This window comes from Oerskovia douganii (genome assembly GCF_015142735.1).
In the GTDB taxonomy this organism is placed as follows: domain Bacteria; phylum Actinomycetota; class Actinomycetes; order Actinomycetales; family Cellulomonadaceae; genus Oerskovia; species Oerskovia douganii.
The window spans coordinates 266,806-324,476 of sequence record NZ_JACSPN010000001.1 but is presented as its reverse complement, the minus strand read 5'-3'; the positions used below and the strand labels follow the sequence as shown (position 1 = coordinate 324,476).

Sequence of the window (57,671 nt, the reverse complement as noted above, 5' to 3'; positions counted from 1 at the left end):
TCCTGTACGTCCAGGGCTACCGGGACATCGAGGTCGTGGGGCCCCTGTTCCTGCTCAACGCGGTCGCGGGCTTCGCGCTCGGGCTGCTCGTGCTGGTGTGGCGCCACTGGCTGCCGCTGCTGGGGGCGGTCGGGTTCTCCGTCGCGACGCTGGGGGCCTTCTACCTCTCGACCACGGTCGGCTTCTTCGCGGTCGAGGAGACGCTCGGCGGGGTCCAGCAGGTCACGGCTGCGGTGAGCGAGTGGGTCGCGCTCGTCGGGGCGCTGCTCGCGCTCGTGGTCGAGCGGCGCAGGTCGTCCGGGCGCTCGCGAAAGGGCGCCTGACCTGCACCCGGAACGCTTGTGATAGTTTTCACAAAGCCTTCTCCCTTTCCGCCCCGTCCCCACCGAGCCCTCCGACGCGGTCTCGGCTACGGTCGAAGAGCCGGACATCCTCGGACGCGCCGCGCGTCCCGTCGGCCCGTCGACCACGGGGCGACCCACCCCGGTGTCCGCTCCTGGAGGAGAGTCATGAGCACCATGAAGGCAGCCGTCGTCCACACGTTCGCCCAGCCGCTCACGATCGACGACGTCGAGGTCCCCACCCCCGGACCGCTCGAGGCGCTGGTCAAGGTCGACTACACGGGCGTGTGCCACACCGACCTGCACGCCGCCCACGGCGACTGGCCCGTCAAGCCCTCCCCGCCGTTCGTCCCGGGCCACGAGGGCGTCGGGACCGTCGTCGCCGTCGGCGACCAGGTCACGCGCGTCAAGGTCGGCGACAAGGTCGGCAACGCCTGGCTGTGGAGCGCGTGCGGCGAGTGCGAGTACTGCGAGACGGGCTGGGAGACCCTCTGCCCGCACCAGAAGAACGGCGGCTACTCGGTCGACGGCTCGTTCGGCCAGTACATGCTCGTCGACTCCCGCTACGCACCGATCATCCCGGACGGCGTCGAGGACTCGGCCGTCGGCCCCATCCTGTGCGCGGGCGTCACGGTCTACAAGGGCCTCAAGATGACCGACACCAAGCCCGGCGAGTGGGTCCTGATCTCCGGCATCGGCGGCCTGGGGCACATCGCCGTCCAGTACGCCGTCGCGATGGGCCGTCGCGTCGCGGCCGTGGACGTCGACGACGAGAAGCTCGCCCTGGCCCGCAAGCACGGTGCCGAGGTCACGGTCAACGCCGCCACCTCGGCCGACGCCGCGGCGGAGATCCAGGAGAAGACCGGGGGCGGCGTGCACGGCGCCCTCGTGACCGCGGTCAACGCCCACGCGTTCCCCCAGGCCGTCGGCGCGCTGCGCCGCGGCGGAACGGTCTCGCTCGTGGGCCTGCCCCCCGAGAAGTTCCCGCTCGACATCTTCACGACCGTCCTGTTCGGCCTCACGGTCCGCGGCTCGATCGTCGGGACCCGCAAGGACATGGCCGAGGCCCTGGACTTCTTCGCGCGCGGCAAGGTCACCCCGACCTACACCGTGCGGCCGCTGAGCGACATCAACGACATCTTCAGCGAGATGGAGCAGGGCAAGATCGACGGGCGCGTCGTCATGGACATGCACTCCTGACCAGCCCCCGAGCGGCCCGTGGCAGACCCCGAGGCCCGGTGCGAGCGACGGACTCCCGTCGGACGCACCGGGCCGGGCCTGTGCACGACCACGCGCTGTCCCACCCAGCGCCTACGATCGCTGGGTGACCTCGTTCCCTCGTGACCAGCGCGACCCGTACGCCGACCTCCCGCCCGACTTCGCGTCGGAGCCCCCCGCCGACCTGTACGACGAGCCCCCGGTCCCCGACGACGCGGGCCCCCGCACCCGGGCCGTGGCAGGGCGTGCACCGGCCCCCACCGCGCCGTCCCCGGCGGCGACGGGCACCGCTCCCCCGGTGGACGCCGCGCCAGACGCCGCCGCGGCCGCCGACGCCGCCCGCCTCGCCAAGGTCGCCATGCTGCGCGGTCTGCTCGAGGGCAAGGACCTGCGCGAGGAGGCCGAGACCGCGCTGCGCAGGCTCGTCGGACGCGAGGACGCCGCGCTGCGCGACGACCAGTGGCTCGCGATCGAGGCCCTGGTCGCGTTCCGGCGCAGGGCACTCGTGGTCCAGCGCACGGGGTGGGGCAAGTCGGCCGTGTACTTCGTCGCGACCTCGCTGCTCCGCTCGCGGGGCGCGGGCCCCACGGTCATCGTCTCGCCGCTCCTGGCCCTGATGCGCGACCAGATCTCCGCCGCCGCCCGCGCCGGGATCCGCGCCGTGACGATCAACTCCTCGAACATGACCGAGTGGGACGAGGTGCACGCAGCGATCGCCGCCGGCGAGGTCGACGTGCTGCTGTGCTCGCCCGAACGGCTCAACAACCCCGGTTTCCGCGACGAGGTCCTGCCCCGCCTCGCGGCCGACGCAGGCCTCGTCGTGATCGACGAGGCGCACTGCATCTCCGACTGGGGACACGACTTCCGGCCCGACTACCGCCGCATCCGCACCCTGCTCGCGGACCTGCCCCCGGGCATCCCCGTGCTCGCCACGACCGCGACCGCGAACGAGCGCGTGACCGCGGACGTCGCGGAGCAGCTCGGGGTCACGGGCGCGGCGGTCGCCGCCGCGGCAGGCGCCGCCGCGGCAGGCGGCGCGGCGGCCGCGGGGATCCCGGGCGGCCCGCGCGAGGACGTGCTGGTGCTGCGCGGCGGTCTCGACCGCGAGTCGCTCCACCTGGCCGTCCTGAACCTGCCGGACCAGCCGAGCCGCATCGCGTGGCTCGCCGAGACCCTCCAGGACGTCGACGGCTCGGGGATCGTCTACTGCCTCACGGTCTCGGCCGCCGAGCAGGTCGCGAGCCAGCTCCGCGCGACGGGCCTCGCGGTGGCCGCCTACACGGGCCAGACCGACACGACCGAGCGCGAGCAGCTCGAGGCGGACCTCAAGGAGAACCGCGTCAAGGCCCTCGTCGCGACCTCGGCGCTGGGCATGGGCTTCGACAAGCCGGACCTCGCGTTCGTCGTGCACCTGGGCGCGCCGTCCTCGCCCATCGCGTACTACCAGCAGGTCGGGCGTGCGGGTCGTGGCGTCGACAGCGCGGTCGTGGTCCTGCTGCCGGGCGAGGAGGACCGCCGCATCTGGGAGTACTTCGGTTCGCTCGCGTTCCCCGCCGAGCGCCAGGTCCGCGAGACGCTCGCGGCCCTCGAGGCCGGGGGCGGCACGCAGTCGGTCGCCGCCCTCGAGACGCAGGTCGACCTCAAGCGCTCGCGCCTGGAGACCATGCTCAAGGTCCTCGACGTCGACGGCGCGGTGCGCCGCGTCAAGGGAGGCTGGATCTCGACCGGCAAGCCCTGGGAGTACGACGCCGACCGCTACGCGCGCGTCGAGCAGACCCGGCTCGCCGAGCAGAAGGCCATGCTCGACTACGAAGCGACGACAGGCTGCCGCATGGCGTTCCTGCGTGCGACGCTCGACGACCCCGAGCTCGAGCCCGGCTGGAGGTGCGGGCGCTGCGACCGGTGCGGCGGCGTGGACCTGCCCGCGGCCCCGGACGCCGAGGCCGTGTCCGCAGCCCGCGCGGACATGGACCGCCCGGGCGTCGAGGTCGTCGCCCGGCGCCAGTGGCCCACGGGCCTCGACCGCATGGGCCTCGACCTCAAGGGGCGCCTGTCCCCCGAGGAGCTCGCGTCCCCGGGACGCGCCGTCGCCCGCCTCGACGGGCTCGGCTGGTCAGGTCCGCTCCGCGAGCTCTTCGCGCCCGGCGTGCCCGACGGCGAGACACCCGTCGCCCTGCGCCGCGCGGCCGCGCGCGTGCTCGACGAGTGGGACGCGCTGTACGCGACGGCTCCCGCCGACGGCGTGGCCGACGGGGCCGCCCCCGCGGTGGACGAGGGCACCGAGGCGGCACCCGAGCGACGGCTGCTGCTCGACGGCGTGGTGTCGGTCCGGTCCGCGACACGTCCCCACCTGGTCCAGCACCTGGCCGGTGGGCTCGCCCGCTACCTCGACCGCCCCTTCGTCGGGTCGGTCGGCCCCGTGCCCGGTCGGGAGCAGCCCGGCCGTCACGACGTGAACTCCGCCATGCGCCTGGCCGGGGTCGTCGAACGCCTGCAGCTCGAGCTGTCCGGCCCCGCCCAGGCAGGGCTCGCGGGACGACGGATCCTCCTGGTCGACGACTACACCGACTCAGGTTGGACCCTGACGGTCGCCGCACGACTGCTGCGCCAGGCAGGTGCGGCCGTGGTCCACCCGTTCGTGCTCGGGGTTCGCTGACCCCGGTCCACGACGCACGAGAGCGGGGCGGGACCGGGGACTGATCCCTGGTCCCGCCCCGCTCGTGCAGTCAGCGCCGCCAGCCTGCTACTGGAAGCGTGCCCTGATCGCCTCGCCGTGCGCGGGCAGGTCCTCGTCGTTGGCGACGGCCACGATCCGGTCCGCCAGCTCCTCGAGGGCGTCGGCCGTGTACTCGACGACCTGGACCGCCCGCAGGAAGCTGTGCACCCCCAGGCCGCTCGAGTAGTGGGCGCAGCCGCCGGTCGGCAGGACGTGGTTGGACCCTGCCATGTAGTCGCCCAGCGGGACGGGCGAGTACGGACCGACGAAGATCGCACCCGCGCTCTGGACCCGCTCGGCGAGCGCGGCGGCGTCGGCGGTCTGGATCTCGAGGTGCTCGGCGCCGTAGGCGTCCACGACGTCGAGCCCCTGCTCCAGGTCGTCGACCACGATGATCGCGGACTGCGGCCCGGACAGCGCCTGGGCCACGCGGGCCGCGTGCTTGGTCTCCGGCACCAGGTCGACCAGTCGGGCGTCGACCCTGGCCGCGAGCTCGACCGACGGCGTCACGAGGACCGCCGCGGCGTCCGGCGTGTGCTCGCCCTGGCTGATGAGGTCGAGCGCGACGTGCGTGGGGTCGGCGTCGCCGTCCGCGAGGATCGCGATCTCCGTGGGGCCGGCCTCGGAGTCGATCCCGACGACGCCCCGCACGAGCCGCTTGGCCGCGGCGACGTAGATGTTCCCCGGCCCCGTGATGACGTCCACGGGCTCGCACAGGTAGTCGCCGTCCTGCGGCTCGCTGCCCGCGGCCCCGTACGCGAACATGGCGATCGCCTGGGCGCCCCCGACCGCGTAGACCTCCTCGACGCCCAGCAGCGCGCACGCCGCGAGGATCGTGGGGTGCGGCAGGCCGTCGTTCTCGCGCTGCGGCGGCGAGGCCACCGCGAGCTCGCGCACCCCGGCCTCCTGCGCCGCGACGACGCTCATGATGACCGAGGACGGGTAGACCGCGATCCCGCCGGGCACGTACAGCCCCACGCGGCGGACCGGGATCCAGCGCTGTCGGACCTGTGCCCCGGGGCCCAGGTCGACCGCGAACGGCTGCGGGCGCTGGGCCGCGTGCACGGTCCGCACCCGGCGGATCGCCTCCTCGAGCCCCTCGCGCACGAGCGGGTCGAGCGACTCGAGCGCGGCGGTGAGGTGCTCGGCCGGGACCCGCAGGTGGACCGGACGGACGCCGTCGAACCGCTCGGAGAGGTCCCGCAGCGCCGAGGCGCCGTGCAGACGGACGTCGTGCAGGATCGGGGCGACCTTCTCCGCGGCGTCCTCGACGCCGATCTCCGGACGCGGCAGGATCTCCGTGAGCTCACGGGGAGACAGGGAACGACCACGCAGGTCGATGCGATTGATCACCGCCCCATCGTAGGCCGCACCCCGTGCAGGACTCCACGCGATTCAGCAGGTGGTCGGTTCTCCGGCACGTGCCGGACGCGAGAGAATGGCCTCATGACCACGACACCCACGGTGGAGATCACCGACGACGTCATCCGCCTCGGCCAGTTCCTCAAGCTCGCGAGCCTCGTCGAGTCCGGCGCGCACGCCCGCGACCTCATCTCCGAGGGAGAGGTCAAGGTCAACGGCGAGGTCGACACCCGTCGCGGCCGCCAGCTCCACAAGGGCGACGTCGTGACGGTCGACGTCCCGACCGGGCAGATCGGTGCGGTCGTCGGCTGAGGCCCCGTGCACGGGCGGGTCCGCGCACCCGCGCGACGCGCCCGTGCGACCGGCGCGTCAGAACGCCATGTAGCTCGAGCTCATGACCTTGTCGGCGACGATCCGCAGGACCACGCGGCGCGGGTTGACACGCGGCTCCTTGTAGCGCTTGGTGTAGCGGCGCACGGCCTCGGCGACCTCGTCGGGGTCGCGGGAGACCGAGACGGTGCCCTCGAGCGTGATCCACCGCCCGCCCTCGACCTGGCAGACCGCCGCGCGCGGGTGCTCACCGGCGGGCGTGAGGCGCCCGGCGTTGAGCGCCTTGACCGACGTGTCGTTCGTGGTGATGCGCACGACCCCGGCCTCGGGGTCCCACGTGAAGCCCACCGGGACGACGTGCGGGCTGCCGTCCTCGCGGAGGGTCGTCAGGGTCGCCAGGTGGCGCTCGGTCACGAACACGCGCTGCTCAGGGGTCAGGTGGATCACGTCGGCGAGTCTACGTCGGCCCCGTGCCGACGAGGCTCGGCCCAGGACGGACCGGCCCACGAGGACCGGGCCGTCCTGTGCCGGGCGTCCGGTCAGACCGTGAGGCAGGACGGACCGAGCAGCGCCTTGAGGTCCCCGTACAGCGCGGGGCTCTTCGTCACCCGCAACGTGTCCTCGAGCCGCATGACCTTGGTCCGGCCGGGGCTCGTGAGCTTGAGGTGGACCTCGGTCACGCCCGGGTGCGTCGAGAGGATCTCGCGCAGCTTCTCGACCACGGGCTGGGTGCAGCGCGACTCGGGCAGGCTCACGAGCACGGGTGTGTCGGCGACCGCCGAGATGTCGGGGAGCGAGACCTCCATGGCCTGGAGCTGCATGGTCTCGTCACGGCGCCGCACGCGCCCGCGGAGCACCACGACCTGGTCCTCGGCGAGGATCGTCGAGTACGCCAGGTAGGTCTCGCCGAAGAACATGACCTCGACACCACCCTCGAGGTCCTCGATCGTGACCGCCGCCCACGGGTTGCCGTTCTTGCTCATCTTGCGCTGGAGCGAGGTGATGAGCCCGGCGATCACGACGGTCGACCCGTCCGGGCGGGCCTCGTCGGCCATGAGCGCCGCGATCGAGGTGTCGGCCGCGCGCGTCAGGACGTGCTCGAGCCCCGACAGCGGGTGGTCGGACACGTACAGGCCCAGCATCTCGCGCTCGAACGCGAGGCGCTGCTTCTTGTCCCAGTCCGGGATGTCCGGCACGTCGACGCTGAAGGACATCGCGGGGTCCTCGCCCCCCAGGTCCGCGAAGAGGTCGAACTGGCCCTTGGCCTCCTCGCGCTTGACGCTGATGACCGAGTCGACGGCCTGCTCGTGGACCACGAGCAGCGCGCGTCGCGCGTGGTCGAGCGAGTCGAACGCCCCTGCCTTGATGAGCGACTCGATGGTGCGCTTGTTGCAGACCACCGCTGGCACCTTGTCGAGGAAGTCGGTGAAGGACGCGAACGTCCCCTTCTCCTCGCGCGTCGCGACGATCGCGTCCACGACGTTGGCGCCCACGTTGCGCACCGCGGTCAGGCCGAAGCGGATGTCCTTGCCGACGGCCGTGAAGTTCGCCGACGACGAGTTGACGTCCGGCGGGAGCACCGTGATGCCCATGCGACGGCACTCGTTGAGGTAGAGCGCCGACTTGTCCTTGTCGTCGCGCACGCTCGTGAGCAGCGCGGCCATGTACTCGGTCGGGTAGTTGGCCTTGAGGTACGCGGTCCAGTAGGAGACCACCCCGTACGCCGCGGAGTGCGCCTTGTTGAACGCGTAGTCGGAGAACGGCAGCAGGATGTCCCACAGCGTCTTGACCGCGGCCATGGAGAAGCCGCGCTCCTTCATGCCGTTCGAGAAGCCCTCGAACTGCTTGTCCAGCTCGGACTTCTTCTTCTTGCCCATCGCGCGGCGCAGGATGTCGGCCTGGCCGAGGGAGTACCCGGCGACCTTCTGCGCGATGGCCATGACCTGCTCCTGGTACACGATCAGGCCGTAGGTCGTGCCGAGGATCTCCGCGAGCGGCTCCTCGAGCTCGGGGTGGATGGGAGTGACCTCCTGCATCCCGTTCTTGCGCAGCGCGTAGTTGGTGTGCGAGTTGGCGCCCATGGGGCCGGGGCGGTACAGCGCGCCCACGGCCGAGATGTCCTCGAAGTTGTCGGGGCGCATGAGCTTGAGCAGGGTCCGCATGCCGCCGCCGTCGAGCTGGAACACGCCCAGGGTGTCGCCGCGGCCCAGGAGCTCGTACGTCTTGGGGTCGTCGAGCGTCAGCGTCTCGAGGACGACGGGGTCCTTGCCGTTCATCACGATGTTCTCGAGAGCGTCGTCGAGGATCGTGAGGTTGCGCAGGCCCAGGAAGTCCATCTTGATCAGGCCGAGGCCCTCGCAGGTGGGGTAGTCGAACTGCGTGATGACCGCGCCGTCCTGGAGGCGGCGCATGATCGGGATGATGTCGATGAGCGGCTCGCTCGACATGATGACGCCGGCCGCGTGCACGCCCCACTGGCGCTTCAGGCCCTCGATGCCCTTGGCGAGCTCGACGACGCGCTGCGCGTCGGGGTCCGCGGCGTGGATCTGCCGGAACTCGTCGGCCTCGTTGTACCGCTTGTCGTCGGGGTTGAAGATGCCCGTGAGGGAGATGTCCTTGCCCATGATCGCGGGCGGCATGGCCTTGGTGAGCTTCTCGCCCATCGCGAACGGGAAGCCCAGGAGACGCGAGGAGTCCTTGAGCGCCTGCTTGGCCTTGATGGTGCCGTACGTCACGATCTGGGCGACACGGTCCTCGCCGTACTTCTCGGTGACGTACCGGATGACCTCACCGCGACGACGCTCGTCGAAGTCGACGTCGAAGTCGGGCATGGACACGCGGTCCGGGTTGAGGAAGCGCTCGAAGATCAGGCCGTGCTGCAGCGGGTCGAGGTCCGTGATGCGCATGGCGTAGGCCGCCATGGAGCCCGCTCCGGAACCACGGCCCGGGCCCACGCGGATGCCGTTGTCCTTGGCCCAGTTGATGAAGTCGGCGACCACGAGGAAGTACCCCGGGAAGCCCATCTGGACGATGACCTGGGTCTCGTACTCGGCCTGCTTGCGCACGGCGTCCGTGATGCCGTCGGGGTAGCGGTAGTGCAGGCCCTTCTCGACCTCCTTGATGAACCAGGAGGTCTCGTCCTCGCCCGGGGGGCAGGGGTAGTTGGGCATGTAGTTGGCGGACGTGTCGAAGCTGACCTCGCACCGCTCGGCGATGAGCAGCGTGTTGTCGCAGGCCTCGGGCAGCTCTTTCCAGATGTGCCGCATCTCGGCGGCGGACTTCACGTAGTAGCCGTCGCCGTCGAACTTGAAGCGGTCGGGGTCCGCGAGCGTGGAGCCGGAGTTGATGCACAGCAGCGCCTCCTGGGAGTGGCTGTCCTCCTTCTTCACGTAGTGCAGGTCGTTGGTCGCGACCAGGGGGGCGCCGATCGTCTCCGAGAGCCGCAGCAGGTCCTTGATGACCCGGCGTTCGATGTCGAGACCGTGGTCCATGAGCTCGACGTAGAAGTTCTCCTTGCCGAACACGTCCTGGAGCTCGCCGGCGGCCTGCACGGCCGCGTCCCACTGGCCGAGCCGCAGCTTGGTCTGGATCTCGCCCGACGGGCAGCCCGAGGACGCGATCATGCCCTTGCCGTAGCGCTCGAGCAGGTCGCGGTCCATGCGCGGCCACTTGCCCATCTGACCGTCGAGCGACGCGAGCGAGCTGGCCCGGAAGAGGTTGTGCAGGCCCTCGTTGTTGCGGGCCCACATCGTCAGGTGCGTGTACGCACCGCGGGCCGAGACGTCGTCGGACTCCTGGCCCTTCTCGCCGAACCGCACGCGCGTCTGGTCGAACCGGCTGGTGCCGGGCGTGACGTACGCCTCGACGCCGATGATGGGCTTGATGCCGGCCTGGGTCGCCTTGGACCAGAAGTCGAAGGCCCCGAAGATGTAGCCGTGGTCCGTGGTCGCGATGGCCTTCTGCCCCAGGCGCGCGGTCTCCTCGAAGAGGTCTCCGAGCCGCGCGGCACCGTCCAGCATCGAGTACTCGGTGTGGACGTGCAGGTGGACGAAGTCGTCGGACTTCTGGGTGCTTCCGGGGGCGACGGCAGACGGCATGCGTCGAGTCTAGATCGAGCCACCGACCCTCCCGGCGTGTCGGCTCCCGGTACCGGCGTGGGACTCGTCTCACGCGGACCGACGGCGCCGCTCCCCCTCGACGCGGACCTCGCCCGCGCGTCACCAGGGGGTGGCTGCGCCCCGCTCAGTCGTCCGTGGTGAGCGTCCTGGCGGCGTCCCGGTGGTCGATGCCCGCGTCCGGGTACACGGGCCCGTACACCTCGTAGCCCAGGCGCTCGTAGAAGCCCGTGGCCTGGGTCTGCGCGCTGAGCTCGATCCGGACCGTGCCCGCCGCGGCGTGCTCGGCGACCGCGATCTCCTCGAGCGCACGCATCACGGCGGCTCCCGCGCCGCTCCCCCGCGCGTCGCGGGCCACCGCGACGCGTCCGACGTGCACCTCGCCCGGGTGGGCCGGGTCGGTCAGCAGCCGTCCCGTGCCCACGGCGCGTCCCGCGTCGTCCCGCACCAGGACGTGCGTGGTGCTGGGCGCGAAGTCGGCGTCGTCGATCTCCTCGGCGAGCGGCACCTGCTGCTCGTCCACGAAGACCTCGAGGCGCAGCGCGTGCGCCTCCGTGAGCTGCTCGGGCGTGGTGACCCGCTCGGTCGTCAGCACGTGCGTTCCTTCCGTCGGGCGGCACGGGCGGCGCGCCCGCCGCCGTCCCGCAGGTCCTCGACCGGCCGACCGGTCCTCAGGAGTACGCCCCGCGCACGACCTCGAGCGCGCGCGCCAGGTCCTCGGGGTACTCGCTCGTGACCTGCGTCCACTGCCCCGTCGCCGGGTGCTCGAACCCGAGCTGCACCGCGTGCAGCCACTGGCGAGTCAGCCCCACCTTCTTGGCCAGCACGGGATCCGCCCCGTACGTGAGGTCGCCCACGCACGGGTGGCGAAGTGCCGAGAAGTGCACCCGGATCTGGTGCGTGCGCCCGGTCTCGAGGTGGACCTCGACGAGCGAGGCCGCGGGGAGCATCTCGAGGACCTCGTAGTGGGTCACCGACGGCTTGCCCTCCGCCGTCACCGCGAACTTGTAGTCGGCCGAGGGGTGACGCCCGATGGGCGCGTCGATCGTGCCCGTCGTCGGCTCGGGGTGCCCCTGGACGAGCGCGTGGTAGACCTTCTCGACCGTGCGCTCCTTGAAGGCGCGCTTGAGCACCGAGTACGCGAGCTCGCTCTTGGCGACGACCATGAGTCCCGAGGTCCCGACGTCGAGCCTGTGCACGATGCCCTGGCGCTCGGCCGCCCCGGACGTGGAGATGCGGTACCCCGCCGCGATCAGGGCGCCGACGACCGTCGGTCCCGTCCAGCCCGGCGAGGGGTGCGCCGCGACTCCGACGGGCTTGTCGATCACCACGACGTCGTCGTCGTCGTACACGATCTTCATGCCCGGTACGGGCTCGGCGACGATCTGCGGGGTCGACGCCTCGGGCTCGTCGGGGATCTCGACCTCGAGCCACGCCCCGGCGACCAGCCGGTCGGACTTGCCGACCTCGCGCCCGTCGACGCGCACGCCACCGGCGGCCGCGACCTCCGCGGCCCGCGTGCGGGACAGGCCGAGCAGCCGCGCGAGCGCGGCGTCGACGCGCTCGCCCGCCAGGCCGTCGGGCACGGGCAGAGAACGGACCTGGCCCATCAGGACTCCGTCCCGGTGGGCGGTGCGGTCGGGCTGGTCGTGCCGGGACCCTTCGGGTCTGGGTCGCCCGGTGCGACGTCAGGCGTCGCGTCCGACGGCGCGGCCTCCACCACGTCCTTGTCCGTGTCCGCGTGCCGCTGACCGTCGATGCCGATCCCCAGGATCGACAGGATCGCGATCATGACGGCCGCCGCGACGATCGCGATGTCCGCGACGTTGCCCACGAAGAAGCCCGCGTAGTCGATGAAGTCGACCACGTGTCCCTGACCGAAGCTCGGCTCCTTGAAGAGCCGGTCGATGAGGTTGCCGATCGCGCCGCCCAGGAGCAGGCCGAGCGCGACGGCCCAGCCGCGCGAGCCGATCTTGCGCGTGATCCGCAGGATGACCACGACGACACCGACCACGATGATGGTCAGCAGCCACGTGAACCCGGACCCGATCGAGAGGGCGGCCCCGTCGTTGTACAGCAGGCGCAGCTGGAGCAGCGTGCCGAGCACGGGGACGGGCGCCTGGTCGGCGAGGGTGGCCTCGGCCCAGTACTTGGAGGCCTGGTCGACCAGGATCACGAGGAGCGTGAGCCCGGCGACCCACGCCAGGAGGTGGCGACGGGGCGCGCCGGCGGACGGCGCGGCCGAGGAGGCCGCGGATCCCGTGCCTGCCCCGTCCGAGCGGTCGGCGGGCACGGGTGGCTGTGGCGAAGGTGTAGTGGACATCGGCCGCAAGTCTGCCATGCCCGGTCGCGCGGGAACGATCTCGCTCGGTCCCGCCCGACGCGGACGGCCGCCGCCCCCGTGGGGACGGCGGCCGTCGTGTGCTGCCGGTACGCCAGGTCAGCGGCGCTCCTCGCGCTGCTTCGCCTCGACCGAGAGGTTCGCCCGCGGGTAGGCCTGCAGGCGCGCCTTGCCGATCGGGAGACCCGTGGCCTCGCACGTCGCGTAGGTGCCGGCGGCGATGCGGTCGAGCGCGTGCTTGGTCTGCTCGAGCAGGTCACGCATGTTGTTGACGAGCGTGAGCTCCTGCTCGCGCTCGAGCGCGCTGGAACCGGAGTCGGCCTGGTCGTCGCCCGCTCCGTCGCCCGAGTTGCGCAGCAGCTCGGAGAGCTCCTGGTCCGCCTCGGTGAGCTCGCGCTCGAGGCGCTCGCGCTCCTCCAGCAGGGTCGCTGCCTGCTCCTCCGCCTCCTTGAGCGTCCACGGCTCCTCGCCGTCACGCACGGGGAAGGACTTGACGTCGCGAGCTAGGTTCGGGAACTGCTGTCGTACGACCGCGCGCGTCGCGGTGCTGAGCTTGGTCATGTCGCCCCTCCGGTTCGAGTTGCGGTGAGAGTAGACGCCGCCCGCCGGTACGCACAACGCACCACGCCGGACGGGCCGGAGTGGTGCGTCGCGACGGACCGACGGACGGCGGACCCTGTGGCCCGCACGCCTGGTGGTCGTCTGCCAGGTGGCAGGTGGACTAGATACCCGTGCTCAGGTCGCTCGAGCGACCGGCGCCGGCGCTGCTGCGAGGGGGAAGCGCGCTCCCCCGGTTGTCGAGGTCCCCCATGAGGTTCTGCAGGTAGCTCTTGAGACGCGTGCGGTAGTCCCGCTCGAAGAGACGGAGCTCGTCGATCTTGCGCTCGAGGAGCGAACGCTCCTGCTCGAGCTGCGAGAGCGTGCGGTGCGAGGTCTCCTCGGCCTCCTGCACGATCCGGGTGCCCTCCTCCTTCGCTTCCGCGATGAGGCGGTCGCCCTCCTGCTGGCCCGAGCGCACGTAGTCGTCGTGCAGCTTCTGCGCGAGCTGGAGCATGCCCGTGGCGGACTCCGGCTCGGCGTTCAGCTTGCCGGTGACCGCGGCCGAGATCGGCGCGACGGGAGCGGGCTCCGGGGTGGCGGGCACGTCGACCACGGCAGGCTTGGACGGCGCCGAGGCGTCGGCCCGGCTGAGCTCGGCGACACGTCGCTCCGCTGCGGCCAGCTTGGTCTTGAGGTCGTCGTTCTCCTCCTGCACGGAGTTGAGCGTCCTCACCACCTCGTCCAGGAAGTCATCGACCTCTTCGACGTCGTATCCCTCGCGGAACTTCGTCGCGGAGAACTTCTTGTTCAGGATGTCCTCTGCTGTCAGCAGTGCCATCGTCTCACCTCAATGCGTTTGCGCCGTCAGACCGGGCGATCTCGAGATCGCCACGGTCCAAAGTAGCGGAGTTTGTCAGCGGAAGCGGACTCCGACCGGGGCCCCAGCGGGGAGCACCGGCGACGAGCACGCCGTGTTGTCGGGTTTCTACCTGTTTATCGAGCCGAAGATCTGTGCAGCGAACAAGACTGCGAGAAAGAGCACGATGAAGCCGAGGTCGATCCGCACCTGACCGAGGGTCAGAGGCGGGATCACCTTGCGCAGTGCGCGCAGCGGCGGGTCGGTCAGGGTGTAGATGGTCTCCGCGAGCACGAGCATCACGCCCCGCGGGCGCCAGTCGCGTGCGAAGACCTGCACCCAGTCGAAGACCACGCGGCCGATGAGCACGATCAGGTAGAGACCGAGGACGAATGCCAGCAGATCGAAGACGAAATTCACAGGGTCAACTGTGCCAGAGTCCGCGGTCAGCTCTGGTTGAAGAAGCCGGCCCGGTTCACAGGAGGCTCGGGTGCCTGCTCCTCACCGGTGATCTCGACGTGCTCGGGCGAGAGCAGGAAGACCTTGTTGGTCACCCGCTCGATGGCTCCGTGCAGGCCGAAGATGAGCCCGGCGGAGAAGTCGACCAGGCGCTTGGCGTCCGCGTCGTCCATGTCGGAGAGGTTCATGATGACCGGTGTGCCGCCGCGGAAGGCCTCCCCGATGACGCGCGCGTCGTTGTAGGAGCGCGGGTGCACGGTCGTGATCCGGCGGAGCTCGGCTGCTGACATGCTGGTCTGGGGTACCTCTCGTGGGGCGACCGTCCTGTGCAACGGGGTCACCTGAGCCTGGTAGTCGGTCGGCACGTCGGCCCCCAAGTCGTCGTACTCGTCGATGAACTCTTCCTGCTCGCCCTCGCCTCGATCATCAGCGAGGCCCAGGTAAAGCATGGTCTTGCGAAGTGCTCCGGCCATCGCCCTCTCTCCGTCCTCATGTCGACTGCTGGTTCCGTGCTTTGCACGCTAACCCAGCCCCGGACACGCGCGGGATGCGACACGCCCAGGAGGCGAGAACGAGCACCGGGGTGAGAAACGGCTCGCCGCGCCCCGTCCGCCCGTCACCCGAGTGCGACGACTCCCGCGAACCGGCCCGTGACCAGGCCCTGGGCGCTCGCTCGACGGTGCGAGCAGAAGCGCTCGTCCTCCAGGGTGCAGATCCCCGTGACGACGACCTGCTCCACCCCCCCGGCGCGCAGCTCTGCGACGACCCCCGCGGGCAGGTCGAGCGCGGGGGTGCCCCAGCTCGTGGTCGACGCCGTGCCGGGACGCGCCGCGTCGACCTCGTCGCGCATCCGGGCGGGCACCTCGTAGCAGCGGCCGCACGCGGACGGCCCGACGACGGCGCGCACCCGGTCGGCGCGCGCGCCACAGCCCAGGAGCGCCTCGAGCGCCGCACCGACGACCCCCTCGACCAGCCCCTGCCGACCGGCGTGCGCGACACCGACGACCCTCGCCTCGGGGTCCGCGAGCAGGACGGGCACGCAGTCCGCGACCAGGACGCCCAGCCCGAGGCCCGGCTCGGCCGTCACGAGCGCGTCGTACTCGCCGCACGTGTCGGCGCCCACCGCCCGCTCGCTCCGCGCCACCCGGTCCTCCCCGGACAGCACGCGCACCCCCGCACCGTGCACCTGCGTCGCGAAGACGAGCGGCGCGCCGAGCCACCTGCCGACGGACTCGCGGTGGGCGAGGACGCGCTCGGGTGCGTCGCCGACGCCCAGCCCGAGGTTGAGCCCCGACCAGGGGGCCGGGGACGAACCTCCGGCAGCGCCCGTGAACGCAGCACGCACCCCCGGACCGAGGTCGACCTCGAGAACCGGGGGTGCGGGCGGTGCAGGATCGAGCACGGGGCTACTTGAGGAAGTCGGGGACGTCGAGGTCCTCGATCTTGCGGCGGACGGGCTCCTCGTCGTAGAGACGCGGGACCTCGACCTGGGCCGACCGCTCCGCCGCGACCTGCTCGGCGTTGTGGTTCTCCTCGGTCGGGACGACGCTGAAGGTCGGGATGGGCGCGTAGCCCGCCGAGACCGTCGCGGCGCCGCCACCGAAGGTGACCGGCACGTCGTCGGGCTCCGAGGCGATCGGGACGAGCGGACGCGGGAGCGTGTGGCTGCCCGTCGTGGCCGGGACCGCAGCGGGCGGCGCGGGCGCGGCCGGGACCGCGGGAGCACCCGCGACCTGACCCAGCGCGCGGGCGTCCTTGCGGACCTGGGGCGTGCCGCCGTCGAACCCGGCCGCGATCACGGTCACGCGGACCTCGTCGCCGAGGGCGTCGTCGATCACGGCACCGAAGATGATGTTCGCCTCGGTGTGCGCGGCCTCGTGGACCAGCCGTGCCGCCTCGTTGATCTCGAAGAGCCCGAGGTCGGACCCACCCTGGATCGAGAGCAGCACACCGTGCGCACCGTCGATGCTGGCCTCGAGCAGCGGCGAGGAGATCGCGAGCTCGGCCGCCTGGACGGCCCGGTCCTCGCCCCGTGCGGAGCCGATGCCCATGAGCGCGCTGCCCGCGCCCTGCATGACGGACTTCACGTCGGCGAAGTCGAGGTTGATGAGACCCGGCGTCGTGATGAGGTCGGTGATGCCCTGGACACCCGAGAGCAGGACCTGGTCGGCCGAGTGGAACGCGTCGAGGGCCGACACGTTGCGGTCGGACATCGACAGGAGCCGGTCGTTCGGGATGACGATCAGGGTGTCGACCTCGTTGCGCAGGGCCTCGATCCCCTGGTCGGCCTGGACCGACCGACGGCGTCCCTCGAACGTGAAGGGGCGCGTGACGACACCGACGGTCAGCGCACCCAACGACCGGGCGATGCGTGCGACCACGGGCGCGCCACCGGTCCCGGTGCCACCGCCCTCGCCCGCCGTGACGAAGACCATGTCGGCGCCCCGCAGGACGTCCTCGATCTCCTCGGCGTGGTCCTCGGCGGCCTTCTTGCCGACCTCCGGGTCCGCGCCGGCACCGAGCCCGCGCGTGAGCTCGCGCCCGACGTCGAGCTTGACGTCGGCGTCGGACATCAGCAACGCCTGCGCGTCGGTGTTGATGGCGATGAACTCGACGCCCTTGAGACCGACCTCGATCATCCGGTTGACGGCGTTCACGCCACCACCGCCGATGCCGACCACCTTGATCACTGCTAGGTAGTTCTGCGGAGTTGCCACGTCAATGCCTCTCGATCCTGTAGCCCTCAACCTTCACCCTCAACTAGAGGGTTATAGTTATGTCAGGTTGTGCTGTGTCGACGGTAGGTGCCCGCCCCTGCCGTATCAACGACCCGCCCGCGCGTGTCGGCGAAAACCTGTGCCATGGCCCACGTCACACCCTGCCGGGCGCGACCTGGACGCCTCCGAAGACCCCGGACGCGCCCCGCGCGCACGCGCGCCTCACTGCGTGATCGGCATCGTGGGCGCCGACACGTCGAAGAGCCTCACGCCCTGGTTGTCGGGCAGCGCCCGCAGGGCCTGGAGCACCTTGACCTTGAGCGCCGCGTCCTCCTCGTTGCCCCACTCGACCACCGCGCCGTCACGCAACGTCATCTCGACCGCGTCCTGGGTCTGGGCCGTGACCTCCGCGACCTCGGCCCGCAGCTCGGGCGGCAGCACGTTGAGCACGATGCGGGCCGCCCGCAAGGACCGTGCCCCCTGCTCGTCGAGCGTCACGCCGATCTCCGGCAGCCCGTCCGGCACGGCATCGACCGTCGCCACCCGCACGCCGTCGCGGTCGAGCAGCGCGAAACGCCCCTCGTCCGGGACCGCGGCCACGGGCTCCCTCGACTCGAGGGTCACCGTCAGGCCGTCGGGCCAGGCCCGGAGGATCTGCACGTCACGCACACCGTTGAGCCCGAGGATCTCGTCGCGCAGGCCGATCGTGTCCACCCGGGGCAAGGGCACCCCCGCGGCCCCCGAGACGACCCCCTGGACCTGCGCGAGGTCGATCACCGTCCCCTCCCCCGTGATCGAGACCTTCGCCGGGTCCGTCCCGAGCACGGGAGAGAACATCACGACCCACACCCCCGCCACGACCACGGCCACGGCCGCGGACCAGGCCAGGATCCGGGTCCGGAGCCGGTGCCGACGCATCGCGGCCTTCTCCGCGAGCCGATCGGCCATCCCGGTCGAGACCACCCGGTCGACGGGTCGGGCCCCCCGACCCACGCCCTGCGGCCGGACGAGCGGCAGCGGCCCCGTCGACGACGGCTCGCGCGTCGCCCCCTGGGCCGGGCGGGCGTCGCCGGCCGGCACCAGCTCGCTCCCCCGGAGCACGAGCGGCTGCGTCACGGTCTCGTCGTCAGCGACCGGGACCGCGGCGCGACCGGCTCTCGGCACAGCCCCGCCGCCGTCCGTCGCTCCCGACCGCTCCCCAGGACGACCGGACGCCCCCGGCCCTGGCCCCGGCCCCGGCCCCGGCTGAGCGGGACCGGCAGGACGGGCGGACGGCCGGGGGGCCGCCGGTCGAGGGCGCGACGGTGGGCGCATCAGTCCTCGGCCTCCCCGGTGGGCCTCGGGACGTCGCGCGCGGCGAGCTCCTCGAGGACCACCGCGCCGAGCTCGGTCACGTCACCGGCCCCCACCGTCAGCAGCAGGTCACCGGGACGCGCCACGGCGGCCAGCTCGCGCGCGGCGACGACCCGGTCCTCGACGCCCCTGGCCGCGCCCTCCGGCATCAGGTCCACGATCGTCCACGACCCCGTGCTGGGGTCGAGGTCCTCGCGGGCCGCGTAGACGCCCGTGACGACCACCTCGTCCGCGAGTGCCAGCGCGTCGGCGAACTCCTGCGCGAACGATCGCGTCCGCGAGTACAGGTGCGGCTGGAACAGGACCAGCACGCGCCCCCCGGCGGCCACGGGGCGCGCCGCGGTCAGCAGCGCCGCGACCTCGGTCGGGTGGTGCGCGTAGTCGTCGACGACCCGCACGCCCCCCGCCTCGCCCCGGGCCTCGAACCGTCGGCCGGTCCCCAGGAACTCACCGACACCCGTCACCGCCTCCTCGACGCCCACACCCAGCAGGACCGCGGTCGCGACCGCTGCCGCCGCGTTGAGCGCGTTGTGCGCACCGGGGACCTGCAGGCGCAGGTCGAGCGTCCCGGCCCCGGGCAGGCCCTCCGGCGCACCGGTGGGCCCGTCCGGACCACCGGCCACGGTGAGGCGCGCGGCGACCCCCGCGACGCCGTCGGGCCGGACGTCCTGCAGGAGCACGTCGCTGCCCGGCGACGTGCCGTACGTGACGACCCTGCCGCCCGCCGCACGGTGCGCGTCCGCGAGGGCGCGCGCCCCCGGGTCGTCCTGGCACGCGACCAGCCAACCGTCCGGCGCGATGCGCCGCGCGAAGTCGACGAACGCCCGCTCGAACGCCTCGCGCGAACCGTAGTGGTCCAGGTGGTCGGGCTCGACGTTCAGCACGACCGCGATCGTCGGCGCGTAGTTGAGGAACGAACCGTCGGACTCGTCGGCCTCGGCGACCACGACGTCGCCGGAACCCAGGTGGCCCCCGGGGATCGCACCGTCGCTCGTGATGACCGAGCCGCCGATCGCGAACGACGGGTCCAGACCGGCCGCCCGCAGGGTCGTCGCGACCATGGCCGACGTCGTGGTCTTGCCGTGCGCGCCCGCGACCGCGACCGACCGCCCCAGCGCCATGAGCGCGGCGAGCGCCTCCGAGCGGTGCAGCACGCGCAGGCCCGCGGCCCGCGCCGCGACCAGCTCCGGGTTGTCGGGTCGCACCGCGCTCGAGAGCACGAGCGTGTCCGCGCCCTCGACGTTGCCGGCGTCATGCCCCACGTGGACCGCGACGCCGTCGGCGCGCAGCGCCTCGACCACCGCGCTGTCCCTGGCGTCCGACCCCTGCACGCGCACGCCGCGCGCGGCGAGCAACCGGGCCACCACCGACATGCCCGCACCGCCGATCCCCACGAGGTGGACCGTGCCGAGCTCCTCGAGCGTCGGCGGCGTCGCGAGACCGTCCTGCCCCGTCATCGGACGACCCCCGCGGCCTTCTCGACCAGGTCCGCGACCCGGGCCGCCGCGTCCGGGAGCCCGGCCCGCGACGCGAGCGCCGCCATGGTGCGCAGCCGGTCCGCGTCCGTCACGAGCGCCGGCACGTTCGCGGCCACCCACTGCGAGGTGAACGCCTCGTCGTCGACCAGGATCCCGCCCCCCGCCCGTACCAGCGGGGCCGCGTTCAGCCGCTGCTCACCGTTCCCGATGGGCAGGGGGACGTACACCGCGGGGATCCCCAGCGCGGCGAGCTCGCTGACCGTCCCCGCCCCCGATCGGCAGACCACCAGGTCAGCGACCGCGTAGGCGAGGTGCATCTCCGACAGGTACTCGCGCACGTCGTAGCCGGGGAGCCCCGCCACGGCCGCCCGCACCGCGTCCGCCTTGCCCTTGCCCGTCAGGTGCAGCACCTGCGCACCGGTCGCGAGGACCTCGCGCGCCGCGCCCGACATCGCCTCGTTGAGGCTCTGCGCACCGAGCGACCCGCCCGTGACGACCACGGTGGGCCGTGCGGGGTCCAGGCCCAGCGACGACGCCGCGTTGGCCCGGACCGTCGGGCCGTCGACCCCGCGGTCGCGGACCAGGTCGGCGATCTCCCACCGCAGCGGCAGGCCCGTGACGACCCCGCCCTTGAGCGGCGTCCCCTCGAACGTGAGCGCGACGTACCTCGCCCACCGGGCACCCGCCCGGTTGGCGAGACCGGGCCGGGCGTTCTGCTCGTGGATCACGATGGGCACGCCGCGGCGGTTCGCCGCGATGTACGCGGGCGTCGAGACGTACCCGCCGAACCCCACCACGACCTCCGCCCGGGTCTCGTCGATCACCGCACCCGCGGCGTCGACCGCCGCCTTGAGCTTGCCCGGCAGCGCGACCCACTCGCCGCTCGGACGCCGCGGCATCGGCACCTTGGGCACGAACCGCAGCGGGTAGCCGCGCGCGGGCACCAGGTCCGCCTCGAGGCCGCTCTCCGTCCCGAGCACGGTCACGACCGCCTCGGGGTTGCGTGCGCGCAGCTCGTCCGCGACCGCGAGGAGCGGGTTGACGTGCCCCGCCGTCCCGCCGCCTGCGAGCACCACCGAGCCGACTGAAGAGCTCACCACGTACCTGTCACCTGTCCTTGCTGTCGCTGATGTCCGTCCCGGAGAGGTCCGGGACCTGAGAGTAGCCGCGCCGGGCGCACCGGTCGTCCGCCCGCGGGGCGCGGGCCCGCGTGCCCGTCACCGGGTCTGGGGCCGGCGACGTCGTGGAAGGGCTCGCCGCCCCGTGTGCCCGACGACGGCGAGCGACCTGCGCACCACGCTCCCCCGCGCGCTGAGCGCCTCGCGGGCACCGGGCTCGTCCCGCGCGAACGAGATCACGACGCCCAGGGCCGCCATGGTCGTGATGAGGGCCGACCCGCCCGAGGAGACCAGCGGCAGCGGGACCCCGATCACGGGGACCAGCCCGATCACGACCCCGATGTTGATCAGGGCCTGGCCCACGATCCAGCAGGCGATGCCGGCGGTCGTGATCTTGACGAACGGGTCCGGGTGGCGACGGATGACACGGCTCATCGCGAGCCCCAGCACCGCGAACAGCGCGAGGACCAGGAGCGTGCCGAGCAGACCGAGCTCCTCGCCGATGACCCCGAAGATGAAGTCGTTGTGCGCCTCCGGCAGGTAGCTCCACTTCTCGCGGCTCGCGCCGAGCCCCACACCACCGAGCCCACCCGTCCCCAGGGCCCACAGGCCGTGGATCGTCTGGTAGCACTCGGTCGTCCCCGCGTTCGCGTCGGCCGTGTCGCACACCCCGGAGTACATGGCGAAGAAGCGGTTCATGCGGTTCGACCCTTCCTGGAGGGCCACGAACCCGATCCCGACGACCGCCGCCGACACGACCCCTGCCAGGGCCAGCAGCTTCCAGTCGACCCCGGCGACGAGGAACGCCCCCGCGACCAGGATCAGGAGGACGAGCATGGTCCCCAGGTCGTGCCCCGCCACGACCAGCCCCATCACGAGCAGGGCCCCTGGCACGGCCGGCACGATCGCGTGCTTCCACGAGCCCAGCAGTCGCTGCTTGCGCCCGAGGACCAGACCGAGCCAGACCGCGAGCGCGAGCTTGGCAGGCTCGGAGGGCTGGACCATGAACGACCCGAAGTTGAGCCAGTTGAGGTTTCCGCCCACCGCGTACCCGAGCGGGCTGAAGATCAGCGCCTGCAGCGCGACCGCGACCACCAGGAGGGGCCAGGCGGCGTGGCGGTAGAACCCGGGGGGCAACCTGCTCGCGACGAGCAGCACAGGCAGTCCCATGAGCGCGAACTGGGCCTGTGTCCAGAAGGCCTTGTACGGGGAGTTCCCGGCGGCGATCTCCGTGACCGCCGAGCTCGAGAGCACCATGACGAGGCCGATGATCGCGAGCAGCGTCGTCGCCCCGACCAGGAGGTAGTAGCTCGTCACGGCGCTGTTCCACTGGCCGAGCCAGTCGCGCTCCTCGACACCCGAGGTCTTGGTGCCCGCAGGACGACGGGTGCGCGGCTTCCTCGGGCCGGGGGTGGCGCCCTTGCGGGCACCGGGGATCCCGCCCGCAGCCGTGCTGGTCGGCCGCTTGCCCGACGCGCTCGTCGAGGCACCGGCAGCGCGCGGCGTGCCCGAGGACGGGCCGGCCGCAGGCTTCACGGACCGCGCCCGGGAGTCGTCCTGGGCGCCCTTCGTCCTCGCCGGGTTCCGAGGCGCCGTCCTGGCCGGACGGGCGTCCCCCTCGCCCCCCTGGCGAGCGGCCCCCGGCCGGGCGGCACCCGACGCAGGCTGCTTCGGCGTGGAGCGGCCCGCGGCCGAGCGGGACGCAGGCCCGCGCCCGCTCGTCGTCTGGGCCACCGGGCTACCTCTCGCGCTCGATCTCGGAGACGGTCAGGTCGCGCACGGCCCGGACGAAGGCCTCGCCGCGCGCGGCGTAGGACGCGAACTGGTCCATCGACGCGCACGCGGGCGCGAGCAGGACCGTGTCCCCGGGGGCGGCGAGGCCCTGGGCGCTGGAGACGGCTCGTTGCATCACCGTCCCAGTGTCACCGGGATCGACGCGGACCACGGGGACATCGGGTGCGTGTCGGGCCAGAGCACCCGCGAGAGGCTCAGGATCGGCACCGATCAGGACGACGGCACGCAGCCGCGAGGCGCGCGCGCGGACCAGCTCGTCGAACGTGGCCCCCTTGGCGAGTCCGCCCGCGACCCAGACCACGGTGCCCGCGGGGAACGCCCCCAGCGCCGCGGACGCGGCGTGCGCGTTGGTGGCCTTCGAGTCGTCGACGTACGAGACGTCGTCGAGCGTCGCCACCCGCTGGATGCGGTGCTCCCCCGGGCTGAACGTGCGCAGGCCGTCCCGGACGGCACGCGCGTCGACCCCGTGCGCCCTGGCGAGCGCCGCGGCCGCGAGGGCGTTGGCGACCACGTGGACCGGCACCACCCCGTCGGGCCCGGCGAGGTGCGCGAGGTCCGCGAACGTCGCGAGCTCCTGGGCGGTGCGGTGCCGTGCCGGGTCGTCGGGAGCGGTGTGGAACGCGCGGTCCACCAGGACGTCCTCGATCACGCCGAGCTGGGCCCGGGCGGGTGCACCGACCGTGAACCCGATCGCCCGCGCCCCCTCCTCGACGTCGGCCTCCCGGACGAGGTGCTCGGTCCGGGGGTCCGCGACGTTGTAGACGCACGCGACCTGCGCGCGCTCGTAGATCCGGCCCTTGTCGGCCGCGTAGGCCTCGAGCGAGCCGTGCCAGTCGAGGTGGTCGGGCGCGACGTTGAGGACCGCCGCGGCCTGGGCCGACATGCTGTGCGTGAAATGGAGCTGGAAGCTCGAGAGCTCGACCGCGAGCACGTCGAGGTCCGGGTCGAGGGCTGCGCTCACCACGGGGGTCCCGACGTTGCCCACGGCCGCGGCCCGCAGGCCCGCGGCCGAGAGGATCGACGTGAGCATCTCGACCGTGGTGGTCTTGCCGTTCGTCCCGGTGATCGCGAGCCACGGGGCGGACGAGCCGTCCGCCCGCACGGTCCGCAGCTGCCAGGCGAGCTCGACCTCGCTCCAGACGGGCACACCGGCTGCCTGCGCCGCGACCAGCAGGTCCGACGACGGCGCCCAGCCCGGCGACGCGACCACCAGGTCGATCGCCCCCAGGTCCACCTGGGACCCGTCCTGCAGGTCGGCGTCGGGGGCAGACCTGTCGACCGTGACGACCGCGGAGACCCTCGGCCTCAGAGCCTCGACGGCGGCCCGGCCCGAGACACCGAGACCGGCCACCAGGACCCGCGCCCGCTCCCACGGGACGGTCAGTGCGTGGGGCGCGGCCGAGGCCGGGACCCCTCCCGACGAGGCGTCACCCTCAGCAGGGGTCGCGTCGGGCACTAGCTGACCACCCATTCCGCGTAGAAGATCCCCAGCCCCAGGCCTGCGAAGAGGCCGGCGATCAGCCAGAACCTGATGACGATCGTCACCTCGCCCCAGCCCGAGAGCTCGAAGTGGTGGTGCAGGGGCGCCATCTTGAAGACCCGCTTGCCGGTCATCTTGAAGTACCCGATCTGGATCACGTCGGACAGCACGATGATGACGAACAGGCCGCCGATGATGACCGCGAGGACCTCGGTGCGGGACAGGATCGTCAGACCGGCCAGCGCGCCGCCCAGAGCGAGCGAGCCCGTGTCGCCCATGAAGATCTTCGCGGGGCTCGCGTTCCACCACAGGAACCCGACGCACGCGCCCATGATCGCGGCCGCGACGATCGCCAGGTCCTGCGGGTCCCGGACCTCGTAGCAGCGGGGACCGGCGGCGTCGAGGATCTGGCAGCTCTGGTTGAGCTGCCAGATGCTCACCAGGATGTAGCTCCCGAACACGATCACGGACACGCCCGTGGCCAGGCCGTCGAGGCCGTCGGTGAGGTTGACCGCGTTCGACCACGCCGTGATCAGGAAGTTCGCCCACAGGACGAAGAGGATCAGCCCGACCGTCGCCCCGGCGAACGCGAGGTCGATGTTGGTGTCGCGCAGGAACGAGATGTGCGTCGAGGCGGGCGTCCGGAAGTTCTCGTTGGGGAACTGGAGCGCGAGGACCGCGAACGTGACGCCCACGACCCCCTGACCGATGATCTTCGCGCGCGGCGAGAGACCCAGGCTCCGCTGCTTGCGGATCTTGGTGAAGTCGTCGAAGAAGCCGACGAGCCCCAGCCCCGTCATGAGGAAGAGCACGAGGAGCGAGGACACGCTCGGCGTCCGCGGCGTGTCCGACACGATCGACGACACGACGTAGGACATGGCCCAGCCGACCAGGGTCGCGCCGATGATGACGACCCCGCCCATGGTGGGCGTGCCGCGCTTGGTGAAGTGCGCCGTCGGGCCGTCCTGACGGACGAACTGCCCGTAGTTGCGGTGGATCAGGAACTTGATGAACAACGGGGTGCCCAGGAGGGCCACGAGCAGCGAGACGCACGCGGAGACCAGGATCGCGATCATGCGCGCACCTCGCCCGCGAGCTCGTCGCCCAGGCGCCACAGGCCCGAGCCGTTCGAGGACTTCACCAGGACCACGTCGCCGGGCAGCAGCTCGTCGCGCAGCAGCGCGGACGCCGCCTCGACGTCCGGCACGAACCGAGTCTCATCACCCCAGGACCCCTCTTGGGTGGCGCCGTCGTGGATGCCGCCGGCGCCTTCACCGACCACGACGAGCAGCTTGATGTTCAATCGGACCACGAGACGACCGATCTCGTCGTGAGCGGCGCGCGAGTCGGGACCGAGCTCTCGCATCTCGCCCAGGACCGCGACCGAGCGGCGCTCGCGTCCCGCCATGACCGCGAGGGCCTTGAGCGCGGCGCGCATGGAGTCCGGGTTGGCGTTGTAGGAGTCGTCGATCACGGTGATGCCGTCGGCCCGCTGCGTGACCGCCATGCGGTGCGGGCTGATCGCGGGCGCCTCGTTCAGCCCGGCGGCGACGGCCTGCGGGTCGAGCCCGACCTGGATCGCGGCCGCGGCCGCGGCGAGCGCGTTGGAGATGTGGTGCTCGCCCACGAGGCGGAGCTGGACGGGGTGGGTCACGGGCTCCGCGCCCCGGACGCGCAGGTCGAACGACGCGCAGCCCGAACGGTCCATCCCGATGTTCTCGGCGCGCACGTCGGCCGCCGGGATGGTCCCGAACGTCACGACGGGCCCGGGCGCCACGTCGGCCATCGCGACGACCCTCAGGTCGTCGGCGTTGAGGACGGCAGTCCCCCCCGGGGCCAGGCCCGTGACGATCTCCGACTTGGCCGTCGCCACGGCCTCGATGCCACCGAACTCGCCCAGGTGGGCGCTGCCCACCGCGAGCACGACCGAGACGTCCGGGGGCGCGATCTGCGTCAGGTACGTCAGGTGCCCGATGCCGCTCGCCCCCATCTCCAGCACGAGGTAGCGGGTCGAGGCGTCCGCCTCGAGCACGGTCAGCGGCAGCCCGATCTCGTTGTTGAACGAGCCGCGCGGGACCACTGTCCGACCGTGCGGGGCGAGCAGCTGCCCCAGGAGGTCCTTCGTGGTCGTCTTGCCCACGGAGCCCGTGATGCCCACGACCTGCACGTCACCCGCGGCGCGCAGGCGGCGCAGGACCTCGCGGGCCAGCGCACCGAGCGCGGCCTGCACGTCCCCGACGACGACGGCCGGCGCGTCGACCTCACGGGAGGCCAGCACGAGCGCCGCGCCGTTGCCCACGGCCACCGGCACGAAGTCGTGCCCGTCGACGTGCTCGCCGGGGAGCGCCACGAAGAGCGAACCCGCCTGCGCCTGCCGCGAGTCGACGACGACCGAGCCGGTCACCCTCACGTCCGGGTCGGCGACCAGCCGTCCACCGGTCGCTGCGGCGACCTCCGCCGCAGTCAGCTCGATCATTCTCCGTGCTCCTTCGTCGTCTCGTGGCGCGCGGCCAGTGCGGCCCGCGCCTCCACCCTGTCGTCCAGGGCATGGTCCACCCCGGCGATCTCCTGCCAGACCTCGTGGCCTCGGCCCGCGACCAGGACGGTGTCCTGCGCGTCGGCCTCCAGGATCGTGTCACGGATCGCGGTGGCCCTGGGGGCGATCTCGACCAGGGTCGCCGCGCGGGCCGGCCCGCCGTGCCGGACGCCGTCGACGGCCCCTGGCTCGACGCGCGCCGCGGCGGCCTGCTGCGCCGCCCTCGCCCCGGCGAGCACCTCGGCGCGGATCGCGGCCGGGTCCTCGCCGTGCGGGTCGTCGTCGGTGACGACGACGACGTCGGCCCCCTCGACCGCCACCGCCCCCATGCTGGGCCGCTTGCCCTTGTCCCGGTCGCCCGTCGCGCCGAAGACCACGACGAGCCGGCCCGTCGTCGTCGGGCGCAGTGCGGCCAGGGCCAGCGAGAGCGCGTCGGTGTTGTGCGCGAAGTCCACGACCACCCGCGGCGACGACCCCACGACCTCCATGCGACCGGGGACCTGGGTGCTCACGCCTCCCGCGGCCTCCAGCGCCACCTGCACGTCGCGCAGGTCCGCACCGGCCTCGAGGACCATGGTCAGCGCCAGGGCGGCGTTGGCCACGTTGAACCCGCCGGGCAGCGCGGTCGACGTGCGCAGCTCGCGTCCGTCGCGGTGGCGCAGGACGAAGCCGCTGCCGGTGCCCTCCGCGGCGTCCAGGGCCCGAACGTCCGACACGGTCCAGTCGGCGCCCTCGGTGGCGGCAGGAGCGTCGAGGTCGCCGCGCGTGCCGGTCGTGACCGCGAGCGTCGCGACCGGGATCGTCGCGACCTCCGCCAGGCGCCGGCCCCACGCGTCGTCCACGACGACCACACCGCGCCGCGCGTGCTGCGGCGTGAACAGGGCGGCCTTCGCGTCGAAGTACTCCTGCAGGTCCCCGTGGAAGTCGAGGTGGTCCTGGCTCAGGTTGGTGAAGCCCGCCACGTCGAACACGATGCCGTCGACCCGGTGCAGCGAGAGCGCGTGCGAGGACACCTCCATCGCGAGCGTGCTCACCCCGTCCTCGCGCATCGTGGCGAGCAGGGCCTGCAGGTCCGCGGCCTCGGGCGTCGTGAGGCGGCTGGGCAGCACGCGGTCGCCCGAGCGCATCTCGACCGTCCCGATCAGCCCGCCCTTCCAGCCGAGCGCGCGCAGGAGGTGGTCCAGCAGGTACGTCGTGGTCGTCTTGCCGTTGGTCCCCGTGACCGCGAAGGTCGTCAGCTGCGTCGCGGGCTCCCCGTAGACCCAGGCGGCGACGTGGCCCAGGACGCCCCGCGGGTCCTCGGTGACGAGGACCGGCACGCGGGGTGCGCCCGTCTCGGCCACGAGGCGCGCCCCCTGGGGGTCCGTCAGCACGGCGCGCGCGCCACGGCTGATCGCGTCGCGCGCGAACCTCGCGCCGTGCGTGCCGGCCCCGGGCAGGGCGACGAAGAGGTCTCCCTCGGTGACGACGCGGTTGTCCGAGGCCACCGACCAGATCTCGGTCGTCTCGAGGGCGTCCGCCCCCTGGCCCGTCCCCGTCCCGCGGGCGTCGACGTCGAGGCCGAAGGTGGTCACGAGGTCCCGCGCGGTGCGGTGCACGGACGTGGCAGGGCGAAGGCGGTCGATCGGGGATGTCACGAGTAGAACCTACCGTGCATCCTGCGCGCGCCCCGTCGGGGAGGACGCCCGGACCGGGTACTTCACGGGACCTTCACGCACGTCCTGGCGTGCGTGGGCACGCCCGCACGGCCCGTGCGGCGGGCGCCGCGAGACGGACCGGGAGAGCGGCTCGCGCAGCGCCCGGCCGCAGCCAGCACGGCCCGACGACGTCACGACCGTCCGGGGGCAGGTCACCACGTCGTCGGGTAGGGCTCCTCGACCCTCGAGCTCGGCGGGACGTTCATGTGCTGGAGCGTGAAGCCCATCACGTCCTTGAACACCGGGGCCGCGACGAGCCCCCCGAAGATGTTGGTCCGCGGGTTCTTGAGGAACACCGACACGGTGTACCGCGGGTCGTCGGCCGGGGCCACCCCGATGAACGAGGCCATGATGTCGGTGAGGCGCCCGTCCGCGCCGACCTCCTCTGCCGTGCCCGTCTTGCCGGCGACCCGGTAGCCGTCGATCGCTGCCGCGGCTCCCGACCCCTCCTCGACCACGGCCTCCATCATGTGCAGGACCTGGTCGGCCGTCGACTCCGAGACCACCTGGGTCGCCTCCCGGTCCGGCGCCGGGACGAAGACCCCGTCAGGCCCGGTCGTCCCCTTGAGGAGGGTCGGTGTCACCCGCTTGCCCCCGTTCGCGATCGTCGAGAACACGCTCGTCGCCTGGACCGCGTTCACGGCCAACCCCTGACCGAACAGGACCGCGTACTCGGTCCGCCCGTCCCACGAGGCGGCCGGGGCGAGGAGACCGGCCGACTCCCCAGGGAGCCCGAGCCCGGTCTTCGCACCGAGCCCGAACGCCCGCAGGTAGTCCTCGCGCGTCTGCTTGGGCAGGTCTTGCCCGACCATGACCGTGCCCGTGTTGGAGGACTCCGCGAGGACGCCCGCGAGCGTCAGGTTCTCGAGGCCGTGGTAGTGCGAGTCACGGAAGGTCTCGCCGTTCGACGTGGTGTAGGTGTAGTCGACCTCGTACCGGCTCTCCGGGGAGGCCAGGCCCTCCTCGATCACGGCGGCCATCGTGATGACCTTGCCCGTCGAGCCGGGAGCGAACACGTCCTTGACGGCGCGGCTGCCGTCCGCGACCCGCGAGTCGCTGCGGTCGTTCGGGTCGATCGCTCCCGAGTCCGCGAGAGCCAGGATCTCCTGGGTGCGCACGTCCTGGACCACGGCGATCCCGTAGTCGGCCCCGGTCTCGGCCACGGCCTTGTCGATCGAGTCCTGCGCCTTCCACCCGATGTCGCGCACGAGGGTCAGGGCCACCGAGTCGCCGGGCACCGCCTCGACGCTCTGCTGGGTGCTGCCCGGGATGCGCACACCGCTCGCGCCGCCCGCCCGCTGGAAGCTCTCGCTGCCGGGGGTCCCCGTGAGGAGGTCGTCGTACGTCGCCTCGACCCCTCCGAGACCCTTGACCTGCTCGGTCGTGCCGTCGTCGGACTGCTGCGCACCGACGTAGCCCACGATGTTCCCCGCGGTGGTGCCCGCCGGGTAGGTCCGCTCGGTCGTGAGCTTGGTGCGGATGTAGGCGGAGACCCCGAGCGCGACGATCTGGCGCTGGACCTCCGGGACCACGTCCTTCTTGAGGATCACGTTGCGGTTGATCCGACCGTTGGTCCCGCTGAGCTGTGCCGCGAGCTCGGGGGCCGACCGGTCGAGGATGGGGGCGAGCAGCCTGGCGAGCGCCACCGCTCCTTCGCCCTCGACCTTCTTCCCGTCGATCGTGTGCCGCGACGACGGGACGAACTCGGGGATCGTCTTCTGGTCCGCCGACACGGTGTACCGGTCGATCGAGGTCGCCAGCACCACGCCGTCGGCGTCCGTGATGTCCCCGCGGTGCGCCATCGTGACGTGCGACTGCGTGCGGGCCCCCTCCGCGGCGAGCGCGAGGCTCGGTCCGATCACGACCTGGACGTAGACCAGGCGCACCGTGAAGGCCAGGAGGACCACCAGGGCGACCCCCATGAGCCATCGCTGGCGGCGCTCGGGGCGTCCGGGGGCGGGCAGCGCCGCAGCCGCAGGCCGCCCGACCGCCGTGCCCCGACCGCCGCCACCGGACCGCGCGACGCCCGCGCCACGCGTCCCCGCCGGGCCGCGCCCGGAAGCCGACGCCACGGGCCGGTCGGCGCGCTCGGTAGCCGTCGAGGACTGCCGACGAGCCGGGGTGGTGCGCGCCGACGCCCCGCCGGTGCGCCGGTCGGACGCAGCAGAGGCCCCCGACGACGCCCGCTTGCGGGACGGTGCCGACGGGCGAGGCGGCGTACCGTCGCCCCGCCGACCCGTCCCCGGCGTCACGGGGTGCTCCCCGCCTCCGACGCCCCGACGACGGCGCCGTCCGACAGCCGCAGCATGGTCGGCGCCTCGGACTCGACCATGCCCAGTGCACGGGCGCGCTCGGGCAGGGACGTCGTGGCCGCCTGGATCTGCGACGTCAGTGCCTGCGTGTCCTGCTCGAGCACCCCCGCGGTCGTCCGCAGGTCCGACAGCTCGTACGAGCCCTTGGCCATGGTCGTGTTCAGCAGGAGCGCTCCCAGGAGTGCGGCGCCGAGGATCGACATGCACAGGACCAGGAACGGCACCCGCGACTGCACCTGGAGCGGCGCGCGGACCGCCTCGAGGCGCGGCCGCCCGGAGCGCTCACCGGCACCCCCGGGCAGCGCGGTGAGCGACGGCCTGCGGACAGGTGCCGAAGCGGTCGACGTCAGAGGCCGGGCAGCGGCCTGTCGTGAGCTCATGGCTTGTTCTCCCCTCGCGGGCGGTGGCGTAGGTGGTCGGGTGTCGGTCGAAGTCTCTCGGCGGCCCGCAGCCGCACGGAGGCCGACCGCGGATTGCGCTCGAGCTCCTCCGCAGGCGCCTCCTCGGCGCCACGGACGAGCAGCCGGAGGTAGGGCTTGTGGGTCTCCGGCTCGACCGGCAGCCCGGGAGGCGCGCTCGAGGTCGCCCCGCGCGCGAGCTCCCGCTTGACGATCCGGTCCTCGAGGGACTGGTAGGACTCGACGACGATCCGCCCCCCGACGGCGAGGGCCTCGACCGCTGCCGGGACAGCGCGCTCGAGGACCTCGAGCTCACCGTTGACCTCGATCCGCAGCGCCTGGAACGTGCGCTTGGCGGGGTTCCCCCCGGTCTTGCGGGTAGCCGCAGGGATGTTGGCCCGCACGAGGTCCACGAGGGGCGCGCTCCGTGTCCAGGGCTCGACCTCGCGCCGTCGGACGACGGCCCGTGCGATGCGCTGGGCGAAGCGCTCCTCGCCGTACTCCCGCAGGATCCGGGTCAGCTCGCGCTCGTCATAGGTGTTCAGGACGTCGGCGGCGGTCAGGCCCGTCGTCGTGTCCATGCGCATGTCGAGCGGGGCGTCCTGGGCGTAGGAGAAGCCACGCTCCGACTCGTCGATCTGCAGCGAGGAGACGCCGAGGTCCATCAGGACGCCCTGGACGGACGGCAGCCCGAGACCCGCGATCACGTCGCCGATCTCGTCGTACACGGCGTGCACCGCCTGGAAGCGGTCGCCGAAGCGAGCGAGGCGCTGCGACGCGAGCGCGATGGCCTGGGGGTCGCGGTCGATGCCGACGACCCGCGCGGTGGGGACCTGCTCCAGCACGGCCTCGGTGTGGCCGCCCATCCCGAGCGTGCAGTCGACGAGCACCGAGCCGGGCTCGGCGAGAGCCGGGGCGAGGAGGTCCACGCACCGCTGGAGGAGGACCGGGACGTGGCGGTCCTCCGCTCCCGATCCTGACGTGCTGCGAGGTGTGGTCATGACGCCTCCTTCCTGTTCGGTCCTGTGGTGCTGCGGGGTCGATCCGGTGGTTCGGTTGCTGCGGGCCGTGCGTCCTGCGGGGGACGGCCCCGCCCGACCAGGTCTCCCTCCGCGACCGTTCTGGCACCGGGGAAGTGCGCCAGAGCGGGCGGGAGGAGGCCTCATCGTGCGGAGCCTCGTCACCTCGGCCGGTCGTGCTGCTCGTTGCTGCGTGCTGTGCAGTGGTCGTACGAGGTCCAGGGTCAGAAACGCAGTGCGGGCAGCACCTCCTCGGCCGTGGAGGCGTACTCGGCCTCCTGCTCGGCGAGGTAGGTCTCCCACGCGGTGGCGTCCCAGATCTCGACGCGCGTGCCGGCGCCGATCACCGCGACGTCCCGGTCGAGCCCCGCGTAGGCCCGCAGCGGGGCCGGGATCGAGACCCTGCCCTGCTTGTCCGGGATCTCGTCGCTGGCCCCCGACAGGAAGACGCGGAGGTAGTCCCGCGCCTGCTTGCTCGTGACGGGTGCCTGCCGGATCTGGTCGTACATCCGGCGGAACTCGTCCATCGGCAGCAGGAAGAGGCAACGCTCCTGCCCCCGGGTCATGACCAGCCCCGAGGCGAGCTGTCCACGGAACTTCGCAGGCAGGATGAGTCGTCCCTTGTCGTCGAGCCGAGGGGTGAACGTCCCGAGGAGCAGGCTCGGAGAACCGCTGAACGACTCGTTCATCCGACTTCACCTCCCCGCCTGATCCCTCGCCCTCCACAGTACTCCACAAGCCTCCACCCGGCCTGGGATATCGCGTCCATTTCACCCCTCTTCGCGAAATCTCCGCAGGTCAGAGGGCATGGAGCGAAGTGGGGCGTCCGGCGAGCCCTCGCCCTCCTCGACGACGACTTCGCCCCGTACGCCCGGCTCGTCCCGGCGCGGTACGACCCCTCGAGCCGTTTCGGGATCCGGACGTGGAGGGTCGTGGGGAGAATGGTCAACTAGGCTCGACATTCCAGACGCCAGGCGTGACCCGACGGAGGTTCTCGTGCTCACCGACTACTCGACCGCGCCACGGCGCGACGGGATCGATCCCCTCGGCGAACTCGTCGAGGCGACCGCGCGGATCCGGACGAGGATCGAGTCGGTGATCTCCGGACGACCGGAGCTCGTGCACCTGACGGTGGCCGTCCTGCTGGCGGAGGGGCACCTCCTCCTCGAGGACGTCCCGGGAGTCGGCAAGACGACGCTCGCCAAGGCCCTGGCCCGGACGATCGACTGCCAGGTCGGGCGCATCCAGTTCACCCCGGACCTGCTGCCCAGCGACCTCACGGGCGTCAACATCTTCCGCACGGAGACCCACGACTTCGAGTTCCGCCCGGGACCCGTGTTCGCCAACATCGTCATCGGCGACGAGATCAACCGCGCCTCGCCCAAGACGCAGTCCGCCCTCCTCGAGTGCATGGAGGAGGGTCAGACGACGGTCGACGGCACGACGCACCGGCTCCCCCGCCCCTTCCTCGTCGTCGCGACCCAGAACCCGGTCGAGATGGAGGGCACCTACCCCCTGCCCGAGGCGCAGCGCGACCGGTTCATGGCCCGCCTCACGGTCGGGTACCCCGGCCTCGACGCCGAGCTCGAGATGCTCGACCGGCAGGAGTCGGACAACCCTCTCGAGCACATCACCCCCGTCGTGGACGGGGAGACGATCCTGCGTTTCGCGCAGCTCGTCCGCTCGGTCTACGCCTCTCCGGCCGTCAAGCGCTACGTGCTCGCGCTCGTGACCGAGACCCGTGAGCACCCCGGCCTCAAGCTCGGCGCCTCCCCCCGCACCTCGCTCCAGCTGCTCCGCGCGGCCAAGTCGGTCGCCGCGATGGCCGGCCGCGACCACGTCCTGCCCGACGACGTCCAGCTCCTCGCGATCCCGGTCCTCGCGCACCGGCTGATCCTGTCCAACGAGTCCCGCCTCGCGGGCCACACGACCGAGCACGTGGTCCGCTCGATCGTCGAGCGGACCCCGATCCCGGCCCGTCCCGCGACAGAACGCCACTGACGTGCCTGGGCTCCGTACCGGACCCCGGATCCCCGGCAGGCTCTCGCAGGTCCGCCCCACCGTCCGGGGCACCGCCGTCCTCGCAGCGGGCCTCGTGCTCGTCGTCGCCGGCACGGTGCTCGGCCTGACGGACGTCGTGGGACTCGGGGCCGCGGGCCTCCTCGTCGTGGCCGCCGCCTGGACCTGGATGCTGGCCCGTCGCATCGACCGCGGCCCGGGGGCCCTGCGGGTCTCCCGCCGGGTGGAGCCGGACCCCGCGGTCCGCGGGAGCCAGGTCACGACCCGGCTCCTCGTCTCCCCCGTCTCACCGACGGCCACCGCGCTCGGTCGGCTCTCGCGGCTCCAGATCAGCGAGCAGGCAGCGGGCGAGCTCTGCGAGCACGACGCGCTCCGCGCACAGGTCGTGTCCCACCCCGACCGGATCGCCGTGCGCTACCGGCTGCGCCCGGAGCACCGAGGCCGGTGGGCGCTCGGCCCCGTCCTGACGAGCCGGGTGGACCTGTTCGGCCTCGTCCGGGCCGTCCAACCCCTCGGCGAGGCCAGCACGGTCTCGGTGAGGCCCCGGACGACGGGCCTGGAGGTGCGCGGGTCGCGTGCCTTCGGGGACCTCGCCCGGTCCGCGAGCGGAGCCCGCGCCTCGTCGAGCGACGACAGCGTCCTGCGTGACTACGTCGCGGGAGACGACCCACGGCGGGTGCACTGGGCCACCGCCGCCCGACGGGGCCAGCTCATGGTGCGGACCGACGAGAACGCCGGCATGCCTCCCGTGACCGTCCTCCTCGACCGGGGCACGTTGCCTCCTCCGGGCACGGACCGTGCCTCGAGCACGGCCCAGGACGGCGAGTGGGCGATCGAGGCCGCGGCGTCCGTCGCCGTCATGCTGCTCGCGGCGGGCCACCCGGTCCGGCTCGTCACGTCCTCTGCGGCTCCCGCGGTCGGCACCTTCCCGCAGTCGACGGGACGCCGCAGCGAACGCGCGGCCCAGCTCCTCGACGACACGATCGACCTCGAGGGGCACACGAGCCCGCGGGACGCCGAGCGCGCGCTCGCGACGACCGCGGACGCGCTGCGAGCATCGCGGCGCCCCGGTGAGCTCACGGTCGCCGTGCTCGCCCCCCTGGGCCCGCTCTCCACGTCCGCCGTCGCCCCCATGGCCGGCACCGGTGACCACTGGGCGCTCGTCGTCGCCCCGGGCCCGCTCCCGGACGCCGCGCTCGAGGACTCGTTGACCACTCTGCGTGCGGTCGGCTGGCACGCCGTGGCCGTCGACCCGCGGACGAGCACCATCTCCGCCGCCTGGAACCGACTCATGGAGGAGCGCCGGTGACCGCCACGTCCCCGCGGACGGACCACGAGGTCCAGCGAGCCACCGTCCGACGCGTCGTCGCGACCACGGTCCTCGTGACCGTCGCGACGCTCGCGTCCTTCCGCGCGCTCTCGTTGCTCATCGGCCCGGGCGACTGGACCGGGACGGGCACCTGGTTCGTCCTGGGCCTCGCCGTCGTGACCTGCGGGACACGCCTGCTGCTGGGCCGCGGACAGGACGGACGACGCCGACGTCACGACGTCGGGTTCCGAGGACTCGTGCCGACCCTCGTAGGCCTGCTCGTGGGCTGCTGGGCGCTCCTCGCCGCGTTCGGGGGGCCGACGTCCCGCGGCGTCGACCTGGCGATCAGCAGCGCGAGCGTGGACCGGCTGCTCGCGCGCTTCACGGCCGGTCAGCGCCTGATCGTCGAGGAGGTCGCCCCGATCGACGCCTCGTTCCCCCTCGCCCTCATCGCGGTGGCCGGGACGGTGCTCGTCTTCCTCGTCACGGACCTCGTCGTGGGCGGGCTGCGCCTCCCCGCCGCCGCGGCGCTCCCGCTCCTGGCCCTGTGGCTCCCGCCGCTCGTCATCGAGGGCTCGGTCCCCCCGGTGGTCTTCGTCGTCACGGTCACCGCCCTGCTCCTGCTCGTCGCGGTCGACAACCCGCACCGCACACCCCGCCGGCAGGGCTCGCAGACGACCCCTGTCCGTCCTGCGACGCACGGGGTGCGAGCCGCCGGGGTCCTGGCGTCGACAGCGACCATCGCCGTGCTCGCCCTCGTCGCGGGCACGGCGGCCGGCGCGATCCCTCAGGTCCTGCGCTCACCGTGGTCGTCCTTCTTCACCAGCGCAGGCCCGACCGTGCGCCTCGCGAGCGACCTCGACATGGAGCAGAACCTCGGCGCCCGGTCGGACGAGGTCGCCCTGACGTACGAGTTCCCCCAGGACACGGCCCTGGGCACCAGCAGCACCAGCATCGGTCCGCTGCGCATGTTCACGCTGACCGGCTTCGACGGTCGCGGCTGGCGCCGCGGAGACTCGGCGCAGGGCCCCCAGGTCGACCCCGACCAGGTCCTGTGGCCCGAGTCCCCCGCGACCTCGGGGGCGACCGCCCCCCGGACGGTCGACGTGACGCTCAGGACCCTGCGCGACGAGAAGCTCGTCCTGCCCACCGAGCCTCGGTCCGTCGACGTGGACGGCGAGTGGTTCTACGACGAGGCCCGTGACGAGGTGACCGGCAACACCGCGACGGCGCCCGGGATGACCTACTCGTTCGAGGTCTTCGCCCGAGACCTCACCGCCGGTGCGCTGAGGTCCAGCACGGGTGACGACCTGGACGACCCCCACCTCGTCGAGGTCCCCGACACGCCCTACCGGGACCGGATCCGTGCTCTCGCCGAGGAGATCACCGCAGGCACGACGAGCCGCTACGACGCGGGCGTCGCCCTGCAGTCGTTCTTCCGCGACGGCAGCAACTTCACGTACTCCACGACGGTGCCGGACGGTGAGACCGACGACACGGTCTGGAACTTCCTCCAGGACAGGGAGGGCTACTGCGTCCAGTTCGCCACCTCCATGACCATGATGGCCCGCACCCTGGGCATCCCGGCGCGCCTCGCGGTCGGATTCCTCCCCGGCGAACGGACGAGCCGCTCGGTCTACCAGGTGACGGGGAAGGACTCGCACGCCTGGCCTGAGCTCTACTTCCCGGGCCACGGCTGGGTCCGGTTCGAGCCGACCCCGGCGGTCCAGGCCGGCCCGGTGCCCTCCTGGGCCGACCCGCTCATCGGCACCCCGGGCAACGGGACCACGCCCGCGCCGGGCGACGTGCCGACGAACCTCGGCCGGCCGGAGGCGTCACCCGGGACCGTCCAGACGACCGCGCCGTCCGCCGGCGCGGGCCTCGGGGGCACCGACGAGCCGACGTCCGCAGGACGCGGCTGGGTGATGGGAGCGCTCGCGCTCGTCGTGGTCCTCGTCCTGTCAGCGCTGGGATGGGTCCTGGCCCGACGCCGCAGGTCCGTGGCACCGGAGCCCGACGTGGAGTCCACCTGGACGGACCTCGTCCAGGACCTCGACCGACTGGGTGTCCGCTGGCAGAGGTCGGTGACCCTGCGCAACGTTCCTGCCGCCGTGGCACGTCAGGTCGAGGAGAGGACCGGACGCCGCCTCTCCGACCCCACGACGGACGCCCTGGTCGCGCTGACCTCCGAGCTCGAGGCCCAGCGCTACGCGCGCAGCTGGTCGGCTTCCTCACCGACGCAGCTCGTCGCGTGGCGCGACGCGGTGGTCAGCGGCGTGCGGGACGAGCTCAGCGACCGCCCTGCTCGCGCCGACGGTCCCACCGCTCTTCCAGTCGGTTGATGAAGCCCTGACGAGGCGCACCGCGCTTGGCGGGAGCCCTGGGCGGAGTCACCTTGCCGTCCTGGTCCACCACACCCACCGGTCCGGTCGCGGACTTGCGGGGCGCGGAGAACGCGAAGGCGACCCCGGCGAACATCACGACGAACCCGATGACCCCCAGGACGGGCGAGGCGGTCGCGGCGCCGAGGACCAGCAGCAGCAGGCCGCCGACCACTCCGATCCCTGCCGCGACGTAGCGCAACCCGGACTTGCGGGGGCTCGACTGAAGCGTCGTCGCCAACCGCGGATCATCCGAGGTCAGCGCTCTTTCCATCTGTTCCAGTACGCGCTGCTCGTACTCTGACAGAGGCATGGGCACCCCCGGTTCTCAGCGGTTGAATGTGTCCCCCTCAGGATAGTTCTACATCTGCCCCGGTGGTAGTCGAGCGTCGACGGGTGGACGCGGGTCCGATCGAATTCATCCCGAAACGGCCCCGGATCTGGTCCAGGGTGCGCTCCGCGGCTCTCTGGGCACCCGCGCCCTCCCGGACCGACTCCTCGAGGGTCGGCTGCTCGACCGCGTCCTCCCGGCGCTCGAGGCCCTCCGCGCGCACCCCGACGAGCCGGACCGGCAGACCGCGCCGGTCCACCCCGCGGACGAGCTCGAGAGCCACGGCGTGGATCTCCTGCGCGACGTCGGTCGGCGACGCGAGCGTCCGCGACCTGGTGAGCGTCCGGAAGTCCGAGGTCCGGACCTTGACCGAGACGGTGCGGGCGACGAACGACTGGCTGCGCAGCCGCGTCGCACAGCGGTCCGCGAGACCCAGCAGCGCCGACCCGATGACGGCAGGGTCGTAGAGGTCCTGCGCGAACGTCGTCTCGGCACCGATGCTCTGCTCGGTCCGTCCCGGGTCGACGGGACGCGGGTCCCTCCCCCAGGCGAGGTCGTGGAGGTGTGCGCCGGCAGCCTTCCCGACCGCGGCCTGCAACGTCGCGACGTCGGTGTCGGCGAGCTCGGCGACGGTCGAGATGCCCCAGCCGGCGAGGACCTTCTCCGTCCGTTCCCCGACGCCCCACAACGCACCCACGGGCAGCGTGCGCAGGAAGTCGACGGTCGCCGCCGCGGGGATCAGCAGCATGCCGTCCGGCTTGGCGTGCGTCGACGCGAGCTTGGCGACGAACTTGGTCGAGGCGATCCCCACCGAGCACGTGATGCCGACCTCCGCCCGGACCCTCGCCCGCAGGGCCTGCGCGATGAGCGTCGGCGCACCGAGCCTGCGACGTGCGCCGCTCACGTCGAGGAAGGCCTCGTCGATGCTGATCTGCTCGACCAGGGCCGTGATCTCGCGGACGATCTCCATGACCGCCCGCGACGCGTCCTGGTACGCCCCGTGGTCCGGGGGCACGACGACGGCCTGGGGGCACAGGCGTCGGGCGAGCGCCATGGGCATGGCCGAGTGGACGCCGAAGGCGCGGGCCTCGTACGTGGCCGCGAGGACGACGCTGCGCTCGGCACCGCCGACGATGACGGGGCGCCCCACGAGCTCCGGTCGGCGGGTGAGCTCGACCGAGGCGAAGAAGGCGTCCATGTCGACGTGCAGGATCGAGCAGCCCGTCTCGTCGTCCCCCCAGTCCCGGCGGGTCAGGACGGCCCGGGGCCCCCGGCTCACGGCAGACCCGGCACGAGACGGGTCACGAGGCCACGACCTGCAGCGACGGGTGGCGGACGAACCCGACGTCGGGGTCGACGAGCATGGCGACCTCGTCGCGGAAGTCCTCCGCGCAGGCCATGATCTCGTCCGCCCGCCGCGCCTCGACCGCGTCGAACCTCCCGGCGTCGACCGCCGCACGGGTCCGGGCCCCGCCCGCGAAGTACAGCGACCAGGGGGCCAGGCCTGGCTCGACGAGAGCGAGCATGTCCCAGACCGAGCGCGCCCGGGAGCGCGCCGGCGGTCTGCCCCGGAGAGCCACCACGGCCGCCGCGGCACGCAGCGCACCGAGGTGCGAGTGCACGAAGCGCTCCGCAGGATCAGCCGTGAGACCGGCCGCGACGAGCTCGGCGTCCGCGCGGGCCAGGAGGCGGGCGACGTCCGGGGCGACGATCCCCGCACCGGGGAGCGCTCTGTGCTGCGTGGTCATACGAACACCTCCGTCATCCATGATCGAACACCTGTTCGATCCTGTCAATCGCCCGGCGGGTCCGGTGGACGGGTCCCGTCGCTCGAGCCCCTACGGTTGACCCATGGGCCGCAAGACCACCCGACGCGCTCCGCGTCGTTCCTCAGCATCCTCCTCGCCACCCACAGAGCCGACGCCGCCCGCTCGGCGGGGACGCACCGGGGCCCGGCAGCAGGGGGCCGGGACCACCCGGGACCTGCCGACCGAGGAGGTCCGCACCTCGACCGGCACCGCCCGCCTGGTCCCCGACCCGGACGGCAGCACAGGCGTCACCCTCCTCGTCAACGGGGTGCCGAGCTCGCACCTCGACCTGGCGGACCCGGGGCTGCTGACGTTCGAGTACATGCAGCAGATGGCAGCGGTGCTCGCGGCGCTTCCCCCCGGACCGTTGCGGGTCGTGCACCTGGGGGCCGCGGGCTGCACCCTCGCCCGGTACGTCGAGCACGAACGACCGGACTCCCGCCAGCTCGCGGTGGACCTGGACGCCGACCTCGTCGCGCGGGTGCGCGAGTGGTTCTCGCTCCCCCGCGCCCCCCGCCTGCGGCTCCGTGCGGGAGACGCCCGGGCAGAGCTCGCCACGCTGCCGGACGCGAGCGTCGACGTCGTCGTCCGTGACGTCTTCGCGGGCGACACGACCCCCGGGCACGTCACGACGGCGGGCTTCGTGGGCGACGTCCTGCGGGTCCTGCGGCCCGGTGGGGTGTACCTCGCGAACTGCGCCGACCGACCGCCGCTGGCCCTGGTCCGCGCGGAGCTCGCGACGGCGGTCGCCGCGCTCACCGACGACGGGCCCCGCGACCGGGACGCCTGGGGCGACGTCGGCCTGATCGCCGAGCCCGGGCAGCTCAAGGGGCGCCGCTACGGGAACCTGGTGCTGGTCGCGGTCCGTCGCCCGTCCGCCGCCTCGCCCGGCGCGGGCGACGACCCCGCCGAGGCCGGGCTCGACCTGGACGGAGCGACGCTCGCACGCACGCTGCGCAGCCTGCCGGTCCCGGCCACCCTGCTCACGGGACAGGAGGCCCGGCGGTTCGCCGGGACCGCGGCGCCGATCGAGGACCCGCCGCCACCCGCTGCGGCCGCGGACCCCGCCTCGTCGTCCCTGCCCGACGCCGCCGCGCCCCGAGGTGCTGCGGCGGACGGTCGCCACGCAGTCGGGCGGGAGGACGGCTGACAGCAGCACGGAGGCCGCACCCCCGGACGGGGGTGCGGCCTCCGTCGCCGACCCGCGAGAGCCGGCGCACGATCAGGGAGATCAGAGCGGGCGGACGTTCTCCGCCTGCGGGCCCTTGGGACCCTGGGTGATCTCGAACTCGACCCGCTGAGCCTCTTCGAGCGACCGGTAGCCCTGGGCCTCGATCGCGGAGTAGTGGACGAAGACGTCGGCACCGCCGCCGTCCTGGGCGATGAACCCGTAGCCCTTCTCAGCGTTGAACCACTTCACAGAACCCTGCGCCATGCTGTTCCTCGTACCTTCTGTCCATGCGGGGACATCCGCGAACGGACCCTTCGCCCGTTCATCGAGCCACAGCCACGCGGACCCGCGACGCGCTCCGCGAGGTCCGGTCGTGGCGACCGCCGGCTGACTGGCACGACCCGGCGGACCGGGATCCTGCTGTGTCGACACCGGTTCACGCGAAGGCATGTCTCGAGCACGTCACTGCAACGAGACTTAGTTTTGCACGGTGAAGGTGAAGTTCGCCACGTCAGGCGCCGAGGAAATACCGTGATTCGTCCGCACAACCTCCGCACAACCTCCGCGCGGGGCCGTCACTCCCCCGTCTGCTGGGCAAGGAAGCGTTCGAACTCGGCCCCGAGCTCGTCAGCGGTCGGTATGGGCGCCGACTCCGCGAGCAGGCTCGTGCGCCCCACCGAACGGGCGAACGCGTCGTACTGCTCCTCGAGCGCACGCACGACCGCCGTGACCTCCTCGGACTCGGCCATCTGCCGCTCGACCTCGGCCACGGCCTCCTGAGCCCCCGACGTCAGCGCGGCGACCCGCAGGTCCAGCCCGGTCGAGCGCTGGACGTTCTCGAGCGCCACCACGGCCGCGGGCGGGAACGGCGACTGCGCCAGGTAGTGCGGCACGTGCACCGTGAAGCCCATCGCGTCGTGCCCCGACTCCCCGAGACGCAGCTCGAGCAGCGCGGCCAACGACCCCGGGACCTTGACCGTGCCGAACCACGACGTGTGGTCCTCGATCAGCTCGCGCCGGGTCGCGTGCGCGGTCACCGACAGCGGGCGCGTGTGCGGGATCCCCATGGGGATCCCGTGGAACCCCACGACGAGCGACACGTCGAACCGGTTCACGAGCTCGCGCAGCGCAGCGACCACGCGCTCCCACTGCAGGTCCGGCTCCATGCCGTGCAGGAGCAGGAAGCCCGTGCCCTCGGCGTCGCGCAGGTGGTCGATCGCCAGGAACGGCTCGTCGTACGACGCCCACCGGTCCGCGTCGAACAGCATGGTCACCCGCTTCGAGCGGTAGTCGAGCAGCTGGTCCACGTCGAACGTGACCAGCCGCGTGACCTCGAACTCCTCGAGCAGGTGGTCGACCGCGAGCTCGCCGGTCGTCCCCGCGTCCACGAAACCGCGCACCGAGTGCAGCATGACCGGTCCCGTCGCACGGACGGCCGCCTCCCCCTGCGTCCCCGTCGCCGCGGGCAGGACGCGCGCCACCGCGGCCTCGTCCACCTCGTAGATCCCTCGTGGGTCCAGCACCAGATGCTCCTCCGTCGTCGTCCTCGCCCGCCCAGGTCGTCGGCCGGGCGGTGCCGGCGCGGTTCTCGGGCGGTTCGATCAGGACAACACCGCGGGGTGCCCGATGCTTCCCGGGTCCCCCGTCACGACCGAGCCTCACGATGCGGACGCAGGTCACGCGCAGGTCCGGCCGGTGGTGGTCCGCCCGACGCGCGCCGAGCGGTCAGCGTGCGGGCAGCCGGACCACGGTGACGAAGAAGTCGTCGATCTGGCGCACGACGTCGATGAAGCGGTCGAAGTCGACCGGCTTGGTCACGTAGGCGTTCGCGTGCAGGGAGTACGACCTCACGACGTCCTCCTCGGCCTCCGACGTGGTCAGGACGACCACGGGGATCTGCCGCAGGACGGGGTCCGACTTGAGCTCGCCCAGCACCTCGCGCCCGTCCATGCGGGGCAGGTTCAGGTCCAGCAGGATCAGGTCGGGCGTCGGGGCGTCGGGGTACTCGCCCTCCTTGCGCAGGAAGGCCATCGCGCTGACGCCGTCGCTGACCACCGAGAGCCGGTTCGTCACCTTGTGGTCCTCGAACGCCTCGCGGGTCATGAGCACGTCACCGGGGTCGTCCTCGACCAGCAGGACGTCGATCACCTTGTGCCCGTTGCCCATGTCGTCCACCGCACCGTTCGTCGTCGTACCGGCCCGGTCCTCCCGAGCCACCCCGCGAGCCTAGTCGACGCGTGCGCCCGACGCGCCGGGCACGCCGTCACCGCACGGCCGCGGTGCCACGGCCCGCGTCGAGCAGGGTGCCCGTCCGCCGGGTACCCGTCGCCGCCCTCATGTCGGCGAGGGCGCACCGCCACCGTCGACCGAGAGGTGCGCGAGCGTGAAACGGACCGTCGTCCCGCCATCCTCGTTCGGCTCGATCCAGATCTCGCCCCCGTGGTGCTCGACGATCCGCTTGCACAGGGCGAGCCCGATCCCGGTCCCCTCGTAGACGTCCTTGGGGTGCAGCCGCTGGAAGATCACGAAAACCCTCTCGGCGTACTGCGCGTCGATGCCGATCCCGTTGTCGGAGACGCTGAACTCCCACGCCTTGTCCAGCGCACGGACACCGACGTGGACGACGGGTGGACGCTCCGGGTCACGGAACTTGATCGCGTTGCCCAGCAGGTTGACGAAGAGCTGCTCGAGCAGCGCCTTCTCGCCCCGCACGGTCGGCAGCGGGTCGTGCGTGACGGTCGCGCCGGTCTCGGTGATCCTCTCGTCGAGGTCCGACAGGACCACGGCGAAGGACTTCTCCAGGTCCACGGGCACCCGCTCGCTCCCGGTCCGCCCGACCCGGGAGAAGCCGAGCAGGTCCTGGATGAGGCGCTGCATCCGCTTCGCGCCGTCGACCGCGAAGTCGATGTACTGGTCGGCGCGTTCGTCGAGCTGCCCCCCGTAGCGCTTCTTCAGGAGCTGGGTGAAGGACGCGACCTTGCGCAACGGCTCCTGCAGGTCGTGGGAGGCCACGTAGGCGAACTGCTCCAGGTCGCGGTTCGACCGCGCCAGCTCCCGCGCCTGGGCCGCGAGGAGCTCGTGCGAGTGCTCGACCTCCGCGTGCGAGGCGCGGATCTCGGCGACCTGGCTCACGAGCTCCTGCCGCATGTGCTCGACGTCGACCGCGAGCGCCCCGATCTCGCCGGGCGCCTGGACGGAGACCGGCTGGCGGAGCTGTCCTGCGCTGACCACCCTCACCTGGTGCGCGAGGGTCGTGACAGGCTCCGTGATCCACCGCTTGAGCAGGCTCCAGAGGAACGACCCGACGAGGATCGCCGCGACGACCAGGACCACGACCGAGCCGAACAGCACCTGCGTCCAGAAGTCCAGGGACTGGACCTTCTCCTCGCGGACGTCGCGCAGCACCTTGATGTAGTCGCTCGTCGCGACCCGGGCCTCGTTGAAGAGCCTGGCCCCCTCGAGCCGTTCGTCCGTGGACACGGCGTCAGGCCCTCCCTCACGCACCTTCTCGACCGCGGGCAGCGCGAACGTCAGGGCCCATTCGTGGATGGCCTGGTGCGCTGCGTCGAGGCCGTCCGCGACGGGGGCGGACTTGGTGACGATCTGCGCCGTGCGGGGATCGTGGAGCGCGACCTCGCCCTCCGTGACGAACGAGCGGTCGAAGGCCTCGAGGTTCAGAGCGGTCCCGGAGGCCAGGTACGCCCGCACCGAGGACTCGGCGTCGATCAGGGACACGTACGCGCTGTCCGCCTGGGTGATCGCGTTGAAGTACGGGTTCGTGACGTCGTCCTGGAAGCGCACCACGTTGACGAGCGCCACGACCGATACCACGACGACCGCGAGCAGGATCGTCGCGGCGACGACCAGGAGGCCGCCGAGCCGTCGCCGCAGCGACGGGCCGGTGGGGGGCGCTCCCTCGTGCGCGGTCGCCGAACCGGGGCCCGCGTCGATCGGCTCGGGTGCCTCCGGCCCGGTGGGCGCTGCGCGGTCACCCGTGGGCAGGTCGTCGGGCGCGGGCTCCTGCCCCGTCCCGGCCGTCCCTGTCACTGCGACCACTCGTCGGAGTCTGCGAGGGTGGCCGTCCGCGCGCCGCGGGCGTCCTGGTCCGGGCCGCCCCACCCGACCACGAGCACCGCGGCGTCGTCGACGAGCGGCCCGCCGTGCAGGGTGCGGACCAGTCGGAAGACCCGTTCGACGAGCCCCTCGTCGCCGTTCGCGAGCTCCGTGTCGACGGCCTTGATCAATCCCTGGACACCGAGGCGCTCCCGACGCGGGAGCGCGTCCTGCGTGCGGGCCACGTCGGCCTTCGCGGGGAGAGCCGTCTCGCGGTCGTCCGCGAGCGTCGCCTCGATGAGCCCGTCCGTGTAGAGCATGAGCGCCCACGGCCCCTCGAGCGGCACCCGCTCGACCCGCCAGCCGCCGTCGACGGGGATGCCCAGCGCCCGGCCGCGCGACGTCGTCGGGAGCTCGCTGCAGGACCCCTGGAGGAGCAGCGGCGGCATGTGGCCCGCGAGGTAGAGGTCGACGCTCGTGCGGTCGGGCGCGATGACGACCTGGCAGAGGGTCACGAACACCTCCGGGCGGGCGCGCTCCGGGACCAGGACGCGTTCGACGAGGGGCAGGATCTGGGCGGGGTCGACGTCCGACAGGACCAGCGTGCGCCATGCGGTGCGCAGGGTCGCGCCGAGCGCCGCCTCGTCGGGGCCGTGGCCCGCGACGTCGCCGATCAGGCACAGGACGCTGCCGTCGGGGCGCTCGACCGCGTCGTAGAAGTCACCGCCGAGCAGTCCGTTGCCGCCCGGGATGTACCCGACCATGACGGCGATCGTCTCGTCCGTCACGAGCGGCGTGGGCAGCAGGGCGCGTTCGAGCCGCGCGGTCTCCGCGGCCCGCACCTCGCTGCGGTACAGGGCGCGCTGCTGCTCCTTGGAGCGGCGGCGCTGCACGGCGTACCGGACCGACCGACCGAGGAGGTCGCCGTCGACCTCCCCCTTGACCAGGTAGTCGTCGGCGCCGGCCGCGACCGCCTGGACCCCGAGGTCGATCCCGGTGTGCCCCGTGAGGACGACCAGCGCCGGGGGGTCGTTGCGGGCCTGGAGCCGCTCGACCGCGGACAGCCCGACGGCGTCCGGGAGGCCGAGGTCGAGCAGGATGCAGTGGACGTCGTGCAGGCGCAGCATCTCGAGCGCGAGGTCGAGGCTCGTCGCCCGGTGCAGCTCGACCTTGACCCGTGCGTCGTCGAGGAGCTCCTCGACCAGGAGCGCGTCCCCGTCGTCGTCCTCGACCAGCAGGACGCGCAGGAGGTCCTCCGGCGACAGGACTCCCGGGGCCGTGCCCTCCGGGCGAGGTGCCAAGGGCTCAGTCACCACGGCCCTCGCTCCCGTCAGTCGCCATGGTTCCCGATGGTAGATGACTCCGGAGCCTCGTGCTGGGAGGCGAGGGCCGAGCAGCCCGGCCCGGACGTTCGGGAGGGAGCGTGTCCACCCAGCCGGTCGATGGCGCCCGACGCCTCCCAGATCGGCAATAATGGACGGCTGCGTCGCGGGGTGCGCGAGCGGACCGCGAGGGACCAGACGACAGGACGGATCAGCGTGCGCGAGACGAGCGACCGGACGAGCGGGACGCCTGCTGCCGACGAGCAGGCCGGGCCGGAACGGGACGCCCCGGCCTCCGACCGTCAGAACGAGATCGGCAAGGAGCAGGCCGTCGTCGACACGCTGTACACGCGCCTCGACGAGCTGCGCGCCACGACCCGTTCGCGGCTCGCGGGCGTCCGTCGGACGGGCCCCTCCGGGTCGCCGCAGAATCGCAGCGAGCGCGACGCGTTCGCGACCCTCTACGAGGACCGCCTGGCACAGCTCGAGGCCGTCGAGGACCGGCTGGCGTTCGGCCGCCTCGACCTGGAGGACGGCGCGACCCGGTACGTAGGACGCATCGGGCTGTCCGACGAGGAGCACACCTCGATCCTCACCGACTGGCGAGCGCCCGCCGCCCAGTCCTTCTACCGAGCGACCGCGGCACACCCCGACGGGGTCCGCCGACGTCGCCACCTCGTGACCCGGGGACGGACCGTGACGGGCATCGAGGACGAGGTCCTCGACCTCACCTCGGACGCCGCCACCGACTCCTCGCTCTCGGGCGAGGGCGCGCTGCTCGCGGCGATGGCCGCGGGACGCACGAGCCGCATGGGTGACATCGTCGCCACGATCCAGGCCGAGCAGGACGCGATCATCCGCTCCCAGCTCGCGGGCGCCCTCGTGGTCCAGGGCGGACCCGGCACGGGCAAGACCGCCGTGGCCCTGCACCGGGCGGCCTACCTGCTGTACGCCCACCGACGGCTGCTCGAGCGCTCGGGCGTCCTCCTGGTCGGGCCGAGCCTGTCGTTCCTGCACTACATCGACCAGGTCCTGCCCTCCCTCGGAGAGACGGGCGTCGTGAGCACGACCATCTCCGAGCTCCTTCCCGGCCTCGTCGCCGACGGGGAGGAGCCGCCCGAGGTCGCCCGGATCAAGGGCCGCGCGTCGTGGGCCAGGATCATCCAGCGGGCGGTCCGCGCACGCCAGCGCGTCCCTGCCGCCGACCAGCACCTGCGCATCGACGGGCACGACCTGGTGGTCCGCCGCTCCGACGTGCGCGAGGCGATCGCCAAGGCGCACCGCACGCACAAGCCGCACAACCTGGCCCGCGTACCGTTCGTTCGGGAGATGCTGGGGCGCCTCGCCGACCAGTACCTGGTCGAGCTCGGCGGGCCCGTCGCGCCCGAGGAGCGGGCCGAGGTGATCGACGACCTCCGACGCCAGCGCGAGATCCGGATCGCGCTCAACCTCGCGTGGATGCCGCTGACCCCCGAGCGCCTGGTCGAGGACCTCTTCGTCAAGCCGCACCGCCTCGCCGAGGCGGCTCCGGACATGTCACGCGCAGACCGTGCGGCTCTCGCGCGCCCCAAGGGCTCGCCGTGGACGCCCGCCGACGTGCCGCTGCTCGACGAGGCCGCCGAGCTCCTCGGCGAGGACGACCAGGCCGCGCGCGCCCAGGCCAAGGCCGAGGCCGCGGACCGCGCGGCGAACCTCGAGTACGCGCGCCAGGTCCTGGAATCCTCGGGTGCGGGCGGCGGGATCGTCGGTGCGGAGATCCTCGCCGACCGGTTCGCGGGCGGCGGCTCGCGCCTGACCACGGCGGAGCGGGCCGCGCAGGACCGGACCTGGACGTACGCGCACGTCGTGGTCGACGAGGCCCAGGAGCTCTCCGCGATGGCGTGGCGTGCCCTGGTCCGCCGCTGCCCGACGCGCTCGATGACGATCGTCGGCGACGTCGCCCAGACGTCCTCGCTCGCCGGAGCCCGCTCGTGGGCGAGCATGCTCGACCCGCTGCTGCGCGACTCGTGGCGCCTGTCGACCCTGACGGTCAACTACCGGACGCCGACGCAGATCGCGGACACGGCGCAGCGGTTCGCCGCGGCCCACCGCCTCCCGACGTCGTCGCTCACCTCGGCGCGCGACGTCCCGGGCGCGCTCGTCCTGGCTCCCGTCGGGCCGGATCAGAACGTCCTGGCCGAGGTCGCCCGCCGGGTCCGGTCCTCCCTGGCGGAGTTCGTGGGTCCCGACGGCGCCGGCCGGGTCGCGGTCGTCGCTCCCGCCCACCGCGTGGCGGACGTGCGCGACCACCTGACCCGGACCCACGCGAGCGACCCGCTGCTGACCGGGCCCGCGGCCGAGATCGAGGCGCTGGGGGCCGCGCTCACGGTCCTCAGCCCGACCCAGGCCAAGGGGCTCGAGTTCGACGCGGTCGTCCTCCTGGAGCCCGCCGAGGTCCTCGAGGCGACCTCGGGCGCGTCCGAGCTGTACGTGGCGATGACCCGTCCGACGCAACGGCTCGTCGTCGTGCACGCCCGTCCGCTCCCGCGGGGGTTCGCCGACTGACGGGCGCGGGCACGCCCGCGCGCGGGGAGATCGCGTCGTCCGAGGGACAAGACTCGTTTGGTGCTCGCAGCAACTCGGCGCACCATAGACACGTGCTACGCGCCCTCCTCCTTGAAAACCTGCACCCCCTCGCCACCTCGATCCTCGAGTCCGCCGGTATCGACGTGACCGTGCGCTCCGGGGCCCTGGACGAGTCCGAGCTGATCGAGGCGCTCGAGGGTGTGAACATCCTCGGCATCCGGTCCAAGACCAACGTGACGGCCCGCGTGCTGGAGTCCGCCCCCGACCTCGTCGCGATCGGCGCGTTCTGCATCGGGACCAACCAGATCGACCTCAAGGCCGCGGCCGCCCACGGCGTCGCGACGTTCAACGCGCCGTTCTCCAACACCCGCTCGGTCGTGGAGATCGCGCTCGCGGAGATCATCGCGCTGACCCGCCGGCTCACCGAGCGCGACCGCGCGCTGCACGACGGCATCTGGGACAAGTCCGCCGAGGGAGCCCACGAGGTGCGTGGGCGCACGCTGGGCATCATCGGCTACGGCAACATCGGGACCCAGCTCTCGGTCGTCGCCGAGGCGCTGGGCATGTCGGTGGTCTTCTACGACACGGCCGAGAAGCTCGCCCTGGGCAACGCCCGCCGCATGGACAGCCTCGACGAGCTGCTCGAGACCGCCGACGTCGTGACGCTCCACGTCGACGGACGGGGTGGCAACGCCGGCCTGTTCGGCGAGAAGCAGCTCTCGCGCATGCGCCGCGGCTCGATCCTGCTCAACCTGTCGCGCGGCTTCGTCGTCGACACCGCCGCCCTGCGCGAGGCGATCCTCTCCGGGCACCTGTCGGGAGCCGCGATCGACGTGTTCCCCGAGGAGCCCAAGAAGCGCGGCGACCACTTCGAGTCGGACCTGCGCGGCCTGCCGAACGTCATCCTCACGCCGCACATCGGCGGGTCGACCGAGGAGGCGCAGGAGTCGATCGGCCAGTTCGTCTCCGGCAAGCTCCGGGACTACCTCGCGACAGGCTCCACGACGCTGAGCGTCAACATGCCGAACCTCGCGCTCGAGCAGAGCACGGGCGTGAGCCGGATCGCCCACCTGCACCGCAACACCCCGGGCGTGCTCGCGGCCGTCAACGCGGTCCTCGCCGAGCACGGCACGAACATCGAGGGACAGATGCTCGCGACCCGTGGCGACCTCGGCTACGTGGTGACGGACGTCGGCGCGGAGCTCCTGCCCGCGGCGATCGAGGAGCTGCGTGCGATGGACGCGACCGTCAAGCTGCGCGTGCTGTCCTGACGCCTCACGCCCGGACACGATGAAGGGGACCAGCCCGTCGGGCTGGTCCCCTTCGTCGTGCTCCGAGTGCGTGGGGCCGGTTCGAGACCCGGCCGGTGCTCAGCCGGACTTGCGGCGGAACGTCCGCTGCACAGGTCCGACGGTCTCCGAACCATGGACGGAGCCCGTGTTCGAGCCTCCGTCCGCGGTGCGGTGGCTCGCGGCGTTCTTGCGGTCAAGTGCCTCGCGGAACTTCGCCTTGGCGTCCTCGCTGGGCGTGGTCGCGGGTGTCTCGTCCTTCGACGTCGTCATCGGCGGGCCTCCTTCTCTCGGTGGATCAGGTGCGCCGTCGGGCGCTCCCGTGCCAAGCCTGTCGCACGCGGCCACCGAACGCCAGCGAATACGACCGGGTACGGTCGAGACATGTCGCACAAAGCACCGGAGCCGGGCACGGCCGTACCGTTCTCCCGAGCCGGGCGCTCGGGCCTGGTCCTGCCCCGCCTCTCGCTCGGCCTCTGGCAGAACTTCGGGGACTCGACCCCGTTCGCGGCCCAGCGCGAGCTCGTCCTGCACGCGTTCGAGCGCGGGATCGTGCACTTCGACCTCGCGAACAACTACGGTCCGCCGCCCGGTTCGGCCGAGGCCTCGTTCGGTCGCCTCCTGTCCGGTGACCTGCGCGGCCACCGCGACGAGCTCCTGATCTCCACCAAGGCCGGCTACCGGATGGGCCCCGGGCCGTACGGGGAAGGGGGGTCCCGCAAGTACCTGCTGTCGTCGCTCGACGCGTCGCTGCGCCGGCTGGGGACCGACCACGTGGACGTCTTCTACTCCCACCGCTTCGATCCCACGACTCCCCTCCACGAGACGATCGGCGCCCTGGCGACCGCGGTCACCTCGGGCCGGGCGACGTACGCGGCCATCTCGTCCTACTCGGCCGAGCGCACGGCAGAGGCCCTCGCGGTCGCCGACGACCTGGGCCTGCCGCTGGTCCTGCACCAACCCTCGTACTCGATGCTGAACCGGTGGATCGAGGCCCCGGGCCCTGACGGGCGCAGCCTGCTCGACGTCGTCGGCGACGCAGGCACCGGGCTCGTCGTCTTCTCGCCGCTGGCCCAGGGCGTCCTCTCCGACCGCTATCTCGACGGCGTCCCGGCCGACTCACGTGCAGCGCGCGGCGTGTCGCTGCGCAAGGAGCACCTCGCTCCCGAGAACCTCGCCCGGGTCCGGGCGCTGCGCGAGGTGGCGACCGGACGGGGAGAGCCCCTCTCCCGGACCGCCATCGCCTGGACGCTGCGCGACTCGCGCGTGACGTCGGTGCTCGTGGGTGCACGGACCGTCGAGCAGGTGGACGAGAACCTGGCAGCACTGGACTCGCCGCCGTTCTCGCAGGACGAGCTCGCGGCGATCGACGCCGTCACCACCGAGCCAGGGCCAGACGGGGCACCTAGGCCCCTGAACACCGGCGTCAACATCTGGGCCGCACGGTCGAGCGACCTCTAGCCCGGTCGAGCGACCTCTAGCCCGGTCGAGCGACCTCTGGCCGGGCTCGCAGGCGTCGCCGAGCGACGTCCCCGAAACGCGGGGTTAGGTGTACCCGGCCGGGTCCAGCTAGGCGCGGTCGGGCACCACGTCGGCGGTCGGCTCGTCGTCCGTCGCGGCCGCGTCGCCGGACGCAGCCGCACGCTCCTCGCGCTCCGCACGGAGCGAGTTGATGGCGGACTCGAAGTCCTCGAGCGAGTCGAACGCCTGGTAGACGCTCGCGAAGCGCAGGTACGCGACCTCGTCGAGCTCGCGGAGCGGCCCGAGGATGGCGAGCCCGATCTCGTAGGCGTCGAGCTCGGCGCTGCCGCCCGCACGGAGCGACTCCTCGACCTTCTGCGCCAGCACCGCGAGGTCGTCCTCGTTGACCGGGCGCCCCTGGCACGCCTTGCGCACGCCCGTGACGATCTTCTCCCGGCTGAAGGGCTCGGTCACCCCGGACCGCTTGACGACCGAGAGACTGGCCGTCTCGATCGTGGTGAAGCGCCGGTTGCACGCGGGGCACTGTCGACGGCGACGGATGGACGCTCCGTCGTCGGAGGTTCGTGAGTCGACGACCCGGGAGTCCGCGTGCCGGCAGAACGGACAGTGCATGAGGCGATACTCCTGTGGGCTGCGCGGGCCCTCCGGGCCGGTCGCCACGGAAGGTGCGTCCCGAACCTATGTCCCGACCTCGACGAGGCGCAAGACGCCCCGCCAGGCGAGCGGGTCACAGTCCGACCGTCGTCACCCGGGGACCGCGACCCCGCTACGCACCGGAGGACGGCTCACCGCAGGGCGCCCGACCGCTCACATGAGAACGGAGGTGGCCGTCGAACGGCCACCTCCGTCGGGACGCCCCCGTCCCCATCTCACGTCCGCGACTCGCCTCGCAGACGTCGACGCAACTGCGGAGGCACGCTGGGCGCGCCTCCTCCTCACCGACCGACCCCCCAGCCGGGCGGGTGAGGCAGTACTAACTTAGGCGAACCTAATGCGATTGCGCAACCCTCTCGACCCGCGCACGGCCCACCCTCGCCGCACGACCCGCCGGGCGACGTCAGCGGCCGAAGTCAGGATCCACGGGCAGGAGCAACCGCTGCCCGACCTGCAGACCGTTCGAAGAGAGGTTGTTCAGCTCCGCGAGGTCCACCATGACGTCGCGCACGTCGCGACCGCCCGCCGCCAGCGCGGAGGCATGCTGCCACAGAGTCTCGCCCGCCTCGACGACATGGACCCGCACCTCGACCGGCTCACCGGGACCCGAGGCGACGGCGCGGCCTCCCCACAGGGCACCGAGCGCCAGCACGGCCGCCACGAGGAGCACGAGCACCGCTCGCCCGCGTGCGGTCAGCCGTAACGGGGCTTCCTGCTGCCGCGCAGCCCTGCGCTCGACTCCCCAGCCCTGGGTCATCTCCATCGCACTGACACTCATCGCCGCTCCTCGGTCCGCGGTGCCCGAACCGCCTTCCCCGGTCGGTTCGAACACCTGTTCGTCGAACATCTGTACGATTTCTATCACCGAAGACGGCAGATGTCGAGACATGCTCGAACATGTGTTTGATTCGTGTCGCCGCGTGACCTACTCTGGTCGGGTACGGGTCGTCCGATATGTCGGGCGCTCGCCGAGCGGGACGTCCCGCACCGCGGGCGGACGGGATCACGGTCGACCGCGCGCAGGAGCCGGCGCCGCTCGCGGTGCCTCTCCGCAGGACAGGGACCGAGACGGCCGAGCAGGGCGGAGACGACGATGGCGGGACGGGTGGCCGACACCACGGGCGGGCTCGCGAAGGTGCACGAGCTCCCCGACGGCACGACCGGCGGGGACGGCCTGACGCCGCGCCAACGCCTCGTGCTCGAGACGATCCGCGCATCGGTCGAGCAGCGGGGCTACCCGCCGAGCATGCGCGAGATCGGCGAGGCGGTGGGCCTCACGAGCCCGTCGAGCGTCAAGCACCAGCTCACGACGCTCGAGCGCAAGGGCTACCTGCGCCGTGACCCCAACCGGCCCCGTGCGATCGAGGTCGTCCACAACGACGACAGCAGGGGCATCGCACCGCTCCCCGGCAGCGCCTTCCCGCGCGTCGAGGGCGTCGACGCCTCCGAGGACTCGCCCGAGCGGCCCACGCCGTCCTACGTGCCCGTCGTGGGCCGTATCGCCGCCGGTGGCCCCATCCTTGCCGAGCAGGTCGTCGAGGACGTGTTCCCGCTGCCCCGACAGCTCGTGGGCGACGGCGAGCTCTTCCTGCTCCGCGTGGCCGGCGACTCCATGATCGACGCCGCGATCTGCGACGGGGACTGGGTCGTCGTGCGCCGTCAGCCCGTGGCCGAGAACGGGGAGATCGTCGCCGCGATGATCGACGGCGAGGCGACCGTCAAGACCTTCAAGCGCATCGACAAGCACGTCTGGCTCATGCCGCACAACGCGGCCTACCGACCCATCTCCGGGGACGACGCACAGATCCTCGGTCGCGTGGTCTCGGTGCTGCGCAGCCTCTGAGCAGGCACCACGAAGGGGACGAGCCTCAGGGCTCGTCCCCTTCGTCGTGCCACGGGGCCGTCGTCCGGCGAGCGGACACCGGGCCCGCCGGCGCACCGGTCGTGGCTACAGACCGAAGCTCTTGGCCACCGCACGGACCGAGTCGGCGGACGCCCGCAGGCCCGCGAGCTCGTGGTCGGACAGCGGCACCTCGATGCGCTCCCCGCAGCCGCGTCGCTCGAGGAGCGAGGGGACGGACAGGCAGACGTCGTTGATCCCGTGGAAGTCCTCGAGCAGCGACGACACGGGCAGGACCCGGTGCTCGTCGTCGAGGATCGCCTCGATGATCCGGGTCGCGGCCAGAGCGACCGCGTAGTTGGTCGCACCCTTGCCCTCGATGATGCGGTAGGCGGACTGCACGACCTCGTGCGCGATGTCCTCGCGCACCTCGGCCGTGAGGGGCCCACGGCCCTGCAGGCCCTTCCAGTCGAGCAGCGGGACGCCGCTGATCGTCGCCGAGCTCCACAGCGGGATCTCGCTGTCGCCGTGCTCGCCGGCGATGTAGGCGTGGACGTTCTGCACCGCGACGCCGCAGTGCTGCGCCACGAGGAACCGCAGCCTGGACGAGTCCAGGACGGTGCCGCTCCCGAACAGCTGGTTGGGCGGGAGCCCCGAGTACTTGAGCGCGGCGTACGTCACCACGTCGACGGGGTTCGTGACCATGATGTAGATCGCGTTGGGCGCGACCTCGACGAGCCCGGGCAGGATCTTGCGGACGAGCGAGATCGTGGCCTCCGCGAGGTCGAGGCGCGTCTGACCGGGCTTCTGCTTGGCGCCGGCGGTGAACACGACGACGTCGGCGTCGGCGCACACCGCGACGTCGTCGGAGCCCTCGACCTTGGCCATCGGCATGAACTGGATGCCGTGCTGGAGGTCGAGGACCTCGGCCTCGACCTTGGTCCGGTTGATGTCGAGGAGGCTCACGGTGTGAGCGGCTCCGCGCATGAGCGCCGCGTAGGCGAGGGTCGATCCGACGGAACCTGCGCCGACGATCGCGAGCTTGGTGGTACGGGCGGGCACTGTGCCTCCTGGACGTAGTGCGTCGGCCGCCGGTCGCTGCACGAGCGTCCGACGTCCGCCGCGTGGACTGCCGGGTCTCAGCCTAGGGCGGACAGGCGCTCGAGCGCAGAGAGAACGACACGACGGTCGGTCGTGGTCCAGAAGTCCGGCATGGACCTCGTGAGGTAGGAACCGTAGCGGGCCGTCGCGAGACGCGGGTCGAGGACCGCGACGACGCCGCGGTCCGACGTGGACCGGATGAGGCGCCCGGCGCCCTGGGCGAGCAGCAGGGCGGCGTGGTTGGCCGAGACCTGCATGAAGCCGTTGCCGCCCGCGGCCTCGACGGCTCGGGCGCGAGCCGACTTCACGGGGTCGTCGGGTCGCGGGAAGGGGATCCGGTCGATGAGGACGAGCTGGCAGCTGGGGCCGGGCACGTCGACGCCCTGCCACAGCGAGAGCGTGCCGAACAGGCACGTCTGCGGGTCCGCGGCGAACTCCTTGACGAGGGTCGGGAGCTGGTCGTCGCCCTGGCACAGGACGGGGACGTCGAGGCGCTCGCGCATGGCCTCGGCGACCGCGAGCGCCGCGCGCCGCGACGAGAAGAGACCGAGGGTCCGCCCCCCGGCGGCGGTGATGAGGTCGGCGATCTCGTCGAGCTGACCGTCCGTGGCGGCCTCGCGGCCGGGCTGCGGCAGGTGCTTGGCGATGTAGAGGATGCCCTGCTGGGGGTAGTCGAAGGGGCTGCCGACGTCCACGCCGGTCCAGGTCGCACCGTCGTCGTCGAGCCCCAGGGACCGGGCGACGGGGTCGAACGTGCCGCCCAGCGCGAGCGTCGCCGACGTGAAGACACCCGTGCGCTCGGTCAGGAGATGGGTACGGATGAGGCCCGCGACCGCGAGGGGGGCCGCGTGCAGCTTGCTCACGCCGTCCCCGCTCCACCGGCCGTCGTCGCCCGCACGCGAGCACCACAGGACGTCGTGGCCCGCGGGGTCCTGGGCCATGCGCTCGGCGATCTCGAAGACCTGGAGCATGGTCGTCTGGGCCATCTTCATGCCGGTGTCGGGTTGAGAGCCCTGCCCGCCGGACGTGTCCGGCTTGAGGGCGCTCAGGACGGTACGGGCCGCGTCACGGACCGCGGCGACCGCCGAGCGCGCGTCGTCGGGCAGGCCGTCGGGGAAGCGCTCGGCCGGCAGCGCGGCGACGACGGTGCCGAACGCCCCGATGGCGAGGTCCAGGTCGGTCGTCTGGACGCCCCCGTGCCGGCGCGCGAGGCGCGCGGCGTGCTCGATGACGGGCACCGAGAGGTCTGCGGTCGCGGCGGCGGTGACGCGGTCGCTCAGCTCGTGCGCCTCGTCGACGATCACGACGCCGTGCTCGGGCAGGACCCCGGGCGAACCGGACGCGGCGATGCCCAGCATGGCGTGGTTGGTCACGACGACGTCGGCCTCGCGGGCGGACGTGCGGGCCTGGTCGGGGAAGCAGTCGTCGATGAGGGGGCACTTGGCGCCCAGGCACTCGAGGGCCGTGACCGAGACCTGCCGCCAGGCCTTGTCCGAGACGCCGGGCACCAGGTCGTCCCGGTCCCCGGTCGTGGTCTCCTGCGCCCACTCGCGCAGCCGCACGACCTGCTCCCCCAGCGCCGCCGCTCCCGAGGCCGCGCCGGGCGCCGGGTGCTCGGCGACGCCTGCGCGCTCCCCGCCCGTGGGAAGGTCGAACAGCGTGGGCTCGTCGGCCGGGTAGCCGCCCTCGATCTTGTGCTGGCACAGGTAGTTGTGCCAGCCCTTGAGCAGCGCGATGCGGGGCGGGCGCGGCAGCCGGTCGGCGACGGCCTGGGCGACGAGCGGGAGGTCACGCGTGATGATCTGGCGCTGGAGGGCCAGGGTCGCGGTCGAGACGATGACGCGCTCGTCCTCGCAGACGGCGTGCCGTACGGCCGGCACGAGGTAGCCGAGCGACTTCCCGGTGCCGGTGCCGGCCTGGACCAGCAGGTGGTCCGGCCCGTCCGCGCCGTCGATCGTCCGGGCCACGTCCACGGCCATCTGGTGCTGCCCGGCGCGACGGCCACCACCGAGGGCGCCGACCGCGAGGTCGAGCAGCTCCTCGACGTCAGGGGTCGCAGAGCCCGTGGTCAGGGTGGCGGTGAGGTCCTCGGGCACCCCGGAAGTCTACGTGGGGCCACCGACACGGCAGGGTCCGGGGCGGGGCGGCGGGGGGGGGGGCGGGGGG

General features: G+C 72.6%; 49 protein-coding genes (1 of these 49 running past the window's edge). 12 read left to right on the top strand and 37 right to left on the bottom strand.

The features are described 5' to 3' along the window. The 3 genes from H9623_RS01405 to H9623_RS01395 form a co-directional block, all read left to right on the top strand. On the top strand, window positions 1-323 hold the 3' portion of the coding sequence (locus tag H9623_RS01405) for a hypothetical protein (RefSeq protein ID WP_227747952.1). It extends 157 nt beyond the left edge of the window; the window shows 323 of its 480 coding nt (coding positions 158-480); its start codon lies off the left edge, out of view; the stop codon is at window positions 321-323. Window positions 324-509: 186 nt separating this feature from the next. Then, entirely contained in the window at window positions 510-1,541 is a 1,032-nt protein-coding gene (gene adhP, locus H9623_RS01400; protein WP_193718282.1) for an alcohol dehydrogenase AdhP, read from the top strand. Window positions 1,542-1,917: 376 nt separating this feature from the next. Next, window positions 1,918-4,215, top strand: a complete 2,298-nt coding sequence (locus tag H9623_RS01395; protein WP_193718350.1) for a DEAD/DEAH box helicase — start codon at window positions 1,918-1,920, stop codon at window positions 4,213-4,215. An 87-nt stretch (window positions 4,216-4,302) separates the two neighbouring features. Here the strand turns inward: H9623_RS01395 and hisD are convergent, their stop codons facing one another. Further along, the gene (gene hisD, locus H9623_RS01390) at window positions 4,303-5,628 is read right to left on the bottom strand and encodes a histidinol dehydrogenase (protein WP_193718281.1); all 1,326 of its coding nucleotides are present in this window, start codon (window positions 5,626-5,628) and stop codon (window positions 4,303-4,305) included. Between the two features lie 93 nt (window positions 5,629-5,721). Between hisD and H9623_RS01385 the strand changes: the two genes are divergently transcribed. Further along, a complete protein-coding gene (locus H9623_RS01385) occupies window positions 5,722-5,949 on the top strand; it encodes an RNA-binding S4 domain-containing protein (protein WP_193718280.1) in 228 nt (75 codons plus the stop codon). Between the two features lie 57 nt (window positions 5,950-6,006). Here the strand turns inward: H9623_RS01385 and H9623_RS01380 are convergent, their stop codons facing one another. From H9623_RS01380 to mraZ, 23 genes are all read right to left on the bottom strand, one after another. Further along, window positions 6,007-6,414: a pyridoxamine 5'-phosphate oxidase family protein gene (locus H9623_RS01380; RefSeq protein WP_193718279.1), complete on the bottom strand. Its 408-nt coding sequence runs from the start codon at window positions 6,412-6,414 to the stop codon at window positions 6,007-6,009. 92 nt (window positions 6,415-6,506) lie between these two features. Further along, a complete protein-coding gene (dnaE, locus tag H9623_RS01375) occupies window positions 6,507-10,064 on the bottom strand; it encodes a DNA polymerase III subunit alpha (protein ID WP_193718278.1) in 3,558 nt (1,185 codons plus the stop codon). 145 nt (window positions 10,065-10,209) lie between these two features. Continuing rightward, window positions 10,210-10,677, bottom strand: a complete 468-nt coding sequence (locus tag H9623_RS01370) for a GNAT family N-acetyltransferase (RefSeq protein ID WP_193718277.1) — start codon at window positions 10,675-10,677, stop codon at window positions 10,210-10,212. A 76-nt stretch (window positions 10,678-10,753) separates the two neighbouring features. Further along, window positions 10,754-11,692, bottom strand: a complete 939-nt coding sequence (locus H9623_RS01365; RefSeq protein ID WP_193718276.1) for an RluA family pseudouridine synthase — start codon at window positions 11,690-11,692, stop codon at window positions 10,754-10,756. Beyond that, window positions 11,692-12,405: a signal peptidase II gene (locus H9623_RS01360; RefSeq protein WP_193718275.1), complete on the bottom strand. Its 714-nt coding sequence runs from the start codon at window positions 12,403-12,405 to the stop codon at window positions 11,692-11,694. The genes H9623_RS01365 and H9623_RS01360 overlap by 1 nt, the downstream gene beginning before the upstream one ends. Before the next feature lie 117 nt (window positions 12,406-12,522). After that, window positions 12,523-12,984 carry a TraR/DksA family transcriptional regulator gene (locus tag H9623_RS01355; RefSeq protein ID WP_138824718.1) on the bottom strand — a complete coding sequence of 154 codons (462 nt, stop codon included), beginning with the start codon at window positions 12,982-12,984 and terminating at the stop codon, window positions 12,523-12,525. Between the two features lie 160 nt (window positions 12,985-13,144). Then, window positions 13,145-13,801 carry a DivIVA domain-containing protein gene (locus H9623_RS01350; protein WP_193718274.1) on the bottom strand — a complete coding sequence of 219 codons (657 nt, stop codon included), beginning with the start codon at window positions 13,799-13,801 and terminating at the stop codon, window positions 13,145-13,147. Between the two features lie 147 nt (window positions 13,802-13,948). Beyond that, on the bottom strand, window positions 13,949-14,239 hold the full coding sequence (locus tag H9623_RS01345) for a YggT family protein (RefSeq protein ID WP_193718273.1): 291 nt from the start codon (window positions 14,237-14,239) through the stop codon (window positions 13,949-13,951). A gap of 26 nt (window positions 14,240-14,265) precedes the next feature. Next, complete coding sequence (locus H9623_RS01340; protein ID WP_193718272.1) at window positions 14,266-14,751, bottom strand: cell division protein SepF; 486 nt, start codon at window positions 14,749-14,751, stop codon at window positions 14,266-14,268. 143 nt (window positions 14,752-14,894) lie between these two features. After that, a complete protein-coding gene (locus H9623_RS01335; RefSeq protein WP_321575196.1) occupies window positions 14,895-15,680 on the bottom strand; it encodes a polyphenol oxidase family protein in 786 nt (261 codons plus the stop codon). A gap of 4 nt (window positions 15,681-15,684) precedes the next feature. Beyond that, entirely contained in the window at window positions 15,685-16,995 is a 1,311-nt protein-coding gene (gene ftsZ, locus H9623_RS01330) for a cell division protein FtsZ (RefSeq protein ID WP_193718271.1), read from the bottom strand. Window positions 16,996-17,217: 222 nt separating this feature from the next. After that, on the bottom strand, window positions 17,218-18,111 hold the full coding sequence (locus tag H9623_RS01325; protein ID WP_193718270.1) for a cell division protein FtsQ/DivIB: 894 nt from the start codon (window positions 18,109-18,111) through the stop codon (window positions 17,218-17,220). Between the two features lie 197 nt (window positions 18,112-18,308). After that, the gene (gene murC / locus H9623_RS01320) at window positions 18,309-19,805 is read right to left on the bottom strand and encodes a UDP-N-acetylmuramate--L-alanine ligase (protein ID WP_193718269.1); all 1,497 of its coding nucleotides are present in this window, start codon (window positions 19,803-19,805) and stop codon (window positions 18,309-18,311) included. Beyond that, on the bottom strand, window positions 19,802-20,923 hold the full coding sequence (gene murG / locus H9623_RS01315) for an undecaprenyldiphospho-muramoylpentapeptide beta-N-acetylglucosaminyltransferase (RefSeq protein WP_407671799.1): 1,122 nt from the start codon (window positions 20,921-20,923) through the stop codon (window positions 19,802-19,804). Before murG ends, murC begins: the two co-directional genes overlap by 4 nt. 120 nt (window positions 20,924-21,043) lie before the next feature. Continuing rightward, on the bottom strand, window positions 21,044-22,480 hold the full coding sequence (locus tag H9623_RS01310) for an FtsW/RodA/SpoVE family cell cycle protein (RefSeq protein WP_407671798.1): 1,437 nt from the start codon (window positions 22,478-22,480) through the stop codon (window positions 21,044-21,046). 202 nt (window positions 22,481-22,682) lie between these two features. Beyond that, window positions 22,683-24,209, bottom strand: a complete 1,527-nt coding sequence (gene murD / locus H9623_RS01305; RefSeq protein WP_193718267.1) for a UDP-N-acetylmuramoyl-L-alanine--D-glutamate ligase — start codon at window positions 24,207-24,209, stop codon at window positions 22,683-22,685. Continuing rightward, window positions 24,194-25,294 (bottom strand): phospho-N-acetylmuramoyl-pentapeptide-transferase, encoded by a 1,101-nt coding sequence (mraY, locus tag H9623_RS01300; protein ID WP_193718266.1) that lies wholly within the window; start codon window positions 25,292-25,294, stop codon window positions 24,194-24,196. Before mraY ends, murD begins: the two co-directional genes overlap by 16 nt. After that, a complete protein-coding gene (locus tag H9623_RS01295) occupies window positions 25,291-26,694 on the bottom strand; it encodes a UDP-N-acetylmuramoyl-tripeptide--D-alanyl-D-alanine ligase (protein ID WP_193718265.1) in 1,404 nt (467 codons plus the stop codon). Before H9623_RS01295 ends, mraY begins: the two co-directional genes overlap by 4 nt. After that, the gene (locus H9623_RS01290) at window positions 26,691-28,391 is read right to left on the bottom strand and encodes a UDP-N-acetylmuramoyl-L-alanyl-D-glutamate--2,6-diaminopimelate ligase (RefSeq protein ID WP_193718264.1); all 1,701 of its coding nucleotides are present in this window, start codon (window positions 28,389-28,391) and stop codon (window positions 26,691-26,693) included. Before H9623_RS01290 ends, H9623_RS01295 begins: the two co-directional genes overlap by 4 nt. 212 nt (window positions 28,392-28,603) lie before the next feature. Beyond that, the gene (locus H9623_RS01285) at window positions 28,604-30,373 is read right to left on the bottom strand and encodes a peptidoglycan D,D-transpeptidase FtsI family protein (RefSeq protein ID WP_193718263.1); all 1,770 of its coding nucleotides are present in this window, start codon (window positions 30,371-30,373) and stop codon (window positions 28,604-28,606) included. Window positions 30,374-30,699: 326 nt separating this feature from the next. Continuing rightward, complete coding sequence (locus tag H9623_RS01280; protein WP_193718262.1) at window positions 30,700-31,143, bottom strand: hypothetical protein; 444 nt, start codon at window positions 31,141-31,143, stop codon at window positions 30,700-30,702. After that, a complete protein-coding gene (gene rsmH / locus H9623_RS01275) occupies window positions 31,140-32,162 on the bottom strand; it encodes a 16S rRNA (cytosine(1402)-N(4))-methyltransferase RsmH (RefSeq protein ID WP_193718261.1) in 1,023 nt (340 codons plus the stop codon). The genes H9623_RS01280 and rsmH overlap by 4 nt, the downstream gene beginning before the upstream one ends. Window positions 32,163-32,404: 242 nt before the next feature. Then, window positions 32,405-32,839 (bottom strand): division/cell wall cluster transcriptional repressor MraZ, encoded by a 435-nt coding sequence (mraZ, locus tag H9623_RS01270; RefSeq protein WP_193718347.1) that lies wholly within the window; start codon window positions 32,837-32,839, stop codon window positions 32,405-32,407. A gap of 337 nt (window positions 32,840-33,176) precedes the next feature. On the opposite strand from mraZ, the gene H9623_RS01265 reads away from it, so the two are divergent. The 3 genes from H9623_RS01265 to H9623_RS01255 are packed head-to-tail and all read left to right on the top strand — an operon-like array spanning window position 33,177 to window position 37,850. After that, the gene (locus tag H9623_RS01265) at window positions 33,177-34,181 is read left to right on the top strand and encodes an AAA family ATPase (RefSeq protein ID WP_321575194.1); all 1,005 of its coding nucleotides are present in this window, start codon (window positions 33,177-33,179) and stop codon (window positions 34,179-34,181) included. Window position 34,182: 1 nt separating this feature from the next. Further along, window positions 34,183-35,508 carry a DUF58 domain-containing protein gene (locus H9623_RS01260; protein ID WP_193718260.1) on the top strand — a complete coding sequence of 442 codons (1,326 nt, stop codon included), beginning with the start codon at window positions 34,183-34,185 and terminating at the stop codon, window positions 35,506-35,508. Next, the gene (locus H9623_RS01255; RefSeq protein ID WP_193718259.1) at window positions 35,505-37,850 is read left to right on the top strand and encodes a transglutaminaseTgpA domain-containing protein; all 2,346 of its coding nucleotides are present in this window, start codon (window positions 35,505-35,507) and stop codon (window positions 37,848-37,850) included. The genes H9623_RS01260 and H9623_RS01255 overlap by 4 nt, the downstream gene beginning before the upstream one ends. Here the strand turns inward: H9623_RS01255 and H9623_RS01250 are convergent. Genes H9623_RS01250 through H9623_RS01240 form a run of 3 tightly spaced genes read right to left on the bottom strand, consistent with a single transcriptional unit; the run spans window position 37,798 to window position 39,968 of the window. Continuing rightward, entirely contained in the window at window positions 37,798-38,202 is a 405-nt protein-coding gene (locus H9623_RS01250; protein ID WP_193718258.1) for a DUF3040 domain-containing protein, read from the bottom strand. The genes H9623_RS01255 and H9623_RS01250 overlap by 53 nt on opposite strands. Before the next feature lie 37 nt (window positions 38,203-38,239). Continuing rightward, entirely contained in the window at window positions 38,240-39,499 is a 1,260-nt protein-coding gene (dinB, locus tag H9623_RS01245; RefSeq protein WP_193718257.1) for a DNA polymerase IV, read from the bottom strand. A 22-nt stretch (window positions 39,500-39,521) separates the two neighbouring features. Continuing rightward, window positions 39,522-39,968 carry an SAV_6107 family HEPN domain-containing protein gene (locus tag H9623_RS01240; protein WP_193718256.1) on the bottom strand — a complete coding sequence of 149 codons (447 nt, stop codon included), beginning with the start codon at window positions 39,966-39,968 and terminating at the stop codon, window positions 39,522-39,524. A gap of 103 nt (window positions 39,969-40,071) precedes the next feature. Here H9623_RS01240 and H9623_RS01235 point away from each other — a divergent pair, with 103 nt between their 5' ends. Next, window positions 40,072-41,178 (top strand): spermidine synthase, encoded by a 1,107-nt coding sequence (locus tag H9623_RS01235; RefSeq protein WP_193718255.1) that lies wholly within the window; start codon window positions 40,072-40,074, stop codon window positions 41,176-41,178. Between the two features lie 81 nt (window positions 41,179-41,259). Here the strand turns inward: H9623_RS01235 and H9623_RS01230 are convergent, their stop codons facing one another. The 5 genes from H9623_RS01230 to H9623_RS01210 form a co-directional block, all read right to left on the bottom strand. After that, window positions 41,260-41,463 (bottom strand): cold-shock protein, encoded by a 204-nt coding sequence (locus H9623_RS01230; protein ID WP_030150522.1) that lies wholly within the window; start codon window positions 41,461-41,463, stop codon window positions 41,260-41,262. Between the two features lie 311 nt (window positions 41,464-41,774). Continuing rightward, entirely contained in the window at window positions 41,775-42,722 is a 948-nt protein-coding gene (locus tag H9623_RS01225; protein WP_193718254.1) for a proteasome assembly chaperone family protein, read from the bottom strand. Window positions 42,723-42,924: 202 nt separating this feature from the next. After that, on the bottom strand, window positions 42,925-43,365 hold the full coding sequence (locus H9623_RS01220) for a response regulator (RefSeq protein WP_193718345.1): 441 nt from the start codon (window positions 43,363-43,365) through the stop codon (window positions 42,925-42,927). Window positions 43,366-43,533: 168 nt separating this feature from the next. Beyond that, window positions 43,534-45,255: a sensor histidine kinase gene (locus H9623_RS01215; protein ID WP_321575193.1), complete on the bottom strand. Its 1,722-nt coding sequence runs from the start codon at window positions 45,253-45,255 to the stop codon at window positions 43,534-43,536. After that, window positions 45,243-46,553, bottom strand: coding sequence for a PP2C family protein-serine/threonine phosphatase (locus tag H9623_RS01210; protein WP_193718343.1), 1,311 nt, complete (start codon window positions 46,551-46,553; stop codon window positions 45,243-45,245). Before H9623_RS01210 ends, H9623_RS01215 begins: the two co-directional genes overlap by 13 nt. Before the next feature lie 141 nt (window positions 46,554-46,694). On the opposite strand from H9623_RS01210, the gene H9623_RS01205 reads away from it, so the two are divergent. Together H9623_RS01205 and serA are read left to right on the top strand one after the other, a co-directional pair. Next, a complete protein-coding gene (locus tag H9623_RS01205) occupies window positions 46,695-49,118 on the top strand; it encodes a HelD family protein (RefSeq protein ID WP_227747950.1) in 2,424 nt (807 codons plus the stop codon). A gap of 92 nt (window positions 49,119-49,210) precedes the next feature. Then, a complete protein-coding gene (gene serA / locus H9623_RS01200) occupies window positions 49,211-50,410 on the top strand; it encodes a phosphoglycerate dehydrogenase (protein WP_193718253.1) in 1,200 nt (399 codons plus the stop codon). A 99-nt stretch (window positions 50,411-50,509) separates the two neighbouring features. Here the strand turns inward: serA and H9623_RS01195 are convergent, their stop codons facing one another. Next, the gene (locus tag H9623_RS01195; protein ID WP_191790651.1) at window positions 50,510-50,701 is read right to left on the bottom strand and encodes a DUF5302 domain-containing protein; all 192 of its coding nucleotides are present in this window, start codon (window positions 50,699-50,701) and stop codon (window positions 50,510-50,512) included. A gap of 111 nt (window positions 50,702-50,812) precedes the next feature. On the opposite strand from H9623_RS01195, the gene H9623_RS01190 reads away from it, so the two are divergent. Beyond that, window positions 50,813-51,889, top strand: coding sequence for an aldo/keto reductase (locus tag H9623_RS01190; protein WP_193718252.1), 1,077 nt, complete (start codon window positions 50,813-50,815; stop codon window positions 51,887-51,889). Between the two features lie 108 nt (window positions 51,890-51,997). On the opposite strand, the gene nrdR is transcribed toward H9623_RS01190, so the two are convergent. Then, window positions 51,998-52,522, bottom strand: a complete 525-nt coding sequence (gene nrdR, locus H9623_RS01185; protein ID WP_193718251.1) for a transcriptional regulator NrdR — start codon at window positions 52,520-52,522, stop codon at window positions 51,998-52,000. Between the two features lie 445 nt (window positions 52,523-52,967). Then, the gene (locus H9623_RS01180) at window positions 52,968-53,411 is read right to left on the bottom strand and encodes a LysM peptidoglycan-binding domain-containing protein (RefSeq protein WP_193718250.1); all 444 of its coding nucleotides are present in this window, start codon (window positions 53,409-53,411) and stop codon (window positions 52,968-52,970) included. Window positions 53,412-53,657: 246 nt separating this feature from the next. Between H9623_RS01180 and lexA the strand changes: the two genes are divergently transcribed. After that, window positions 53,658-54,407, top strand: a complete 750-nt coding sequence (lexA, locus tag H9623_RS01175; protein WP_193718249.1) for a transcriptional repressor LexA — start codon at window positions 53,658-53,660, stop codon at window positions 54,405-54,407. A gap of 105 nt (window positions 54,408-54,512) precedes the next feature. Here the strand turns inward: lexA and H9623_RS01170 are convergent, their stop codons facing one another. Next, the gene (locus H9623_RS01170; protein ID WP_321575192.1) at window positions 54,513-55,466 is read right to left on the bottom strand and encodes an L-lactate dehydrogenase; all 954 of its coding nucleotides are present in this window, start codon (window positions 55,464-55,466) and stop codon (window positions 54,513-54,515) included. Window positions 55,467-55,543: 77 nt separating this feature from the next. After that, the gene (locus H9623_RS01165; RefSeq protein ID WP_321575191.1) at window positions 55,544-57,601 is read right to left on the bottom strand and encodes an ATP-dependent DNA helicase; all 2,058 of its coding nucleotides are present in this window, start codon (window positions 57,599-57,601) and stop codon (window positions 55,544-55,546) included. Between the last annotated feature and the right edge of the window lie 70 nt (window positions 57,602-57,671).

What these genes read in the sequence shown, in the direction of transcription:
- H9623_RS01295 (WP_193718265.1), bottom strand. Translation starts at nt 26,694, where the DNA reads ATGATCGAGCTGACTGCGGCGGAGGTCGCCGCAGCGACCGGTGGACGG.
- adhP (WP_193718282.1), top strand. Translation starts at nt 510, where the DNA reads ATGAGCACCATGAAGGCAGCCGTCGTCCACACGTTCGCCCAGCCGCTC.
- murC (WP_193718269.1), bottom strand. Translation starts at nt 19,805, where the DNA reads ATGACGGGGCAGGACGGTCTCGCGACGCCGCCGACGCTCGAGGAGCTC.
- H9623_RS01280 (WP_193718262.1), bottom strand. Translation starts at nt 31,143, where the DNA reads ATGAGCTCACGACAGGCCGCTGCCCGGCCTCTGACGTCGACCGCTTCG.
- H9623_RS01395 (WP_193718350.1), top strand. Translation starts at nt 1,918, where the DNA reads ATGCTGCGCGGTCTGCTCGAGGGCAAGGACCTGCGCGAGGAGGCCGAG.
- H9623_RS01360 (WP_193718275.1), bottom strand. Translation starts at nt 12,405, where the DNA reads ATGTCCACTACACCTTCGCCACAGCCACCCGTGCCCGCCGACCGCTCG.
- H9623_RS01180 (WP_193718250.1), bottom strand. Translation starts at nt 53,411, where the DNA reads ATGTTCGACGAACAGGTGTTCGAACCGACCGGGGAAGGCGGTTCGGGC.
- H9623_RS01365 (WP_193718276.1), bottom strand. Translation starts at nt 11,692, where the DNA reads ATGGGCCAGGTCCGTTCTCTGCCCGTGCCCGACGGCCTGGCGGGCGAG.
- rsmH (WP_193718261.1), bottom strand. Translation starts at nt 32,162, where the DNA reads ATGACCACACCTCGCAGCACGTCAGGATCGGGAGCGGAGGACCGCCAC.
- murD (WP_193718267.1), bottom strand. Translation starts at nt 24,209, where the DNA reads ATGGGTGGTCAGCTAGTGCCCGACGCGACCCCTGCTGAGGGTGACGCC.
- H9623_RS01220 (WP_193718345.1), bottom strand. Translation starts at nt 43,365, where the DNA reads ATGGGCAACGGGCACAAGGTGATCGACGTCCTGCTGGTCGAGGACGAC.
- H9623_RS01355 (WP_138824718.1), bottom strand. Translation starts at nt 12,984, where the DNA reads ATGACCAAGCTCAGCACCGCGACGCGCGCGGTCGTACGACAGCAGTTC.
- H9623_RS01350 (WP_193718274.1), bottom strand. Translation starts at nt 13,801, where the DNA reads ATGGCACTGCTGACAGCAGAGGACATCCTGAACAAGAAGTTCTCCGCG.
- mraY (WP_193718266.1), bottom strand. Translation starts at nt 25,294, where the DNA reads ATGATCGCGATCCTGGTCTCCGCGTGCGTCTCGCTGCTCGTGGCCCTC.
- H9623_RS01340 (WP_193718272.1), bottom strand. Translation starts at nt 14,751, where the DNA reads ATGGCCGGAGCACTTCGCAAGACCATGCTTTACCTGGGCCTCGCTGAT.
- dnaE (WP_193718278.1), bottom strand. Translation starts at nt 10,064, where the DNA reads ATGCCGTCTGCCGTCGCCCCCGGAAGCACCCAGAAGTCCGACGACTTC.
- H9623_RS01285 (WP_193718263.1), bottom strand. Translation starts at nt 30,373, where the DNA reads ATGGGGGTCGCCCTGGTGGTCCTCCTGGCCTTCACGGTGCGCCTGGTC.
- H9623_RS01240 (WP_193718256.1), bottom strand. Translation starts at nt 39,968, where the DNA reads ATGACCACGCAGCACAGAGCGCTCCCCGGTGCGGGGATCGTCGCCCCG.
- H9623_RS01385 (WP_193718280.1), top strand. Translation starts at nt 5,722, where the DNA reads ATGACCACGACACCCACGGTGGAGATCACCGACGACGTCATCCGCCTC.
- H9623_RS01230 (WP_030150522.1), bottom strand. Translation starts at nt 41,463, where the DNA reads ATGGCGCAGGGTTCTGTGAAGTGGTTCAACGCTGAGAAGGGCTACGGG.
- H9623_RS01205 (WP_227747950.1), top strand. Translation starts at nt 46,695, where the DNA reads ATGGCGCCCGACGCCTCCCAGATCGGCAATAATGGACGGCTGCGTCGC.
- H9623_RS01235 (WP_193718255.1), top strand. Translation starts at nt 40,072, where the DNA reads ATGGGCCGCAAGACCACCCGACGCGCTCCGCGTCGTTCCTCAGCATCC.
- lexA (WP_193718249.1), top strand. Translation starts at nt 53,658, where the DNA reads ATGGCGGGACGGGTGGCCGACACCACGGGCGGGCTCGCGAAGGTGCAC.
- nrdR (WP_193718251.1), bottom strand. Translation starts at nt 52,522, where the DNA reads ATGCACTGTCCGTTCTGCCGGCACGCGGACTCCCGGGTCGTCGACTCA.
- H9623_RS01190 (WP_193718252.1), top strand. Translation starts at nt 50,813, where the DNA reads ATGTCGCACAAAGCACCGGAGCCGGGCACGGCCGTACCGTTCTCCCGA.
- H9623_RS01195 (WP_191790651.1), bottom strand. Translation starts at nt 50,701, where the DNA reads ATGACGACGTCGAAGGACGAGACACCCGCGACCACGCCCAGCGAGGAC.
- H9623_RS01250 (WP_193718258.1), bottom strand. Translation starts at nt 38,202, where the DNA reads ATGCCTCTGTCAGAGTACGAGCAGCGCGTACTGGAACAGATGGAAAGA.